Raw genomic sequence first — 56,118 nt, 5'->3', positions numbered from 1 at the left:
CCCGGGCGCTCCTCCTGGAGCCCGAGGTGCTCTTGCTCGACGAACCCTTCGGGGCCCTCGATGCGCTCACCCGGCTCAAGCTCCAGGAGGAGCTCCTCACGCTCTGGAACGCCCGCCGCCCGACGGTCCTCCTCGTCACCCACGACGTCGAAGAGGCTCTCTTCCTCGCGGACCGGATCGTGGTGCTCTCGCCACGCCCGGCCGAAGTCGTCACCGAAGTCCCTGTCCGAATCGCAAGGCCCAGAGCCCGCGATGATCGTGCGATTTCAAGGCTGAGACGGGAAATTCTCGGCCTGCTCGGCATCGAAACTCAGGAGGTACACCATGCGTAAGTTTCTAGTGTTGATCCCCCTGCTTGCGGGCCTCGGTTTTGCCCAGCTCAAGGCCCGCGTCGGCTACGTGAACGTCCTCCCCGCGGCGCTTCCCCTCGTAGCCGAGGAGTTCGGGCTCTACAAAGAAGCCGGCTTCAATATCGAGCTCACGCCCTTCGGCGACGGTCCCACCATGATGCAGGCCCTGATTTCGGGTCAGCTCGACGCGGTCTACGTGGGCTTTGCCCCCGCTTATCTTTGGGCGGTGCGCGGGGCGCCGATCAAGATCCTAAGCAAAGCAGCCAATTTTGACCTAGTCGTCATCGCCCGCGCGGATAGCGGCATCCAGAGCCCCAAGGACCTCAAGGGCCGCCGCGTCGGCGTCCTCCCCAAGGGGAGCATGCCCGACGTGCTCTTCCGCGGCCAGGTCTTGAAGGACGCAGGGCTCAAAGCGAGCGACCTCACCCTCATCTACACCAAGGCCCCCAACCTGGTACCGGGGCTCGCGACCGGCCGGATCGAGGCGGCGGTGATGCTCGAGCCCTGGACCACCATCGCCCGGCTTCAGCTCGGGCTCGTCCCGGTCTACGACATCAACCAGGTTTGGCCCGAGTCAACCGGCCCGGTCCTCGCCACGACCCAAAACGTCATCGAGGAAAAACCCGAGGTCCTTCGCGCCTTACTCCGCGCGCACAAGAAAGCCGCCGAGATGGCCGAGGCCCGGCCTGAGGCGGTCAACCGCCTCCTCGCCCGGGTGTACTTCCCAAACGGGGTCAAAACCCCCAAAGGAACCGTGGACGGCGTGACCGTGATCGCCCAGGCGCGCCGGCGCATCCGCTACGGCTTTGGGGTGAGCGAGGCCACACTCCGCCAAATGGAAGCCGTGGCCCGGATCCTCAAGAAGCTTGGCTACATCCCCCAGGCGCTCCCCGTGTCCGAGCTGGTGGATCGAAACCTCATGCCATAGCCAAAACTTACCGCAAGAACTGAAGTTTCCGCTCTTGGAGGAGACGAATACAGCGCTGCCCGACAAACCTTTCCAGGGAGACCCCACCCTTATTGGCCGGCTCACGACGTGCAGCCCAACGCTGTCTCCCTGTTGGGCTGGACCGTCTGATCGTAGACGCTCATGGTGACCGCCTAGATGCAGCTACCCGCCGCGTTATTCACGCTAAGCCCCGGCTGTGAACCGGCGCCTGATTACCCAGGCTGTTCTGCCGCCGGGACCGTCTGGAGGAGCGGAGCTGCTTCGCTGGCACTAACGAAGGGTGCTCCAATGGGCAATGTTTTGTGAGGTTGCAGCCAGCAATCCGATGGCTCACCAAAAAAGTCGGGGATGCATTCTGGCGGCGATCCTACCGCCTCCCCTTCAAACGGCTGGCGCAAGCCTTGACGTGCTCGGTGTGCCGCGGAGCACGGTGGAGATTGACGTGCTCTTCCAGGCCGACCATCGGCGCCTCGGCGCGGGCGTACGAGCGAATCGTTCGGCTGCGCCGCTGGTTTCCCTCAAACCAGCCCCCTTTCAAATGCACGCGTCTCCCCTGCTGCGTGAACTGCATCGCGAGCGTGGAGTAGGGGCGGGAGAGGAGCCCGGGCAGCCCGCTCGATGCACACCCCGGCGTGCAGAGCGAAACCAATCCCCGCCGGACGGCCGGCGGCAGCTCCCCCGGGGCTTTGAAGGGATATGTACAGCTCCGGAAGTCCGGGGTCAGGCCGGGCGACCGAGCAACGGGGGCCATGTAATGTAGCTGATGTATAATTGGCACGTGATAAGAAAGCAGCTCTACCTGCGCCAGGACCAGGACCGCCTCCTGAAGAAGATGGCCCGGGAGCTGGGTGTTCCCGAGGCGGAGGTTGTCCGCCGCGCCCTGGACCGCTTCCTCTCCGGTGCGGAGGCCGGCGCCCGGCCCGGGGCGGAGGCTGCGGCCCTCGAATTTCTGGAGGAGGCTCAGCGTCTCGCAGCGGAACACCGGTTTCCCGAAGACTGGCGGTTCGACAGGGAAGAGCTCTATGCCGAACGGGGACGGTGGGGCCGCTGATCAGTTACCTTCTGGACACCAACTTGCTGCTCTATCCCCTTGACGCCCGGAATCCCTGGAAGCAGGCCCGGGCGAAGGCCGTTTTGCATCATCTCGCCAGCAAGGGGAACGCCGCGCTTCCCGTCCAGGCCCTCTCCGAATTCGCCAGCGTCGCCTTGCGCAAGCTGGAGCCGCCGTTGAGTCCGGAAGAGGCGGCCCGCCAGGTGGAGCGGCTCATTCTTGCCTTTCCCGTCTTCCCCTTGACCCCGCCCGTAGTCCTGGAAGCGCTGCGGGGGGTCGAGGCCTACAGCCTGGCTTTCTACGACGCCCAGATCTGGGCGATCGCCCGGCTCCAGGGCATCCCGGTGGTCCTTTCGGAGGACTTCCCCACGGGGGCAGTGCTCGAGAGCGTGCGGTTCCTCAACCCCCTGGAACCCTCAGTGGCGGTGGAAAGCCTTTGAGCACGTCCGTGCGGGCCCCCAAACAGGGCGCAGGAATGTAACCTCCCAACACGTTGTTCACTGGAGCCCCATACTTCTGGTGCCTGTGAGGGAATGGCTTTGGGCACGAGAGGTGGGGCTCCAGTGAAGCTCCGCAAGAATCACCTACCAAGCAAGGCGCATCCTTGTGTTCCGCATTATCCACGAAGGCCTGGTGGTAAGGGAAGCGGCCAAGGCGCAAGGGGTTAGCCCGAGAACCGCCTACAAGTGGCTCCGGCGTTACCGCGAGGAGGGCGAGGCTGGTCTTAAGGACCGGAGCTCAAGACCGAGGCGGAGCCCAAGGCAAACTCCCGAGGAGGTCCGCACGCGCGTCATCGAACTCCGCAGACGCCGCTGGCCCGCCACGCCATCGCCTATAGGCTCGGCCTCTCCAAGAGCACGGCGGGGCGCATCCTGAAAGCCAGGGGGCTCAACCGGCTCTCCGTTTTGGACCCCAAGCCCCTGCCCAGGCGCTTTGAGGTTGAGGCTCCCGGGGTCCTCCTGCACCTGGACACCAAGAAGCTCGCGCGCTTTAAGAGGCCCGGCCACCGGGTGACCCAGAACCGAAAGGATCGCAACCGCTCGCCCGGCTGGTCTTTCGTCTTCGCCGCGGTGGACGACATGAGCCGGCTGGTCTACGCCGAGGTGAGGCAAGACGAGCGCAAGGAAAGCGCGACTGCCTTCCTGCTCAGAGCCCTGCGGCGCCACCGGCGGATGGGTATCCAAGTGAGGGCGGTGATGACCGATAACGCCAAAATCTTCCAGTCCAGGCGTTTCCAGCGGGTGCTTCGTTGGCAGCGAATGGGCCTACGCCCACGCCCACCGGAGCTCCGATGAACGGGAAGCCCACCTCCCCGGGTGGCTCCACCCTAGACCTGGGCCTTGTTCCTGGCGAGCGTGCCGAGCGGCCCCACCGGGGAGAGGAAGCCGCTGCCGGCGACGACCTTGCCCCCCGAGACCTTGGTCACGAGCATGGGGAGCGGCCGGGGTGGCGGCCCACCGACCACCTTGGCCCCTTGGCGCGGGTCGTAAAGGCCCTTATGGCAGGGGCAGAGGAAGATCTTCTGATCGGCGAGCCAGTCGCTGACGGTGCAGCCCAGGTGCGTGCAGATGGCGGAGTAGACGATGACCCCCTGGTCCGAGTTCTTTTTGGTCTCGGCGTCGTACTCGTCGGGGTTGAAGCGGATGATCATCGAGAGGTTGTTGCGCTCGCCGCTTTTGACCACCTTGGTTTTGGGGTCCATGGGCCAGGCGAGAACGAAGGGCCCGCCCAGGGGGAGCGTGTCCAGGGTGACGGGCTTGCCTTTGTCGGGGCCCTGGGCGATCACGAAGGTGTCGCCTTCCTTGATCGGCTCGGATTCGGGCGTGATCTCTTTCTTGGGGCGGAGGCCGCCGGCGATGAAGAGCGAGGAAAGGCCGGCCAGCCCCAACCCGGCCCCGAGGCTCGCCTGAATGACCGCCCGCCTGGAAGTTACGTTCTTCTTCGACATTACCAGGGCACCTCCGAACCTACGCTTTTAGTAAAATGATACCCCTGAGTCCGTATACACACCCCTGAGACCGAATCGATAGGAAGGCGGGCACCACTTCCGGAGAAGGGAGGTCCTCTATGGACAAACTAAGTGGGGGGTACCCGAGGTTGGCCAGTCCCTGGAAGCGGGGTGGTAGTTTCCAGGCAAGGCGTTCGGCCTCCGAAAAGTCGAGTCCGGCAATCCGGTCGGCGGGCTTCAGGAACTCGTGATTCAAGGGAATTCTATCGGGGGCGGCTTACGGGCGTGCAGAGATATCATCGAGCACGGTCTGGTGCTCAAAGGCGCGCGGCGAGCCGGCGGTCGAGCGGGTAGGTTGTCACCCCTAGGCGCTTCAGACGCACCGTGTCGTCGATACGCACCAGGTAGTTGAGCCCCTTGGGGACCAGCACCGAGGGCACCTCGAGGACAGGGTTCGCATCACCCATGTACCAGGCGTTCCCGAAAGCGCGTGTCACGCGCACGTCGCCGAGGGCTTCCAGCACCGAAGCCGGGGGCCGGGTCACGCCCGGGGTTTCGACGAGGAACTCGACGAGGGCGTAGCGGTGCAGGGCATGCTCGATGTGGACGTAGAGCTCGAGCAGGGCGAGCGCCGGGTGCTCGGCGGCGTAGACGATCCGCACGTCCGGCCGGGCGGTGTGCCAGCGCCCGCTGATGAACGAAGCCCCTTCGCCGGATAGCGGGTCGAAGTCCGGTCGCTGGGTGAAAGGGCGGTCTGGGTCGTAGGCGCGCCAGAGGAACAGTTCAGTAGACCCCATAGACCCCCTGCGCCGCGGTTTCGAGGACCGCCTCGTACCCCCTCAGGCTGCGCAGCAGGTCCAAGGGTCGCACGCGGCCTAGGGCGAGATTGGGGTATAGGAGCCAGTTGCGGACGTCCTCTTCGTTTCCGAAGAGCTCGAGCAGGTGTTCATAGGCTCGCGGCAGGAACTCCGCCAGGGCGGCCACGCCGGGGTCAACCTCCGGGGCCTTCAGGAATCGAAAGTAGCTGCTTCGTGACAGCCCCAGGAACGCCGCCTGTTCCTTGCGACTCATCCCCAGGGCCGTCGCGACCTCGGCGAAGCGCGGCAGGGGGTTGGTGGGACGCGCCGGGCTGGTTAGTGCCATGTAGAAACCTCCTTAGTATCAAGGTAGCACACCTCTACGCCGCGCGGATTTTTCTTCGAGTAGCCGCGGGCGTGGTCTGACCCGCGCTCGCGCTGCCGCCGGCAAAGCGGAGAGCAAGCAATAGATCTCATGGCCTTCTCCCACTAAGTCACCTCGGCAGCACAAGCGTGCGGCAGCGAATGAACAGCCCTGCCCCTTCCGGGTCCGTGCCGTGCGGATGCGGCCGGCGGCCGTGCGTTCGGTGCACGCGCTTGGTACGATCCGAGCGCATCATGTTGTTTGTTGCGCCCGGGCTCGCTTCAAAAACAGGTGTGTGGTTGTTTGAAGGTTCGAAGTACGCCTGCGCTCGTCTTCTGTGCCCTACGGTATCCTCGAATATTGAGGAGGGACAGAATGAAATTGGAGTGGAGCGCTCTGGGGTGGGCGTGGCTCACCATCCTGCTAGCAGGGCTTCTTCTCACGTTTCTTGTCGGCTTTGCCGTTGAGCAAGAAGATATGCAGACGACGATCGTGGGTGTGGGATCTTTCGCCGCCGGCGGCTATGTCGCCTACCGCCTCGCCGGAGAAAGGAAGGGTCTGCATGCGCTGTTGGCCATAGTTGGTTATTACCTGATCCTGCTCGCCTTCGTGGTGGTGGCGGCCCTGTTGGCGTGACCTGCTCCGGGATCGCTCCGCACTTTACTCACACCGTCTCCAGGCTCCGCATGAACACCGCCGCCGCCTCCACCCCCTGGGTCCCGTAGTTGTTGTTGAAGATGACGAAGGTCCGCTGCGCCTTCATTCCCCGGGCCACCTCCACCAGCTCCCGGATCTCTTCTTCTGAGTACCAGTAGTTGAAGCGCTCGTAGGCGGCTTTCGTGCGCTTCCACCAGGTCTTTTCGTTCCGCCCGTGGCAGCGAAGGACGGCCGCCTCCGGGTGGGTGACCTCGGGCACGAGCGGCGGCGCCCCCGGCGCCCTTGGCGCGTCCACCGCCACGTGGACGAGCTCCCACGCCCTGAGAAGGTTCCGTACTTCTGGCCAGACACCCTCCCCGTACCACGAGGCGTGGCGGAACTCGACCGCGGGCAGTATCCCGGCGCTCCTGGCCCGGGTGCTGACCTCTTTCAGCTTTTCGAAAGCCTTCTCCGAGGGGCGGAACCAGGGCGGGAACTGGAAGAGCACGTACCCCAGCTTCCCCGCTTCTTGCAAAGGCCAAAGCGCCGAGACGAACCGCTCCCAGAGGGCCTCGACCAGCTCGGGGGAAACCTTTGACTGGGGAAGCCTCCCCCGAAACTCCGGGTCCGGCAGCAGCGGCCGCAGGTCTTTGGGCAGGGCCCGGGCCTCCAGCCCGTGCCCGGTGAAGGCGCTGAAGGCCTTGACGTTGAAGACGAAGCCCTCGGGGGTGCGCTCCGCCCAGAGCCGGGCGTTTTTCTCCGAGGGCAGGGCGTAATAGGTCGAGTCCACCTCGACGGTGGGAAAGCGTTCGGCGTAGTAGCGAAGGCGCTTCTCGGCGTTCCTGGCCACGCCCGGCGGATACCACCCCGCCTCGATCAGGGTGGGGTCGGTCCAGGAGGCGGTGCCGACGAGGATCACAGATTCATGTTAGGGAACCGGCGATAGTACTTCACCGTGGCGCGCCCTGGCACCGGACGCTGGGAACCAAGAGCCGGGCCTCTCAGCATCAACCACGGCGAGGAGAGACATGGCGATTCCCCAGTTAGAGCTTCTTCACGTAAGGACCGAGCGCCTTGTGCAGGCGAATCATGGCGTCGATCATCTCTTCCTGGATTTGCGGCCAGGCGTCGTGGTCTTTCAGCCCTCGCTTGCCGCGAGCCACGTACTCGATGCTGGAGGCGCGTCTGGCATCCTTGCGATCCCAACGGAGGGGTTCGCCAAAGTTTCTTTCGATTTCTGCCCTCTGCTCATACAGATAGTCGAAATACCGTTTATTGATTTCCTGGTCCGGCGTGTCGATGTAAAGCTCCACCCGCCACCCGTCTTTGAGAATGACGTAGTTAAAGCCAAGCCCGCCTTTCCCAGCGCCCGCGCTAAGCCAGTGCTGGGTGGAGGGGGAGAGATTGGCGTGGAGACGGGTCCTTCCCTGCAGTTTCTCGATCAAGCTCTGCCAGAACTCCCGGTGCAGGAGGTTGCGTTCCGCGAGGTCCTTGCGGCGGCTTCCGATTTTTCTGCTTTCCTCGCTGGGGCCGGCAACGACCGTGAGCATGGGTGCGGGGGGTGAATCGGCGATCCGGTACGCTTCCAGTTTGATCAGGTACAGCGCTGTGTCGGCGGGAAGGGTTTCGTTCAGCCACTGCACCGCTCTTTCGTGCTCCGGGCGTGGCTGGCTGCTGATCCAGATCGCGGTTTTGGCGTTCAGGTTGCTCATGTAGGTGATGAGCTTGCCGAGATGGTCATGGTCGGTCTTCTCCAGCTGGTTTTCAATGATCACCGGGTTGCCGTGAGCGTCCTCAGCGAGTATGTCCACGGAGAAGTCGCCGGCGGCGGACTCCTGCTCAACCAAGGAAAGACTCATCCCGGTAACTTCCCCCAGATAATCGAGGTTCTCTGCAAGCCATGTTGAGAAATCCCGTGCCTCGTGCTTCCAGAGCTCGCGCAAGGGAATGGGTCTGAGACGGGATATGGTTTTGCCGGCGCCGTCAGGCATGCTTCCCTGTTTCATTATGCTCGAACCAGATGCCGCCGGGCCTCAGCGCGTCACCGGGCGCCCTCCCGTCGCGGAAGCAGCTCCGTTCTCCCGATCCGGTCCGGATCCGTTCAGGAGGTTACCTGACCCGGCTGCCGACCGGCTCATGTGGTGTCATGAGGGAAGGCCTATGAAGACCGTCTACGTACGCAATCCCTGGCAGCCCGAACCCCCGCCCTCGGGCCAGCGGGTGGTGACCCCGAACCGGCACGCCGCCCGACGGCTGGGGGTCCCCCATGTGAGCCTCGAGGCCCTGGCGAGGCGGCGCCTTCCACCGGATGCCGTTCCCGCCCCGCCCCTGGTTGTGGCCCGGGCTCTGCGCCGGGTCCTCGCCGAGCTGGGCAGCCCCGATCCTGACGGGGAGGCCCGGGCGGTCGGCGGGACGCTGGCCGGCCTCCTGCGCTCGGGGGCCGACCTCGAGCGGCTCGAAGCACTCGGAGGGCGGCTCGGGGCGCGGGCGGCCGAGGCCCGGGCCCTGCGCAAAGCCCTGGCGGAGGGCGGCTGGGTGCACCCCGGCGAGGTCCTCCACCGGGCCGCGGACGGGCGGCGCGAGCCCCTTTACGTCTGGGGCTACCCGCACCTCGGGTTCGACCAGCGGGCCCTCCTGGCTGCCGTCGCCGGGGAGGGGAGCGTCCTCGTCCTCCCCGGCCCCGAAGCCCCCTTTGCTGAGCTCTCCCGGCAAACGGCCGGGTGGTTCGGCGAACGGGAGTGGAAGGTCCTGAACGAGCGCGGCTCGCCCGCGAGCCCGGGCGAGCTGGCGGCGGCATGCTTTTCCGGAGACCAGGCCACCCCGAGCCAGAGTCTCGAGGTTCACCGGTATCGCGACCGCGAGGCCGAGGTGAGGGGCGTTCTCGCCCGGGTGAAGCGACTCCTCCTCGAGGGCGTTCCCGGGGAGCGCATCGCCCTGGTTGCCCGCGACGACGCAGAGGTGGGCCCTCTCGCCCTCGCCGTGGCGTGGGAGTACGGGATTCCCCTCCGCGCCCTCTACGCCGTCCCCCTTGCCGAGACCCGGATCGGCGGCTGGGTCGCGAGCCTTCTCGAAGCTGCCTCTGCTGGTTTCCCCTTCGAGGCCACCGCCCGGGTTCTCGCCCATCCCCTCGGGCCGGGCCTTGCCGGGGAGGCCTGGGGCCGGGCCCGGGCCGAGCACCCGGCCGGCCCCCGGGCCTGGCGGGATCTCGGCGCCCCGGAGGCCCTCTTCTCTCTCCCGGGGCGGGCCACCCGCGAGGGGTTTGCGCGGGCGCTCTTGAAGCTATTCCGTGCGCTGCGGATTCGGGCCCGGGCTCTGTACTGGGCCCGCGAGCTCCTCGCCCTCGCCGCCCTCGAGGAGGGGCTTCGCTTCCTCCCCGATCCCGGTGAGGAAATCGACCTCGATACCTTCCGCGCCGACGTCGCCGAACTCCTCGTCACCGCGACCGTCCCCGCCGCGCCGGGACGGGGCGGGGTCGAGCTCCACACCCCCCTTTCGCTCGCCGGGGCCGAGTTCGACCACCTCTTTGTCTTCGGGCTCACCGAGGGACGGTTCCCGCCGCCGGTTCGGGACGACCCGGCGCTCGACTTCTTCGAACTCCGCCGGGCGGAACAGGCGGGTTTTCCCGTCGAGTCCCCCGCCGAGAGAGCGCACCGCGAAGCCCTGCAGTTCTTCGCCCTCCTCTCCGGGGCCCGCGAGCGCGTGATCCTCAGCTGGAACCCCGGCGACGGGGAGCCGAGCCCCTTCCTCGTCCCCTTCGGCGAGGGGGCCGAGCCCGAGGCCCTGGCCGCGAGCCCGGAGGAGGTCCGCATGCACCGGCTTCAGGGCCGGGGGCCGGCGGACGTGGGGGATCCCGTGCTCACAAGCGCCCGCGCCGCCTGGCGGGTAGAGATGGCCCGGGAGGGGCCGGGAAACCCGGACCCGCACGACGGTGTCACCGGGGTGCCCGTGGATCCCACCGGCCGGACCTTTGCCGTCACCGAGCTCGAGGCCCTGGGTCGGTGCCCCTTCCGCTGGTTCGCGGGCCACCTGCTGGGACTCGCCGAGCCAGAAGAAGCCCCCGAGGAGGTTGATGACCTTACCCGGGGGAAGCTCTACCACGAGATCCTGGCCCGGGCGGTCCGCCCCGGCCAGGATCCCCGCCGGGCGGAGGAACGCCTCGAGGCAGCTTTCGCCGAGGTCGAGGCGGAGATGGGCCTTGACCGCCTCCCCGGCTGGCCGGGTCAGAGGCTCGAATACCTCACCCGCCTCCGGCGGCTCGTGGCCTCGGAAGGGTTCGCCGAGGAGGGGGCGGAGGTCCTCGCGGTGGAGCGGTCCTTCAACGAGGCCGACTGGCGGGGGTTTCGGGTGAAGGGCCGCGTTGACCGGGCCGACCGGGTGGGGGACCGGGTGGTGCTCTACGACTACAAGGCGGGGAAGTCCGCCCCCAAGGGAGTGAAGGGCAAGGAGGGAAAGCTCAACCTGGACTTCCAGCTCCCCCTCTACCGCGAGATGGCCCCCACCCTCTTCCCTGACCTGAAGCCGGGCCAGGCTTACTACCTCCTGGTGGGCGCGGCCGAGGCCAAACAGGCGAAGATCGTGGATGGCGCACTCGAGGCCCTCGCCGACCGGCTCCGCCGCCACCTCGAGGCGGGCGACTTCAGGGTGGAGCCGGACACCCGGGAGTACGCCTGCCGGTACTGCCCGTTCGATCTCGTCTGCCGGCGGGGGCCCAGGCTCTGGCGGAAAGGGGGTGCGCGGTGAAGCCCACTCCCGAGCAGGAACGGGCCATCCGCGCCCCCGGTGGCGTTGCGGTGATCGCCGGGGCGGGCACCGGCAAGACCCGCACCCTGGTCCACCGCTACCTGGCGCTCCTGGACCGGGGACTCTCTCCCCTCCAGGTCGTGGCCGTCACCTTCACCGAGGCCGCCGCCGCGGAACTTCGCGCCCGCCTGCGCCGCGAGCTGAGGCATGCCCGCCCCGGGCTTGTCCCCGAGCTCGAGGCCGCCCCCATCGGCACCATTCACGCCCTCGCCGCCCGGATCTGCCGTGAGCACTCCCAGGCCGCCGGGGTCCCTGCCGACTTCCGGGTCCAGGACGAGGTCGAAGCCGCCCTCTGGCTCAGGGATCACCTGCCCCGAGCGGTGGCCGGCCTTCCGGAAGAGGTCTTCCGGGCCGTGCCCTACAGCCTCCTGCTGGGCGCCCTGGAGGAGCTCCTCGCCGATCCGGTGGCGGCCGGCGAGGCTTTCAACAAGGACCCTGAGGCGATGGGGGCGCTCCTCGGTGCGGAGCAAAATCACCACTTTGAGGAAGCCAGGGTCCACATGGAGATCCTCAGTCAGCAGGAGGCTTCCGGCAGGCTGGATGAACTTCGCGCGGAGCTCCTCATCGCCTGGAAGGAGGACCCTGAGGGTTTCTGGGAGCGCGCATCCAGCCTCAAACTACCCGGCGGCAAGACCCGCCATCTGGAGGTCAAGGAGGCGATCAAGGCGGTCCGCGACCTCGCCAAGCAGGCCCTCCGGCTCCGCTTCACCGAAGACCAAGAGCGTGCCTGGAAGGCCCTTAAGGAAGCCTTCTTCAAGGTGCGCGAGCGCCTTGAAGCCGAACGGTTCCGCGACCGGGTCCTCGACTTCGCCGGCCTCGAGGCCCATGCCCTCCGGGCCCTCGAGGACCCCTCCGTACGCGACTACTACCGCCAGCGCTGGAAGCACGCCCTGGTAGACGAGCACCAGGACACCAATCCCGTCCAGGAGCGGATCCTCCACGCCCTCTTCGGACCCGGCGATCTCACCTTGGTCGGCGACCCGAAACAGTCCATCTACGGCTTCCGCCGGGCCGACCCCCGGGTCTTCTCCCGCGCCACGAAGGAGGCCCCGGAGCAGGTATTCCTCAGCCGGAGCTTCCGTACCCACAGCGCCCTGGTGGAAGCGGTCAACGGAGTTTTCGAAGGCCTCCTCCCGGACTTCGAGCCCCTCTCCGCCGACCGTAACCCACCCCACGAGGGCCCCCACCTCGAGGCCTTCGTTGTGGCCACTGGCAACACCAAGGCCGCCCGCCGGCAGGCCGAGGCCCGCGAGGTCGCCCGCCGTATCCGCCGCTGGGTCGAGGGGAAACTCCTCGTCTGGGACCGGGAGGCCGAGCGTGTCCGCCCGGCCCACTGGTCCGACTTCGCCGTACTCGCGCGAGCCTGGTCGGTGCTGGAGGACATCGCGCTCGCCCTCCTGGCCGAGGGGGTACCGGCGGTCCTCACCCGTGGCGGGAGCCTCCTCGAAGCCCGGGAGGTCAAGGATGGCCTCGCCCTTCTCCGCTTCCTCGCCGATCCAGCCGACGACCTGGCCCTGATCGCGGTCCTCCGGAGCCCCTTCTTCGCCGTGTCCGACCGCACCCTCCAGGCGCACGCCGGCGGCGAGGGAGACTGGTGGGAGCGGGTCCTCGCCTCAGGCGACCCCGCCCTCGAGCGGCCCCGGGAAGTGCTGGAGAGGCTGCTCGCGGCCCGCAGCCACGAACCACCCAGCCGCCTTTTGCAGATGGCTGACCGGCTCACCGGCTACACCGCGGTCCTTGCCAACCTCCCCCTGGCCGGGCGCCGCCTCGCCGATTGGCGGGCCTTCCTGGACCTGGTGCGGGAGCTCGAACGGGGGAATGAGGATACCTTCGCGGTGGCCCGACGCTTCCGCGAACTCCTGGCTGCGGGGGTTCGCCTCGACCGGCCGCCGCTTGCCGCCGGCGACGCCGTGTCCCTCCTCACCATCCACGCCGCCAAGGGACTCGAATGGCCGGTGGTTTTTCTCGCCGGGCTGGACCACGAGGCGAATCGGGGCCAAAAGCCGGCAGCCCTCTTCGACCCCGAAGTCGGGGTCGCTCTAAGTGAGGAAGAACCGAGCGGGATCCACGCGCTGATCGAGACGCGGCGCAAAGAGGCCGAGAACGAGGAGCTTTTACGCCTGCTCTATGTGGGCATGACCCGGGCCGCCGACCGGCTGGTGGTCTCAGCCGCCGGCGACAAAGGGGCCTGGAAGGTCGTCAGGGACCACCTCCCCGGGGTCGAGGAACTCGTCCCCGAAGAGGAGGATCTCCTGCCTCCCTTCTCCGGGGCGCCCGCCCCGGAGCTGGCCGAAGCCGAGATCGTGGGCGAGGTTCCCCTGGCCCTCTCCGGGCTGCCGGTAACCGCGCTCGACCTCTACCGGCTCTGCCCCCGCCGGTTCCACTTCGCCCACGTTCGGGGGCACCCGGGGGCCGGGGAGGAGGCGGCCGTTGCCCGCCGGGTCGGCAGACTGGCCCACGAGGCCCTGGCAAGGGGGACAGCAGACGAGGAACGCCTCGCCAGGCTTGACCCGGGCCTCCCGGCGGAGGCCGTCCGGGAGGCCGCCGAACTCGCGCGGGCATTTCTCCAGTCCCCTACCTACGAGCGGTTCCGCCGCGAGGCAGAGGGGCGCGAGGTCCCCCTGTCGATCGAGGTCGCGGGGGTCACGCTTTCCGGGATCGCGGACCTTGTGGGACCGGGCTGGATCCTCGACTTCAAGACGGATCGCGAGGTCCAGCCCGGTGAACACGCCCTCCAGGTCTGGGCCTACGCCCGGGCCCTGGGGCGGGATGAGGCGTACCTTGCCTACCTGCGCCACGACCGCCTGGTGAAGGTTCCTCTTCACGATCTCGAGGCGGAGGCGGAAAAGGTGGTGGAAGGGATCCGTTCCAGAGCTTTTGACCCCACCCCTTCCGCGCGATGCGCCGCCTGCCCCTACCTGGGCCTCTGCGACGAAGGTAAGGCCGAAGCGGGCCGGAATGAAGGTGGGGGTTCTTCGTAGGAAGATCTGGCCTCGTGGCCGGGCCCGCCCCTGTTCGAGACAAGGGGCCGGCGGGGTGTGGCGAACGTTCCAAAGCATTGGCGCCCCTGGAATGGGCCGGAACGTATGCCCGCGGTTGCCATCAACAGCGAAAGGCCCTCCGGGTGGGCAAAAGCGATCCCCCGGAGGGCCCCGGTATCGAGAAGGTAGCGCTTCCTAGGCGAACACGGGATCACCCTCCTCCGCCGGGATCGCCTCGAGGAAGGCCTCGAGCTCGAGATCGCTCACGCCAAGGAGTTCGGCCGCCCCGGCCAGGGAGATCTTCCCCGACTCCAGTCCGGTGAGCGCCCACTCGAGGAACTTCCGCGGCAGCCGCTCGGGAAGGGGCAGGGGGCGCTGGCCCAGGTCCCAGGGGGCGGGCTGGTAGCCGAGCCGCAGTGCAAGAACGAGCGGCTTTACATTTTCAAAGCGTGCTTTCGGCCCCTTGAGCCTTTTGAGGCCCTGAAGTCGAGTGAGGGCCATGGCGTAGCTGACCCGGTAAGTCCGAGCCAGCCGGACGATGTCCTCGGGGGCCTCGACGCGGTCGAGCCCGCGCTCTTCGAGCCAGCGGTCGATGCCCTCCGTGGGGAGGAGAAAGTGGGCGGCGAAGACATCGGCGAAGCGCTCGATCGGGGCCCGGTCCCCGGCACGACAGAGGATTGCCGGGCGGTCGTAGTGAAAGCGGCTATGCGCGAACTCGTGCGCCAGGGTGAAGCGAGCGCGGGTGCGCGCCTGGCGTTCGTTATAGGCCACCGCCGGGCCGAGGTCGGGGTGGTCGAAGAAGAGCCCGGAGAGCTTCTCCCCCAGATCGAGGGCGAAAACGTGGACTCCCTGGTCCTCGAGGAGGTCCTTGGCGTCCGGCACCGGGGCGGTGTCGAAGCCGAGCGCGTCCCGGACCCGGCCAGCAAGCCGCGCAGCTTCTCCGAGGGGGGTGTCGTCGGCAAGCGGGCGGAACTCCGAGCGGACAGGCCGGTATTCCGGCTCCACCCGCTCAACAAGCCAGGCCATCCCCCGCACTCGTTCGATGAGCGCGAAGACCCCCCGCCGGGCCTCGGGGTAGCGCGTGCGGACGAGTTCAAGGAGCGCCTCCTCCCAGTTCCCGGGGCGGGGCTCCTCGCCGAAGAAGAACCCCAGCGGAACCCCGTAGAGCCGGGCCATCCGCTCGAGGGTCTCCGCCCGGGGTGTGCGCTTCCCCCCCTCGTACTGGCTGATCGCCGCGGGGGTCATCCCTAGCGCCTCCGCTGCCTCGCGCTGGGTGAGCCCCGCGCGTTCGCGGGCGCGCTTGAGTCGGGAGCCAAGCTCGGCCATCCTCTGCCTCCACCGTGTGTTAACTCTACTATCTATAGATTAACGATCCGTGATATTCTGCGGTATGGGGGTTCAGGGTTTGCCGTCCTGTGTGCTGCTTCCACTCGCCCACCTGCGGGTTGCCATCGAAGGACTGCCGGGTCCTCCACGCGAGGTGGAACTCTGGCTACCTCTTGACCCAAGGGGACGGGTAAGTCTGGTCTGCCCGGATTGCCGCCGGGAAGCGCAGGTCTCCCCGGAGGTGGTCGAAAAGGGGGAAGCTTTCCGCTGCCCTTTCTGCCTCCGGGAGGTGTCTGTAGCTGAGGCCTTGGTCCTTGCCTATCCAAAGGTCCTGGAGCCGGGAGGGGATGCTGGTCTGCACCGTAGCCCAGGGTGGATCCCAGCACACGGATGTGGCGACCCCGGAGATCTGTCGCAAGTGCAGCATTCCGGAAGCCTTGACCCAGGTGAACTGCGTGTATCTGTCGGGTGGGGTCGAGCTCTACAAGCGAATAGGGGGGCAGTACAGAGCCTTCGCAGGTGTTTTTGGACTGCGAGGTAGTTGGTTTCTCAAACCCCGGAGATTACGAGCAGATCTGCCCCTCCTGCGACCGCCGATTCCCGGTCCACCTCGACCTGTCGGAGGAGGTGCCGGTTCGCCTTTCGAACTACCTGCCGGGCAACGGAGCGGTCACCGATAAGGATCTCCGGCAGGCGGTGCTCCGGGTCCTCTACGCCTTTCACGCCCGCCACCCCGAGCGCTACGGGCGCTTCGACTTGGCCCCGGAGTTCCTCGCCGAAAGCCTTGGGGTCGGGGAGGACGACGTGATTCGGGTCGTCCTCCCGATGGAAGAGGAAGGCGAAGTCAAGACTCTCGGGTTACCCGGGGAGCCCCACTTCCGCTACGTGGCGTTGACTGCCAAGGGGGTGCGGGCGATCTACGACGAGCCCCTCTTTGAGCGGGAGGTGGGCCTGTCGGTGGAAATTGGGGAGCTTCGAAACGAGGGCGGCAGCGTCGCGATCGCCGCCGGCAACGCCCGGGTACGCCAGACGATGCAGGTGGGCGCGGACGCGGAGGCCCTCCTTGCAAAACTCGAGGAACTGCTTGAACCGGTGTTCAAAAACACGGAGGTTGCCGACCTCCTTCGCGAGGTGCGAGACGCCCTTGAGAAGGGCGACAAGGAGCGTGCCCGGGGGCGGCTTGAGCGCTTGTGGAGATGGGTCAAGCCCACGCTGGAAGCGGCTAACCTTTTGAAAAGCTTGATCCAGCTACAGAGCTAAGTTCCCGGCAGGTCGATCACGAGCGGCATGCCGAAGCCGTATTGCGTCCGCTCAAAGTATGAACCGCAAGAGGGATACGGGGTTAGTGGCACCGGGCCCAGAAGGCAAGCCGGCGCCAGTCCTCGGGAAACCCCATGCGCTCGAGCATGGGCCGGTACCGCTCGATCAAGGTGCAGAGCTCCCGGATCCAGCTGCATCCGGGCGTCATGCGCTCGGCGAAATGCCCCAGGACCACCAGCGTGCGGTAGAGGTACTGTTCCCTGCCCTGGGGTGTGGCCCGGAGGGCCTCGAGTAAGGCCGTGGGACCACGGGGGATTGTCGTCGTCAGTGTGTAAGTCGTGAGCTTCCTGTCCCACAGGCGCATATGATGAGCGGCTAGATTCCGAACATAGGTTAGGTGCGGGAGCAGGCTAACGATTACGCCAGCAGGGATACCCAGGTCCTTCTTCAGGCCCGCGAACACCGGCCGCAGGCGTGGCTGACTACGATCCAGGTTCTTGATCCAGTGGCCTAGCTCGCCAAACGTCATGAGTTCGCACGCAAGCCAGGCGGGCGGGAGCGGCTCGGCGTAATCCCGGTCGAAGTGCTGAAGAATCGGATCGTGGTCCTTTTGCCTTGCCCAGTTGCGATTCAGCGCGCATAGGCTCTCGTAAAACCGTGTGGTCTTCCGGTAAAGGCCGGGGTCAAGGTAGCCAAAGGGGCCGAACTGCTCGCTCAGGTGGTACGCCCACCGCGTGCGCAGCCCGATCTCGATCCGCTCGATGGCGGCCAGTACGTGGAGCCGGAGCGCCCGGTCGAACTCGTAGAGCCGGACGACGTCTTCAAACGTGGTGCCAGGGTGAAAGCGGTGGTTCGCGTCTCCGGGGATTTCGAAAGGGTGCCAGTAGGGGCGGAGCCGGGCATAGTTCACCCGGGCAAGGAACGCCCGGGCGGCGTCCTCGTCAGCAATCTCCAGGCCGCGTGACCTAAGCTGGTCAATCTGTTCCTCGATGGAGAGAAAGGGCTTGGTGACGGCGTAGCGGCGGGCGGTCATGACAAATGAGAAGTCCCCTCCCCAGTCCGCCCCTCAAAGGGGGTTGGACAGGAGGGGCTTTGTTAACTACATGCAACCATGTTTTCCGTCTGGTGTCAAGGAGCTGTAATCGGTCAACACATCTGAGACTCTTTTGGGGACCGACTCCGCTTGCATTCTAGCCAGGAACTCAAGAGGCGCAAGGCCGTTGAGCGCACGATGGGGCCTCCTGCGGTTGTAGTAGTCCAGGTAGGCGTCGAGCTCCCTTTGGAGCTCGGGGATTTTCGTCGGCAGAGGCTGGGTGTAAAACTCCTCCCTGAAGGTCCGCTGCATCCGCTCCACGTGGCCATTGAGCTTGGGACTTCTCGGGGGCAGCACGAAGAGCTCGATACCCAAACGTTGGCAAGTTTCCTCAAACTCGGCCATGAACTCGCTTCCACCGTCCACCTGAATGGCCCTGACGGGAAAGGGGGCCTGGGTGATGAGGTGGGCCAGAAAGCCAGCTGCTAGGTTGGCGGTGGCCCGGGTGTGCACCTCGGCCAGGGAAAAGCGGGTGTAAAGGTCTACCGCCGAAAAATGCTTGACGGCCTCCCCGGGTCCTAGGGTCACGGTAAGGGTGTCCACCTGAACCAGGTCGCCGGGTGAGGAGGCGACGTAGCTTTTGGGTTTTCTCCTGGCGTAGGGGCGCCTGGGCCTTCGCTTCACCTTCCCCCGTCTCGCCCGGGCCAGGAAGGCGGCCACGCTTTCAACACGACGGTGCGCTCCCAGGTGGGCCAGGATACGGCCCACGGTGCGTTCGCTAACCCCAAAGCCTTGCTTCCCCAAGGCCAGCCAGATCGGCCAGCGGCCCCAGGTGGGGTTTTGCTTCCTCAAAGTTTCAATCGCAATGAGAAGTTCGGTCGTCCAGTGGAGCTTTCGTCGCAACCGCCTTGGGCGTTTGGATCTGGGCCCAAGGCCTTTGAGGCCTTCTTCCCTGAGTCGCTTTTTCCAGCGGTAGTAGGTGGCTCGGCTGATTCCCACCAGGGACTGGATCTCGGACCAGTCCACCTTGTGTTTCCGGAACGCCTCGACTTGTTTGAGCTTTCGCAGACGGTCTTGGACCGTGGGGTCGCCCGCTCCAGCCTCCTGGAGCACCTGGGCTTTCCTCGCCCCCCTCCATACCTCCCGGCCAACCGTTGTAAGCTGCATACGTGGGGACCTCCTCTCTCCTGGAGTGGTCCCCACATTCTTATCGATTCGGTCTCACATGTGTCTGTCCGGGTTCAGGAGCGGCCTGGAGGCTTAAGGCGTGTCAGGGAGGCTTCTCCTGTTTAGCGGTTAAACGTCCACCAACCGAGGTTTCGACCGGCGGGGGTTCCCCCCCGCCTCTCCCCTACCATGAGGCATGCTCCTGGGCGGTCCACCTCGCGGTCACCACCAATATCACGGGCTCAAGGTTACTGTAGGGCTTCACGAAAACGATACCACTTTGACCCGCTTTTGCTCCACAACTTCCAGCGGCGTCCGGTAGCCCAAAGCCTGGTGCAAACGCCGGGTGTTGTAGAAGTGCCGGTACTCGTCCAACGCCCGCTGCAGTTCCAAGGGGTCTCGGATCTCCTCCCGCATAAGCTTCTCTAGTCAAAGGTTCGCCTGGCGGCGAAGCAGCTTTCAAGCTCCGATGCAATCGCTCGATCTTGCCAATGCCCTGGGGCCTCCCCACCGGGGCAAAGACCTGCCCGATTCGATGCGCGTAAAGGTACCCGCGGAAAGCCTCGGATTGGAACGCCGAGCCCCGATCGGTCCGGAGCAAAAGCCCCTTGGTGGGAAGCCCGAGCCTCCTGGCTTCCTCCCGGGCCCGCTCGATTGCTTCCCTCGCCAATCCCGCGGTCTCGCCTTCCCCCACTTTGCCCGCCACGCTGGCCAAAAGGTAGCGGCTTTCCTCCTCGATCACGTTGAGAATGCGGTAGCCCCCAAGCGCGGGAAAACCTTTGTGCTCGACCAATCGCCATAAGGTGCTATCGGCACTGAGCACGAGGCCCACCCGCTCGGGCTTAGGCGGCTCGGGGCCTTGGCTCTTGGCCTTTGGCCTTCGCTTCATGGGGAGCAAGAGCCCCTCCGCCTTGAGCACCCGGTAGACGGTGCTTTGACTCGTCTGGATGCCCCGGCGCAAAAGCTCCGCCCAAACCTTGCGGTAGCCGTAGGTGGGAAAGGCCAGGGCGATCTCGCGAGCGTGCTCCTGGATGGCATCCCGCTCGGGGCAACGGCGGAAACATCGGGAACCCCTCGCCCTACGCGCTCCTCGCAGCGCCCCGCCCTGGACTTCCCGCCACCTCCGCTTTCGTCGGTAGTAGGTGCCCTTGCTCATCCCCAAAAGGCGCAGGAAGGCGTTCACCCCAAGACCGAGCTCCCGGCGCACCGCTTCCAGCTCCTCAAAGCTCGCTAGCTGTGCAGTCTCACCACGTTGTTCACACTAAGCCCCAACCGTGAAACGGGGGCCTGGTTGCCCAGGCTGGTGTGCGGCCGGTGCCAGTTGTAGTAATGAAGCCACTGGGGCAAGTACGCGTCCCGGGCCTCGGAGCTGGGATAAGCGTGGGCATACGCCCACTCGTTCAGCAAAGTGCGGATGAACCGCTCCACCTTCCCGTTCACCCTTGGCGTATAGGGGGGCGTGGTCTTGTGCCGGATGCCCAGCTGCCTGAGCACCCTTTGGAAGCGCTTGGACTGGAAGACTTTGGCATTATCAGTCATCACCGCCTGAACACGAACGCCTATTCTGCGGTAGTAGCGCAACGCGGAAAGCAAAAAGGCCACCGCACTCTCCTTCCGCTCGTTCGCCTTCACCTCCACGTAGGCCAGGCGGCTATGGCCGTCCACCGCAGCGTAGACCGCCTCGTAGCCTACTCCGGAAGAAGCCCTGCGCCGGTCCCCGGTGACCCGGTGTCCCGGTCTTTCGAACCGGGCGAGCTTCTTGGTGTCCAGGTGCAAAAGCACACCAGGGGCCTCGACCTCATAGCGCCGGGGCAGGGGCTTGGGTTCCAGAAGCGATAGGCGGTGAAGGCCCGCGGCCTTGAGGATCCGGGCCACCGTGCTCCTGGAAACCCCAACTTTCTGGGCGATGGCGTGGTAGGGCCAGCGTTGTTGGCGAAGCTTTTTCACCTGCTCCCTAAGCCTCTCCGGCGTGCGCCTGGGGCTTCGTTTGGGTCTTGAACTGCGATCCCTAAGGCCCGCTTCACCCTCCTCGCGGTAACGCCGGAGCCACTTGTAGGCGGTCCTTGGGCTGACCCCCTGGGCTTTGGCCGCTTCCCTCACCGGCAGGCCTTCATGGATAATGCGAGACACAAGGATGCGCCTTCCTTGGTAGGTGAGTCGCGCGTTCTTGTGGCTGTTCACTGGAGCCCCTCCTCTCGTGCCATAAGCCACTCTTTCACGGGTAGCAGTGTGAGGGGCTTCAGTGAACAACGTGTTGGGAGGTTACAGCTAGCCGAGGCGGCGGAGTTTTTTTAAAACCTCCACCCGCAGGGCCATCTCGGCCAGGGCTTCCTTCAGCTGCTTGTTCTCGTTCTCCAGGGCTTTGACTTGAGCATCCGGTCCTTTGCCTTTGAGGGCAGCCTCCCCGCCCTTGAGGAACCGGTCACGCCAGGCAAGCAGGGTCTTGTAGCTGACCCCGTGCCTTCTTGAAGCCTCACTCATCGAGAGCTCCCCGCGCAGGATGCTCAGCACGATGGCAACCTTCTCCTCGGTGCTCCAGCTCCTTGTAGCCATTTTGCTCATACACTACCCCCTCTTACCTCGCAGGTGGTACCGCTTGGAGCGAAGCACTACAGATCGAAGCGATGCGCGACCCGAAGACCGGCCTCTATCACGCCAAGCGGATGGCCGGGGTCTTTGGCGTACGGCCCAGCCAGCTCGCCCGGCCCCTCGGGGTCAACAAGAGCACGGTGATCCGCCACCCCACGGCCCCCAAACTGCAAGGGCCCGCGGCCCGGCTGGAGCAGCTCTTTTACGACCTCGAGCGGATGCTGGGGAGCCCGGAGAGGGCCCGGGCCTGGCTCAAGACCCCTTCTGAGATCTGGGGCGGGAAGACCGCCTGGGACCTGATCGAGGACGGCGACCTCGACATTGTGCTGGCGGTGGTGCGCTCGCTCAAGGAGGGTGCCCCGCTTTAATCTCTCCCGGCGAACAGCTGGCGCGCATGCGCGGCGCCGTGATACGCTCCTGAGCCGGGCATTTCCCAAGGGAGGCTGGCACGGCCGTCCTGGTACCTCTCGTGCAGTTTAGCCCGGTTCGTACGGTCGGGCCCCGACGGCGCCTTTCGTGGCACGATGAGGAAGGGATGACAATCACCCTGACGTCCGGGGGGGCGAATCACCCTGCCCAAGTCGGTGCGGGAGGCGCTGGGCCTGAAGCCCGGGGACGAATTCCTGGTCTCGCTGGAAGAGGTCCGCATCGTCCTGCTCCCCCGGCCCCGCTGCCGGGCCAGGAACCTCCCGTAGCTCATTCCCAAAGCAGGGAAGCCCTACCCGGGCCCGGAGAAAGAAAAGGAGGCGCTCATCCAGGCTCTGGCGGAAAACGTGTCGCGGTGAGGGCAGGGCACCTCGACGTTACCGTACCGTTGCGTCTGGATCCCCAGTCCCGGGGAGGGTTTTATGAGCCTGTACGGGAGCACCGGCTTTGATGGCGGAGCCATGTTACGGAAAACCGGAGCACAGCTTTCGATGTGTGGGAAAATGTACGGCAAATGGAAAACGGGCGCGCGAACAGACGGACCATGCGTGCGGCGATCGCCCTGGTTCTGGAGCGGGCGAATGAACCGTTGTCCGTACCGGAGGTCTGGCGCCGCATAGTTCGGCAGAGGCTCTACCGACGCCGTGACGGCGGCCTCCCCACGGAACAGCACGTTTACGCCTTTATCCTGCAAAACCCTAAGCTCTACGAGCTCGACCGGTCGCAGAGACCGATGCGGGTCCGGCTCCGTAAGGGCCCGCGTCCCAAGAACAGGGAGAAGGGAATGCCCGCCCGGAAGGATTCAAAGAACCTCAGTTGGGCCACCGAGCGCGCGGTTCAGGAGCGGCTCGTTCGCTGGCTCGAGGGCCAGGGGTGGGAGATAATCGAGGCAGCGGAAGGCAGCACCCACGGTCCGGACCTGGTGGCCCGGAGAGGTGACGAAACGCTGGTCGTAGAAGTCAAGGGGTTTCCCGGCAAACGGTACGCACGGGGTCCGAAGAAGGACGATCTCAAGCGCACACAACCCTATACCCAGATGCGCCACTACTTCGCTGGGGCACTCACCGATCTCCTGCGGCGGAGAAACCGCTACCCCGGCGCCGGCCTGGCCCTTGCGCTGCCCCCAGCGACGACCTACCGGAACCTAGCCCGGGACCTTTCCTGGGCCCTCGAGCGGCTCGGGGTTCTGGTCCTTTTCGTCAGCCAGGACGGAGAAACGGAAGCCTATGTGCCGGATTCTTGATCCGCAGCTGGGAGGTTGAGAGGGTGAAACCGCCTTTCCGGCAGGCCGCCGGCTTTTGCGTTCCCGTGCACAGGGCGTAGAGGCCGAATGGCCGAGTTTCCGGTGATGCCCGGCTTTCTCGGCGGTCAGGGCCGAAAGCTCGTATTCCCTGGACTCCCCGCCCCCCTCTAAAGCGGCTCCGACATGGGGCGCATGCCAACGAGGAATACCCTGGCGTGAGGCGGCTGGCTGAGGGCAAAGACCACGGCCTCGGCCACATCCTCAGGGTGTAAGAAGGTTTCGAGGCGGGGATCCCCGGGTGTACGACCGGTGCCGAAGGCGAACTCGGTTTTTACCCCGCCCGGGGCCACCACGCTCACCCGGATCCCCTTCTCCCTGAGCTCGTGGTCCAGGGCCTGCGCAAACCCCACCTGGGCGAATTTCGAGGCGCAGTAGACGGCTTCGTTGGGCAGCCCTTTGAGCCCCGCCACCGAGGCGACGAAGACCAGGTCTCCAGAGCTCTTGGCGAGCAGAACGGGCAGGAAGGCCTGGGTCACCAGAAAGCTTGCCCGCATGTTGGTGTCCATGATCCAGTCGTAGTCCTCGGCGGTGAACCCGGTGATGGGACCGTATTTCCCCACGCCCGCGTTGTTGACCACGATATCCACGGCGCCAAAGGCCGTGAGCGCCTCGTCCTTCAAGCGCAGGACATCCCCTTCCTTGCGCAAATCGCCGACCACCGGTACCGCCCTCCGGCCCAGGGCTTCGACCTCGGCGACCGCGGTCCCGAGGCGGCCCCGGTCGCGGGCCGCCAGGACCACGTCGGCGCCCCTTTTTGCCAGAGCCAGGGCGATGGCCCGGCCAATGCCCCGGCTGGCCCCCGTGATCACCGCAACCTTTCCATCAAACACTTTGAACCTCCTCCCAGACGCCATTTTTGCGCCTTCTCAAACCGATTCAATTGCCGTCCAAGTGTGGACGCAAACACCAAAGCAGGCCTGAGGGCCAGCGGCTTCCAAAGCAGGGGCGCACGGGTGACGTCTGGAGTCGTGGAGACAACCGTGTCCGCTTCCAAAAGGCCGGTTCCATATTCCCCGCAAACTCGCGTTCCCCAGGCCGCTTCCCAGTGCAAACGCCAACGAATTTGTCTTCCCGCGTGGGCAGAGACCTGGGCGCGGACCTCCCCTGCCCACGATTTCGCCCCGACGATGCCAGTACGGGTTTTCCGCATCACCTCTCCAGAAGAGCGGGCCGCGCCCGTCCATGCACCATCACCTTGGGCCAGTGGGGATCCTCGGTCAGGTTTTCGAGCCCCCCATCGAGGAGGAGAAAGGTATCCTCCACCTTGGCCCCCGCCAGGCTCGGATTCCAAGCCAGAATCATGCCCTCCTCGAGTCGCAGATCGTGGCCAGGGGTGGCAATCACCTCTCGGGACCGGTAACCTCCCACACCCCCCTGGTGATGCTCGCGCCACGCTTCGGGGAAACCCGCCCCCGCGTAGGCTTCCTGGATGACGGCGAAGACTTCTCCAAGGGACACTCCGGGGCGGCTTGCAGCCAGGGCCGCCGCTTCCACCTCCAGCACCTTCTCGTACCGGCCCCTGATCTCAGGTCTCCCCCCGAAGTGAGCCATCCGGGTGAGATTCGCTACCAAGCCGTGCCTTGTTCCACACACCACGGCCATGAAGGCCCGACCCAGGGAACGGTCTTTTGGTAAGGGGTGGCGGTAGCGGAAAAGCCGCTCTTCACCGGCCACTAGAAGGAGGAGGGGTCGAATTCCCCGACCCCAAAGTGCCTCGGCCAGGGCGCCAGCCAGTTCCCGTTCCCGCCACTCGGGCTTCGCCTCCCGGACAACCTCCCCCGTGGCCAGGGCCGCCTCACGGCCCAGGAGTCGAAAATTGTCTTGCGTGTCCGGGGTGAGTACCAGGCGCAGGGGGGTGAGGTCGAGCTCGAGATCGTTCGGTCGGGCCAGGAGGGGTGGGGTTTCCCAGGGGTGGGTGACCACCGGGAGGCCCCGGGCCTCCTCCTCAGGGATCCGAAGTTGCTCGATCCGGCTGGTGTGGACCCGAACCTCCTCCGCCACCTCCAGCCAGGCTACCGGGTCCCCCATTCCCAGAGTGTTCTCCCCCCCAGTAAGCCAGGCAAAGTTCTCGGGTAGGTAGACCCAAATCCGCTCTAGGCCCTGGGTCCGCATCCAAGCCCTGAGCCGTTCCAAAGGGGTATCCGCCCGCATCAAAGAACCTCCTCCAGCGTCTTGGCCCGGTATCTGTACACCTGAAGATACGGGACCCTCGGTTCACGCCGATTTAGCCTGACCACGCGATTCGCACACCGCTCCCGGGGTCGTGCTCGCAGGGCATCCCCGGATAACTGCTTTGCACCTGCCTCCGGCCTCCATCGCGAAAAGACGAACAACGTTGATGGGTGAGGTAACAGACTTCACGAACCTCCTCCGTTCGTGTATAGACGCTGTACGGCTTTCACCGCAAGGAGATAGTCCTCGTAGAGGGCCTTCATACCCGCCGTAGGGGGCGGGGCCGGGCTTTCAGGAAGTTGGGTTGCCTGGAGGGCCTCCTCCAAGCTGGGGTATACCCCGGCCCCGACCATGGCGAGGATGGCAGCCCCCCGGGCCGCTCCCTCCTCCCTTGCTACCCGGAAAAGGGGCACCTCGAGCGCCCCGCCAAGGAGACTGAGCCAAAGGTCAGATCGAGCCCCGCCCCCGGTGGCCAAAAGCCGATCGGGGAAAGCGAGGGGACGCATGACCTCTAGGACCGCCCTGAGGCTGAACGCTACGCCTTCCAGAACCGCGCGCACGAGATGCTCCCGGCCGTGGGCTAGGCTGAGCCCCACCCAGGCCCCTCGAAGGTACGGGTTGAGATACGGGCTTCGTTCACCCGAGAGGAAGGGCAGGAAGAAAAGCCCTTCACTCCCCAAAGGCGCCGCCTCGGCTTCCCGCAACAACACCTCCAGGTCTACACCGGGGAAAGCCCGGTCCAAGAGCCACTGGAGGCTTCCGGCTGCGTTCAGAGTAACCCCGAGGAGATGGTACCCCCCGTCGGCGTGACAGAAGAGGTGGACCCGCCCCTCGGGGTCGGGGCTGGGGGCATCGAGGGGAAGGAAGATGACCCCGCTCGTCCCCAAGGAGATGCTCCCCACCCCCGGCCGGTGGCGGGAAACCCCAAGGCCCAGGGCAGCTGCGGCATTGTCTCCAGCGCCTGCCACCACCGGAGTCCCCTCGGGCAAACCTGTGGCCTGCGCCCACTCGGACCGAAGTCCCCCGATGACCCGCTCACTTGGCCCCACCTCCGGGAAAAGCTCCGGAGACAGGCCCAAGGCCTTGAGGAGATCCACGTCCCAAGTCCGGCTCTTAAGGTCTAGGGCTCCCACCCCCGAGGCATCCGAAGGCTCGGTGGCGTAGACCCCGGTAAGGAGGTGGCCCACGTAGTCCTTGGGTAAAAGAACCTTGTGTACCCGTGGGAAGACTTCCGGGTGGTTCCGCTTGAGCCAAAGGACTTTAGGGAGCTGGAACCCGGTGATGGCGGGATTTCCGGTGCGCCGGATGAGTTCGGCTCTGGGAATGGCCTCCTCAATCAGCGCCACCTCCTCCGCTGTGCGCTGGTCGTTCCAAAGGGGGGCGGGGAGAAGGGGCCGGCCTTCCCGGTCCAGGAAAACCGCCCCGTGCATTTGTCCGGAAAGCCCAATCCCCACCACCCGGTGTCCCTCCAGGGCCTGGGCAAGCCTTATTAGGGCCTCCTGCAAGGCCCTAGTCCAGTCCTCCGGACGCTGTTCCGTCCAGCCGGGCCTGGGGGTAAGGAGGGGGTAGGGCGAGCGCACCTCGGCCACTTTCCGGCCGCCAAGGTTCAGGGCCACGGCCTTCAAGCCGCTTGTCCCCAGATCCACACCGATCGCAAGCTCCACTAGCGCACCCCCAGAAGGTGCTCTACCGCGATCTGATCCAAAGCCTCCAAGCCGTACCCCTGGCGTCTAAGCGACTCTAGGGGGAGTTCCGCCCGCTTGAGAGCTTCAGCCCGTTCCGGTGTATAGGGGCCAAGCAAGGTCGTGGCTGCCTCGTCTTCTTGGTAGTACGCATGGAGAAGAGCCTGGACCTCTGGATCCTCCCGGAAGGCCCGGGCCTTCTCTTTCAAGATCAAGTAGGTCCGCATGCACCCCCGTGCAAAGGCCCAAACCCCCTCCTCGTCCTCGGTCCTCAGGGCGTGGGCGTCGAAGTGCCGTGGCCCCTCGTACCCCGAGGACTCCAGGAGGTCCACCAGGAAGAAAGCTGTCTTGAGATTCTCGGAGCCAAAACGGAGATCCTGGTCAAACCGGCTCATCCGCTGGTCGTTGAGGTCGATATGGAAGAGCTTGCCCGCATCTAGGGCCTGCGCGACCGCGTGTACGAAGTTGAGCCCAGCCATGGTTTCGTGAGCGAACTCAGGGTTCAAGCCAAAAAGCTCCGGCTGGTCGAGGGTCCCTATGAACCCCAGCATCGCCCCCACGGTGGCGAAGTAAATGTCCCCTCGGGGCTCGTTTGGCTTAGGCTCCAGAGCGAACCGGTAACCGTACCCTTGGTCCTCGGAGTAGGCGGCGAGGAAATTTAAAGCCTCCCGGGCCCACTCAAAAGCCCGCCGGGCTTTGAGGCTGGCCTCCACTTCGGACCCTTCTCGCCCTGGCCAGACCACGTAGGTCTTGGCTCCGAGCTCCGCTCCCAAATCCATGGTCTCCATGCTTTTCCGGATCGCGTAAGCCCGGACCCGGGGGTCCGGGCTCGTAAAGGCCCCGTCCTTGAAAGCGGGGTCGGAGAAGAGATTCGCGGTCACCATGGGCACCTTAAGCCCCGTCTCCTCCAGGGCCTTTTTGAAACGTCGGACGATCCTGTCCCGCTCTGCCGGGGGCGTGTCACGCGGGATCAGATCCTCGTCGTGGAGGTTCACTCCGTAGACCCCAAGCTCCGCCAGTTTGTGCACCACATAAACCGGATCTAGACGCTCCCGCACCGCGTCCCCGAAAGGATCCCGACCCACGTTCCCCACTGTCCAAAGACCAAAGGTGAACTTGTGCTCCGGCTTCGGTTCGTACATCACACCGCCTCCACAAACGCCATCTGCACCACGAAACGATCCGCGGCCAATGCTGCTGCCCCCAATAGCGCTGCGTCCCGCCCCAAGGGGGAGAGGGCCACCTGGTCCGGGGTATGGACCGGGAGAGCATACCGGGGGAGCCGGTCCCTAACTGCCTGCAAAAGCCGTGCTCCCAAAGCCTGCATCAATGGTCCACCGAGAACCACCAGTCCCGGGTCCAGCACAGCCAGGATGAGGGCGGAAAGCTGTGCGAGCCGCTCCGCCATCTCATCGAAAAGCGTCTCTGAGGGATCTTCTTGCCAGCGTCGATAGCTGAGAAACACCTCCGCGCACCCTTGCTTTCCACATCGACATCGAGGCCCTTGGGGGTCGAGCGTGATGTGCCCCACCTCTCCTGCGTGGAACCGCTCGCCCCGGTAAACCCTGTGGCCGAGGACAAGCCCCCCGCCCACACCCACGCCGAGGTTGAGATAGGCGCAGTTCTCCACTGGCCAGTTCCCCAAGGCGTACAGCCCGTAAGCAGCGGCGTTGGCTTCGTTTTCCACAACCAGAGGGGCTTCCGAGGGTACACCCAGTTCTAGAAGCCTTTCCCGTACCTGATCTCTCAGGGGAATATTTTGCCAACCAAGGTTGGGAGCCAACGTGAGGTGCCCTTCCTCGGGTTCCACCAGTCCCGGGATGGAAACCCCGGCAGCCCGAATCCTCGCTTCCTTGAGCAGGGGTGCCGTGGCTTCGGCGAGAACCGCGAGAGCGGCCTCTGGTGTCCCGGGGGCAGGAGGCAGGATGGTTTTCCTGATCACTTCTCCATGGAAGTTCATCAGGGATACCCCCATGCGATCGATGTCGATCTCCCATCCAAGGACCAGGTTCCGCTTCCCCTCAACCTCGAGAGCTACGGAGGGCCTCCCCTGCCCTTTGGGCGGCAACGGGCGCTCGACGAGGAGCCCCTCGTCCAGAAACTCTTCTACGACTTCGGTGACTGTGGAGGGGGACAGGGCGAGTTCCCTGGCCAGCTCAGCGCGAGAGAAGCCAGGGTTTTTCCGCAACGTTTCGAAGATCCGGGCCCGGTGAAGGCTGCGCAGCCCCCGGGTACCCATACCGCGCAAGGATTGTTCAAATAGCCTCTGCATAGGCCTATTGTGCTGGGGGAACCCCAGCGATGATCATCTCCAAGACGTCGTCGTGCGTAACATCCTCGGTGCGCACCGTTCCTACTACGCGCCCCGCCTTCATTACCGTGATCCGATCGCTCAGGTCGAAAACATCGTGAAGATCGTGGCTGATCATGACGATGCCCAACCCCTCGGACCTCAGGCTACGGATGAGCTCCTTGACACGGGCCGTCTCCTCTGGCCCGAGGGCCGCGGTAGGCTCGTCCATGATGAGTACGGTGGCCCTGAACTGCAGGGCCCTGGCGATGGCCACCGCCTGACGCTGCCCGCCCGACATGCTAAGAACCGGAACCCTTAAATGTGGCACCCGTGCCCCAACGCGTTCCAGAACTCGCCTGGCTTCGGCCTCCATGGATTCTTCGTCCAGGGAAAAACCGCGGATTCGCTCTCGGCCCAAGAAGATATTGGCCACCGCGTCTAAGTTGTCGGCTAGGGCGAGGTTTTGGTGAATCGTTTCGATGCCATGTCGCTGAGCGTCCCGGGGAGAATGGAACGCAACTTCTTCCAACCGCCCCTTCTCGCTGAGGACCAAAATCCTGCCCGAGTCCGGGCGGTATACGCCGGAGAGAACCCGGATCAGCGTGGACTTTCCTGCTCCATTGTGGCCAAGAAGCCCGAGAACTTCCCCCGGATAAACGTCAAGATCCACCTGGTCCAGCGCTTGCAAACCTCCAAATCGGAGGCTGATCCCCTCCATGCGAACCAGGGGCTCTTTCATCCTCTCCTCCTGTCGAAGCGGGCGTTCCAAACCGCGGCTATCACCAGTACAACTCCGAGAACCACGTTCTGCCACTCAGTAGGCACCCCGATGAGGACGAGGCCGTTTTGGAGGCTGGACATAAGCAGAGCGCCTAGGGCGGCTCCCAGAATGGTTCCCCTCCCTCCCGCCAGAGAGGTACCCCCCACAACAGCCGCGGAGATCACATAGAGCTCTAAAAGGTTTCCCATCCCTGTGGGAACGAAAGCGAGTCGCGCTGCCTGGACGGCCCCGGCCAGCCCAGAAAGCAAACCCATGAGCCCGAAAACCAATACCAGGATTCGCTTGACGGGAATGCCGGCCAGCAGGGCGGCCTCCACGTTCCCGCCAATGGCGTAGACGTACCTGCCAAATCGGGTTCTTCCTGAGAGCCAGTGCAGGAATGTGAGTACGGCAAGGGCAATGAGGACCGGTACAGGAATCCCCCGGCCCTGTCCGGTTGCAGGGTTGGTGAACCCGTTCATAACCCAGACGAAGCCCGCGAAAATCGCGAGAATGAAAAGGCTTTGCAAGCCGTCCAGCCAAAGTGGTCTGATCATGAGACCGTGTCTTGCCCGCGTAGCCCGCCCGTTCCAGAGGACGTAGAGGGCGTATGCAGCCATCCCCAACGTCACAATCCAGGTCCACAAGGGACCGATCGCTCCGTTAAGCCCACCTCCAAGAACGAGAAATCCGTCCTGCAAGGGACCCATGGTTCGTCCCTGGGCGGCAATATAGGTCGCATTTCGGAAGACCAAGAGCCCCGCCAAGGTCACGATGAATGAGGGGGCTCGCAGGTAAGCCACCAGGTACCCCTGAAAGAGTCCGATCCCTCCCCCTATGAGAATCCCGACAAGCATCGCCAGGGGCCAGGGCCAGCCCTGGCCCAAGGGCGGCACAGCCTGAAGTATGGCCATGATCATCCCGGTGAACCCCAAGAGCGAACCAACGCTGAGGTCGATCTCCCTGGCCACGATCACCAGGACCATACCGCCCACCATGATGCCCATGACCGCGGTCTGAACCGAGAGATTCCAAAGGTTCTGAGGGCTCAGGAACCGGCCAGGTTGATCCAGGGTTAGCAGCTGGAAGAATATCCATGACAAGGCCAAGGAAACGAGAAGAATCAAGTTTTGCGTTCCTAAGGCCAGGCCTTGTGCTTCTTCCCGCTTCTCTGTCGTTTTTACTGCGCCCGGTGCGTCCATGTCAGTTTGGGTGTGGGGGGCAGCCGTCGCTGCCCCCACCCTGTCTTAGCGGCAAGCCGCCGGTGCTTGAGGCCCGCTCACTCCCTGGCAAAGCGCATCCCTGGTGATCCAGCCCGCATCAATGACGACGTTGAGGTTGTCCCGTGTGATGGGGATGGGCTTCAGCAAAACTGCATTCACTACCGTACCTCGAGGATCCTTGGGTACCTTAAACTTCTGAACACCCGGGATATCTTCGGGTTTGGTGCCCTTGGCCAAAAGGACCGCGATCTCTGCAGCCCGACTCCCAAGCGCTCGCGCGTCCTTCCAGACGCTGACGGTCTGAAGTCCCTTGGCAATTCGGTTCAGGGCTGCCCAATCGCCGTCCTGACCGGAAACAGGCACCTTGCCAGCAAGCCCAACCCCCGCCAGGGCAGCAATCACTCCCCCTGCAGTCCCGTCGTTGGAAGCAACCACCGCGTCCACTTTGTTGTTGTTGGCAGCCAGGATCTGTTCCATGTTCCGCTGGGCAATTTCAGGTTTCCACCCGGGCGTGTACTGCTTACCCACCACCTTGATGTCTCCGCGGTCGATCGCAGGCTTGAGGACCTCCAACTGCCCTTGATAGACGAAGTCGGCATTCGGGTCTGTGGGAGAACCGAGAATGAAGACGTAATTGCCCTTGGGGCGCACTTTGTAAACTTCTTGAGCCTGCAGCCGCCCGACTTCTACGTTGTCAAAGGAGATATAGAAGGCGTAGGGGTCAGCGATGAGGCGATCGTAAGCCACAACGGGAATACCCGCTGCCTTGGCCTTCTGAACTGCTGGCAAGATGGCATCCTTGTCCCAGGCAAGGATGATCAAAGCACGTACACCGCGGGCGATGAGGCTGTCTATGTCGTTGAGCTGCTTCTCAGCCGAGCTCTGCGCGTCCGTGCTGATATACTCAGCACCCATTTTGGCCAGCTGAGCCTTGATTGCTGCTTCATCCCGGCGCCAGCGTTCTTCCTGGAAATTGGCCCAGCTAACACCGACCAGTAGGGGACGCTGGGCCAGGCTCATACCAAGAAGGGCCAGCAACACCCCTGCCAAAAGGCCAAACATCCTCGATGAGACACGATACATGGAGAGCTCACCTCCCTCATGAGCCGGATTCACGGCAGCCCAATACGCAGCAGACAGTTTTTCTTTTCTTCCCGACTCAAACTAAGTCTAGCGAGGTTCTGCCGCCAGTGCAAGGGGGTGTAATCGGCCAACACATCTGAGAGTCTCTGGGGATCAGCTGTACTGTGCCCCTATTTTTGGACCACTTTTCGCCCGATTTCGGCCAGTCCCCCGCCCCCCTTTAAGAACCATTCCGCGAACGCCTCCGGCGTCAGATACCCCAGGGCCGAATGAGGCTGCCTGCGGTTGCAAACATCCAGAACGAACGCCTCGATGGAAGCCCTGACCTTGCCCTGGTAGGCCTGCGGCGGGCCCAGAAGTCCAGGCAGGAAGACCACCGGAAGCCGCCAGGGCCCCTCCGGCCGGAGGAGCAGCCGGAGCCGAGCCCCTTCGCGGGTGTAGGTGCGTGCCTCCTTGCTTCAGGGCAGGGGCTTGGGGTTTTCGCCGGCAAGATTTAGGGGACAGGGCTCGGGTCCTACTCGACAGGTGGTCGTGGTTGGGGAAGCAAAGAACCTGGCCAGGGCCCCTTAGGGTTTCAGGTAGACTCCTTCCCTCGGACCTCCTCAGCGCCCCATACTTGAGTGAGGCGGCTCTGGTGCTCCCGCGGACTGGGGACGTATTCGAACTTCCAAAGGTCGGAGAGCAAAATCCCAGGGTTTGCGCCGTGAGTGTAGAGCACCTCGAGGTATTTCGTGTCTTGCCGTTCGTTAGATTTGGGTATGTGTAGCACCTGGTCGCCCCCTGGGGGCAGGGCGATTGGGAGCGACGGGCAGTCTGAACAGGCGGAAAGATCCTGACCTCCAGAGCCCGGGGACTCGGGTAGCTTTTGATGGTATAGCAAGCGTTTGAGCTGTACGCCGTACTTGCCCAGGTTCGTCAGTCGGATCCCGAAATCCGGCCTTGCAACCGCGCTCACGTTGATGAGCGGCTGGAGATCCCCCTTGGCCAGCTGCTTCTGGATGTCCGCGAGTTTCTTCTGAAGGTCTAACTGGTCAGCCTGCAGCTCGTTCATCTTTTTCTGCAAATCGCCAAGCCGGTGCGTGGACCACCAGAGCCCCCCGGTGAATAGGGCAACCGCAAAAGCGAATAACGCTTGGAAATCCGCAAGCACAGCTTCCATGGCTTTTCAACGGGTGATTCTACCAAGAGGCATATGCCCGGACTTGTTCACGTGGCGGCTCGTGGGACTGGCCGCCGCCGGTCCGCTTGCTGATGTACTGCATGCAGTAATGCAGTAATGCGGTAATCCTGGTCCTCGTCCTCGAGGGCTTTGATGGATAAACCTTGCTTACGAGGGTGCCTTCTCCGTGAGCGGCTTTCCGGTCGCCCGCGTGTAGAGCGCGAGGGGGTCGAGTTCAATCTCCCCCGGCCACGCGAGCGCCCCGAACTCGGGCTCAACGTAGGCCTGCGCGAAGAACGCGGGCTCTTTCAAGGGCGCCATGACCCCGGTGAACTCCGCTTCGTCAAACGTCACCACGCCCTCGCTCCCGTCGTCGAAGCGGAGCCAGAGCTTGTAGCCCTCGAGGGGCCTGACCTCCACGATCCTCACAAGACGCATCTTCCCCACCAGCCTACTCCAGGGGAGGGATTCGAGCCAGGAGCTTGAGGAAGTTCCTTGTTGCCGACTCCGTACACGGCCGGTCTGCCGGTTGTACGGGGCAAGCTGGATCGGGCTTGCTCCGAAGCTGATGGAATCGTGGCCCCGGGCGTGTAGGGATGGTTGACCGCCTCGGGGACCTTGCGTCTCCGGCCGGGGAAGGCACCGAGGACCACGAAGCCGGCGTCGTCGTCATCGGAGACGATCCGTGCGATGGGAAAATAGTCGCGCCCGCTTCGGCGCAGCCCGGCCAGGGTTTGCGCTTTCGCCGCTTTTTTACCGACCACCTTCCTTTTGCAAAACCAACCCCCGCGCCCAGACCTGGGCGCGGGGCGCGGCGGCGGACCCGCTCGGTCGAGCCGGGTCGCGATCTATTTGAGGGTCAGCGTTTGGGGCTGACCGTCCTCAGCCTCGCTTTCCGCCTTCTCTGCCTGTTCCGCCAGCGTGCGGACCGCCTCCAGCGCATGCCGGAGACCGCGGAGGGCCCGGATCAGGGCCTCGTCGTTGGCCTCGGACGCGGGGAGGTTGGCGGGGATCTTTTCCGCCGTGGCCTGAACCTCGGCCACCATCGCCAGGATCAACCCTCGGGCGACCTCTTGCGGCATCGCCACCCTAGGGGTTCGGACGGTATCGAGTTTTCGGATCATGGTACCTCCTGCAAGGGGCCGGGGCATCTGCCCCGGCGAGGGAAAAGGATACGGCTCAAGACCACTCTAGCGACCAGGGCGGCGTGCTGGCAAGCGCCCGCCGCTCAGAAGAGCGGTTGCGCCCGGGGCGGCGCACACCCGGGATAGGCCACGGTAAGGACGGTTTCGCCCTGCTGGTTGAGGTAGTGCACCGTCCCGGCGTCGAATCCGGGGAGGGCGTCGTCGAAAGCGGCGCAGGCCCGCGACCAGTGGAGCGGGTTCGCGGGGTCGGCCCCGACCGTGTAGGCCGGGGTCCCGGCGGCGCCAGCCAGGGCGATCGTGCCCGAAAGGCTGAGCCGCCCCGCGTCGCCCGGGGCGCCCGGATCGTCGGGGAGATAGGCGGTGTGGCGGAGAACGATGTAGGTCGTTTCCTGGACCACCTTGGTGTCCCACAGCAGGGAGAGGCGAACCCGGAGATCCTTGGCTACGGTGGCCGTCCCGACGGACGGGTCGGGCGCCGCCGTAACGCTGCCGCTCCAGGTGGCGACCTCGAGCGCGGCGACACCGGTGATGGCCCCCATGCGGTGGTGGGGGTTTTCAGTGTCCTGCTTCTGGTAAGAGCTGATTAATTACGAACATAACTTGTTGCGTCAACAAACCAAGACACCTAACAATACACCACAACAAACCCCCAGACCCACAATGGCAACGCAACGACAGGGAAGAAAGCGGCACAAAAACCTTAATGCGCTGTGAAGGAGTGCTGTCGACCCGTGAGTTATTTATGGTACTATTACGCAAACGTAAGGGGTGGGTGTCCGATGCCAAACAACGACGGCGGGGCCCTCTTCGCACCGGACCCGTGGCGTGACCCACAAGAGCGGCGGCGCATGGCCGGAGAGGCGATTGCCAAGCGTGACTGGCAGGCGATCGGTGAACTCTTCGAGCGATATCTCTCGAGCCATCGCAACTACGGCCGCGTGAGCGTCCAGCTTTACCGGCGCGCAGTCGAGGACTTCTGGGCTTACGCCTGGAACGACCTGGGCCGGGAGGGGGTGAACCTCTCCCCTACCGACGTCTGGTCGTGGCTACACGACCTGGAAAGCCACGGCGTCCACATCCTCCGCCAGGGCGCACGGCGCACCGGACCCCGCCCGCTGGGGAGGTCGGGCCTGCGGACGATGCTCTACGGGGTACTCGAGTCCCGGGCGTTTTTCACCTGGCTCGGTTACCCGCTTCCCGAACACCTCGACTGGCCCCGCCCCCTGCCGGCCAGGGCCCCCAGGGCCCTGAACGACGCCCAGTACCGGACTTTCCTGTCCGAAGCCGCCCGCCTTGATCCCATCGGCGGGATGCCCCTCGTCATCCGCCTGATCGGCGAACTGGGAATGCGCTGGCGGGAGATCACCCACGTGACGCCTGCCGACTTCACCGACGATGCCCTCCGGGTCAAACGTGCGCCGTTCGTCGTCGACCGCACCGTTCCCCTGCCCGGCGATCTGCGCCGGCCCCTTTTCAAGTTCGTCGAAACCGTACTTGCCCACGGGTTCGACGAGAGGGTCAGGGTGCTCCTGGTCCAGCAGTCGCGCAATGGCTTGAGGGTTGTGGCCCCGCGCACGCTGCAGGCTCGGGTCACGGTTGCCGCCCGGTCTGCGGACCTGCCCCCCTACTACCTCCGGGCATTGCGCAACCGCGGTGCGATCGAACTGTACAAGCGTTTCGGCGATGCCGAGAAGGTCGCCGAGCTCATGGGGCTGACGGCTCCGCCCGCGATCCTTGACCACTGGCTGCACGAGAGGCGCTAAGCGAAGATCGCACGCTTCCCGCCGGCCATCGCGGACCGGCCCCCAACGCCGGGCAGCTTTTCATCGAAGATACGACGGAGCAAAATCGCGCTCACTGACCGGCTTTCCCGTGTAGAACCCCTGGATCAGATCACAACCCTCAGCCTCAAGCCAGGAGGCCTGATCCGGCGTCTCTACCCCTTCGGCAACCACCTCCGCCCCCAGCTCGTGCGCCAGGGTAATCACGGCCCGGACGATCGCTTCGCTCTTCCGGCGGACACCGATCTCCCGTACGAATGCTTTGTCGATCTTAATAATCTCGATCGGGAACTCACGCAGGTACGCCAGCGACGAGTACCCGGCTCCAAAGTCGTCAACCGCGATACGCAGGCCGAGGGCCCTCAGATCCTGCAACACCGGCATAACCCGCTCGGCCCTGGCGAGAATCCTTTCGGTGAGTTCAACGACGACCAGCCGGGGAGGAATGGGTTTTTCCCGCAACAATCGCTCAAGCGTCTCTACCAGGTCGAATTCCCAGAACGATCTCGGTGAGATGTTGATCGAGACCCGGAGTTCGTGCCCGCCCCGGTACCATCGGTAGGCGTGCCCGACAGCCCTATCGAAAACGTAGCGGTCGATCTCGGCAATCAGCCCAACCTCCTCGGCGAGCGGAATGAATGTCGCGGGTGGCAGCAGCCCGTGCTCCTGGTACCGCCAGCGAACCAGTGCCTCCGCCTGAACGACCTTCGCCTCTCGCAAGCTTGCGATCGGTTGGTAGTAAATTTCCAGCTGCTCCCCCGCCACGGCCTCCCTGAGCGCGGTAGCGAGATCCAGGCGCTCCACGCTCGGCAGCAGCACCGTGGGGTCAAAGATGAAATACGCAGACCCCTGCTCTTTCGCCCGGTACATCGCGGCGTCGGCCCGGCGCATCAGCTCGTCGAGGTCCCGCCCGTGTTCCGGGAAGATGGCGATTCCGATGCTGGCCCGGAGCGTGATCCGGTGGTCGCCCACGCGGCAGGGCTCGCGCAACAGCTCGCCAACACGCCTCGCGACCAACACGGCCTCTCCCCCACCGGCTCCGGGGAGCAGCAGGGCAAACTCATCACCCCCGACCCGGCCCAAAACGTCGATCGCGCGTGTAACGCGACGAACCCTTCGCGCAAAGTCCCTCAGGACCAGGTCGCCAACCTCGTGACCCAGCGCGTCATTGACGTCTCCGAAATCGTTCAGGTCAATAAACAAAAGCGCGCTCGGCCCGTTTCCGGAAGCGCTCCGCGACAGCACCTCGCGGGCCCGGTCGATAAAAAAACGGCGGTTGGCAAGCCCGGTCAGTTCGTCGGTGGCCGCAAGCTGTCCGTACTGCCGGATCTCCTCCTGGGCCCGGACCAGCTGGAGCCGGGTCCACACCACCCGGCTAAGGATCGCGATCATGGCCGCGCCGGCGAGGTATGCCTGCAGCAAAACGCTCGCCTCTCTCAGGCCTGCCCCGTGCGCGACCGCGTAGAGGATGCCCGCCAGCAGTGTGATGATCCAGACCCCCCAGGCCACTGGCTGGGCGGTGCGCGGCTCGAACAGGAAGTAAATCAATACGTAGAACACCATCAACCAGCTCACGACGACGGTATGCCTTTCGACGCTCATCTCCGGAGCACCGAAGAGCGCGGCGTACTCCTGAAGAACAAGGAATACACCGAGCAGCACAAACCCGGCCCGCTCGAGGAGGAAAAGGCGTCCGGGTCCCGCTCGCAGCAGAAGGGCCCAGGCCACCAGGATGCCTCCGGCCAGAACCAGCGAGTCGGTTGAAATGTCGCGCACGGGATCAACAAAATCCGCCAGCAACACGGCGGCCGCGGACAGGGGCAGAACGATTCGGTAGGCGGCGAAACGCCGCCTTTCCCAACCGGCCTTAACTCTTCTTGTAAAGCCAGCGCCTATAAAGTCGGGGCCTGCCTGCGGCCGGGCGCCATCGTGGTCCATAGACTCTAAAAAGTATAGTTCCCGCTATGCATGATAAGCGTGAAGTATGCAGGCACTCCGGAACACATCGGTCCCTGTCTGCTTCCAGGGCGATGGCGTCGTCGCCAGCGGCCGTCCGGAACCCGCCGCCCGTGGCCGGCCCGGGCAACCTGCGCCGGCTAGCCCGAGCGGATCAGCTGCTCGAGCTCATCGAGAATTTCCAGCACCCTCTCCTCCTTGTCCGGCGGCAGCCCGCCCCGGCGGAGCTTCCTGAGCAGCACGCCGGCCTTCACGGCCACCGGTCGATGCCTTTCTTCCCTGGCCTGCAAGCGCTCCCGCACTTCGGCTCGAACGAACGGCAGGCTCCATCCTTCTTCAATCGCTCTCTGAAGCAGCTCCCGCCGTGCTTCGTCATCCCTTACCCGCGCAATGGCCCGGGCCTTCGTATAGCTGATTCTGCCCCGCCTAAGTTCGTCGAGCACGTCTTGCGGCAGGTTGAGAAGCGGCAGGCGGTTCAACCGGAAGGACTCGGGGGTCATCCTGCCGAGCTCTCGAAACGTCCGGTCGATAACCTCCCATTCGCTGCTTCGAACAACGTTGTTGGCGGCCTTTCTCCGCCTCATTGAAAGCCGGTGCATCAGGCGCACAACCTCGCTGCGGTCCATCCCCAATCGCATCGACAGCAAGTCGAGGATCGCCTCGGTTTCCTCGAGCGGATTAAGGTCCTCGCGCTGCAAATTCTCGAGGACCGCCGCCGCCTGCGCCTCCTCGTCCGTGAGCTCCACGATAATCGCGGGGATCGACTCCCGCTTCAGCCTCTGAAAAGCACGAAAGCGCCGCTCCCCAGCCACGATCTGATAGAGGCCTTTACCCACAGGGCGCACGAGAATCGGCTGGAGCAGTCCGCGGTGTCGTATCGACCTGGCCAGGTGAGCGATCTCGTCTTCGTCGAAGTACCTGCGTGGCTGATTCTCGCGGGGAACAACCTGGTCGAGAGGAAGGTGGACGAGACTGTTCTCCCCCGCCCGCCGCAAGACCTCACCTACTTGAGAGAGGTTGATGTTTCTGAGCGGGCGCTTCTCGAGAATTGGATTTTTCCGCTCGTTCCTAGGCTTCATCCCCATCGCCTCCCAGGGCCTCCAGGAGCGCGTCGGTGATCTGCTCCAAAACAGCCACCGCCCGGTGGCGGGGATCATAGGCCGCCAGCGGCTTGAACTCCACCGAGGCCTTCTTAAAGGCGGTCGCCATTGGGATCGGTGGAAGGACGGGAGCAACGGTCTGGAGCTGTTTTTCCAGGGCTTCCAGCACATCCCGGTCATGCGTGGACTGGCGCGCGAACTGCATCGGCACAAAACCCAGGATGCGCAGATTCTGGTTGACCTCCTCCTGAATTCCCCGGACCGTACTGAGCAGCTGGTCCGTTCCCAAATACGCCTTGAAATGCGTTTGGATTGGGACAATCACGCCGTCAGAGGCTGCCAGACTCAGAATAGAAAGCATTCCCAGGCTGGGGGGCGCATCAATCAGCGCCAGGTCGTATGCTGCCCGGACCTCGTCCAGGGCCCGCCGAAGCCGGGCTTCCCTGTTCAGCGCGGCCAGCAGTTCCTGTTCAGCCCCGGCCAGCAAAATGTTCGCTGGAACGAGATCCATTCCGTGAATCCCCCGGTGCACCGCCAGCGGCCTGCGCGGTGACCGATCGCCCTTGCGCGACGTCAGGCTGTCGTAAATGGTGGCCCTCAACCTCCCTGGCTCCAGGCCCATGAAATTCGTCAGCGTTGCCTGGGGATCCATGTCAACCAGCAGCACCTTGAAACCCCTGCGCGCGAAGTGATAGCCGAGGTTCATTGTTAGCGTCGTCTTACCCGTCCCCCCCGCCTGGTTGAAGATGGTGAGCGTGCGCATCGGGGCCTCGTCCTTTTGCGGCTCGATGATGGGTATGAACCACTGCGCACCCCGTTTCTCAGCGCCCGGCAGATCCCCTTTTGCCGCTAATCGCCGTATATATCCGGGCGTCACCCCTCTGAGCTCGGCATACTCATCAACCGTCAGGTAGCGTTTACGCATACGCACAGATTACCCCACGCTGTCATCATTTCGCCACAGCTAAGCTGGCTCCGATCCAGGGGGGCGGGTTCGGATAACGTTATCCGAACCCTTTTTCCTACCCTGAAACACGAGTTGCACCCCCCACTTTCACACAGGAGGCCGCTCGTTCGCTAGAATCACCACGTGGTGGAGTCCGGGCAGACCCCTTTAGCCGGGGCGACCACCCCAGACAAAGGCGGGAGCCTGTCTAGGGGGTGAGAAGCTGACTACTAGGGATATGTGGCGCTAACCAAATCAAAAGCCCGGCTGGCCGGCCGGGCGTGGCTGGTACACCTACTTTCCCCCTTTAGGCACCTGTGTTACACGCATTCCAGCCCAGGTGTAGTGTACCAGCCCTCCGGGAAAAAACGCAACTGCCTTAGGGCTAACGACGGTGGAGTGTTGCGCCTTTCAGGCACCCATCTATGCGGTGACAAAGGCATGGATACCCGTCTCTGGAGGGTTTGAATGAACTCGCTCAAGACAAAACCTAGATGGATCAACTGCAACGCGTTGCGCCTGGTCATGGAGCACAGCAAGGCTCGGGGGTCGACGTACTCGGTCCTCATCGCGCTGGCTGCGCACACCAACCAAAACGGCACCGCCTGGCCGTCGGTCGAACGGCTGGCGGCGCTGGCCCGCGTCAGCCTCAGGACCGTGAAGCGGGCGCTCAGGGAACTCGAGGCCCTGGGCGAGATCACGGTCATCCGGCAGGTGGCCAAGCGGGGGACCAACCTCTACCGGCTGGAACTGGGCCGGGCGCAGGGGGGTGTCAATTTGACACCCGAAGAGCGCGCCGACGCCCAACCCTCGGAGGGGTGTCAGATTGACACCCGAAGCAGCGGGGCCATCCCGGCCCAGGGGGGTGACAGGCTGTCCAGGGGGGGTGACAGGTTGACACCCGAACATAACAATGAAAAAAACACGAATATAAAACCCTCCCCCCTACCCCCCTCCCTTGAGGCGGCAGCCGGAGCCGGAACAAAACCAGCCCGCCCACCCACCCATGAGGAGGAGGAGGGGGTTTTAAAAATCTCTCAAAAAGCAAGGGAGGTGATCGAGGCGCTGGGCCCCGATCTCGCTTCGCAGCTCCAAAGGCTCTACAGCGAGAAGGCACCGCAATCCCGCTACGGCCTCTGGCTGGAAACAGCGCTCTACCCACAGCTCGAGCGGTTGGGTCGGAGCCTGTTCCGGGCCGTCGTCGAGCAAAATCTTCCCGCGGCCGCCGGCAGCGGGATCCGCTACCCGAGCCGGTTTTTGGTGGCGAAGCTCGAGGCCGAAATTCCGCCGGCGGTCCCGGTCAGCGCCGCCAGGAAAGACGGCGGCGAGCGGCCGGTCGACCCGCCTCCGGAGGCGGCGAAAGCGAAGAGCGCGGCCCGAAAGGGCCCCATGACGATGCAGGAGCTCGCGGCCGAGCTCGAGGCGGCGCTGAACAATGCCGATACCGGCCCCGACCGGGAGACTGGCGGCGGTAAAAGCCAGGCGCCGAGGCCGAAGGAGCGGTACCTGGCCCGCGCAAAGGCGCCCCGTTGCACCTACGGGGACCACCGGCGGAGCGACGGTTGCTGCCTGCCGCGGGCGCTGGATGTCTTGCAGGTGCTTGCGCCGGCCGCGACCAGGCAGCGCGATCCCATCGACCGGGCCCTGATGATGCCGTCGCTCATCGAGGCGTATCGGAGGGTGGTCGCCGAACGGGATGAGATCCCGGAGGCCCTGGAGCGCCTGTCCGAGAAACGCCGCAACAAAGCGATCGAGATCCTCGATCAGCTGGGTCTGGCACCGCGACGCGGTTCTGGTGTGCGTGGCGCCGAGATCGCGGGAATGGTGCTGCCGGCGATGCCCAGAGGGGGGTGGCTCGTGGGAGTGGCTGCGTTGTCGTGAACGGGCGGTAAGCCGTCGGCTGAAAGGGAAGTTTCACCGGGATGGCAGGGGGCCTAGCCTGCGCGCAGCTCTTCGGGCGGCAGGGGTTTACCGATCAGGTACCCCTGTACAAGGTCGCAGCGTTCCGATTTGAGCCAGGTGAGTTGCTGGCCGGTCTCGACCCCCTCGGCGAGGACGAGGAGCCCAAGTTCGTGGGCCAGGGTGATAACTGTGCGGACGATGGCCTCGCTTGCTTCGTGGATGCCGATTTCCTTGACGAAGGCGCGATCTATTTTCAGGGCATCCAGGGGAAATTCACGGAGGTAGCGGAGCGATGAATAGCCAACCCCGAAGTCATCCACCGCTACGCGTACGCCTAGGGCCCTCAGTTCTTCCAGGATGGGCGTAGCCTGTTCGGGGCTTGCGAGGACGCGCTCGGTGATCTCTAAGGTCAGCAGACCCGGAGCAATGCCGGCCTGGAGCAGGAGTTGCTGGAGGATCCGTGCCGGGTCCATCTGCCAGAAGCAGCGCGGTGAGAGGTTGACTGAAACCGCCAAAGTGGTGCCGCTCCGCAGCCAGTCCGCGGCCTGTTGAACGGCCTTTTCGAGAGCGTAACGGTCGACATCGGCGATGAGGCCGACCTCTTCCGCAAGGGGGATGAAGACGGCCGGTGATACGGGACCGTGCTGGGGGTGATTCCAGCGCAGCAGGGCTTCAACCTTCGTGACCGTACCCTCTCTGAGGTCGAGAATGGGCTGGTAGTGCAGGGTGAGGTCGCCGCGTTCGAGGGCCACCTTTAAATCGGTGGCCAGGTCGAGGCGTTCAGGGCTGGGCGGCGTGTCTTTTGGAGTGTAAAAGCGAAAGGTTTCGCCGTGCTCTTTCGCCCGGTACATCGCGGCGTCGGCTTCTCGCATAAGCTCTTCCAGGGTGGTGGCGTGTTCCGGAAAGAGGGCGATGCCGATGCTGGCGTGAATGGTAATCCGGTGTTCGCCTGCCGAATAGGGTGCCCCCAGGAGTTCCTTGATGCCGCGTGCAACCGACACCGCCTCTTCGTGGCCGGTGTTAGCGAGAAGAAGGACGAATTCGTCCCCGCCAATTCGGGCCAGGGCATCGCTGTCTCGCTTGGCGGTGCGCAGCCGGGACGCGACCTCCTGCAGGACGGTGTCGCCGACATCGTGGCCGAGTACGTTGTTGACCTTGCTGAAGTGATCGATATCGAGAAAGAGCAGGGCGACCGAGCGCTTCTTTTCCCTTGCGGCCGAGAGAATTCGTCGGGCTTCGACATCGAGTTTGAGACGGTTTCCCAGGCCGGTGAGGGGGTCGTAGTATGCGAGCTCCTTGATGCGACGTTCGTACAGCACACGGCGTACGGCGCTGCCAAGCACATAAGCCGCCGTCTCTACAAAGCCGACCTCCTCATGGCGGAAGTCGCGCGCCTCCGGATAGGCCACGGCGAGGACGCCGTAGGTTCCGCGGGCGCCGGGTATGGGGGCGGCGATCGCTGCTTTGACCCCCGCCTGACGCCAGATGTTGCCGGGTTGAAAGCGTTGCTCGCGGGACAGGTCAGGAGAAGCGATCGTTTTGCCAGTGTGGGCTGCGTAGCCTGCGTGTGAATCGGAGGCGTTGGCCGTGGGCTCGCCTGGTACGTTTTTGGAAAAACCGTAGCCCGCAAGCAGCGGCAACGCGCCCTGCGGGAGATCGCATTTCAGGATTGCCACATGGCTGGCGTCGAGGCCGCTTTTAACGATGGCGACCGCCTGGTGAAAGAGGTGTTCGAGTTTGTTTGAGGTGACAGCGGAGTGGGCCAGCGTGAATAGGGCGCGGTTTTTGCTGATCAGGTCCATGAGCGCCCGCTCGGATTCCACCTGGGCGGTAAAGTCGAGCATGTAGCCGAGGACGACCGGGTCCGATCTGGGCGCGTTGGGGGCGAGGTGGGCCACAAGGTAGAACCAGCGATATCCCTCGCTGCGATGCCGAAGTCGAAATACCAGCTCGTCGTGTCCGGAGTCCAGAACCGCCGCCAGCAACTCGGTTAGTTTTTGCCGGTCGTCGGGATGGACTCGCTCGAGGGCATCGGTAAAGCGGCTTCCGAGGAGCTCTTCAGGGCTGTATCCAAGTATCCGTTCGAGGTTGGGGCTGATGTAGGTCAGCACCAACCCGGCACCCTCGCGGCGAAAGGTGATGATCGGGGCGGAAGCAACGATGCGTTCGAGAAACGCCTTTGCTTCCCGGAGCGAGGCCTGGGTTTTACGAAGCCGCTCGAGGTGACGCCGTAACAGGCCGCTGGCCGGGCCGGCGAGCAAGGGGCCTGCGAGGGCCGGGAGCTCGCCCGATAAAGGGAAAGGGGAAGGCAGGGTGTTGGTCTTGAAGAGCACGACCTCGAGGACGATGTTGGTGAGTCCGGCGATGGCGCCGGCTGAGGGGCCGAAGTGCCAACCGGCGAGGGCGGTCCAAAGCAGAGCGAGGACGGCTTCACCGCCCTCGGTAAATCGATGCGCAAGAGGGAAGGTGAGGATATAGGCCGCGAAGACGGCCATGACCCACGGCCAGGGATTGGGGTGGGGGTCGGGCGCGGAGTCCTTCCTGGGCTGGGACACCAGGAGCGCAGTGTACCGGTATGGCCCCCACCCCACAAGGGGTGGACCTACATTCGCGGTGCTGCGAGCTTCGGGGCGGTCGCTCCGGAGGGCGGTGAGGCGGCGTTCGCCGTCTGCGGGGGATCGCCAGGGTCAGACCTGTTTGAGAATCTCTTCGATGGCTTTCAGGTGCCGGTCGATCTCGGAGCGCGCTTTTTGGGGAAGGGAGGGGACCTGTTTCAGGCGCAGGGCCAGGCTGCGGAGTCGCGGGGCGTAGTCGCGGGCTACTTCGGACAGCGACTGGTCGCGCTGCGCGCGCAGGATCTCGGCTACCCTGGCCTTGACCTCGCGCACCGAGAGCGATTCTTCGATGGCAAGCGCTAAGAGGCTTGCGCGCTGGTCGGGGTCTGTTAGCTTCTTGAGCTCGAGGGCCGCTGTGTAGGGTAGCGCGCCTTCGATGAGCGCGGCCTTGAGGTCCTCTGGCAGCTTGAGTAGGGGGAGACGCGCCTGGACGAACGATTCCCAGCCCAGCCGTCCGAGTTCCTTGAAGGTGTCTTCGATGGTGCGGGCCTCGGGATTACCCAAAACGTTTTGGGTAACTTTGCCCCGGTGCTCATTCCACATTCGCTGAAGCAGGGAGACCACGTCGTCAACGGGTCTTTTCAGCCGCGCCGATAGCAGCTCAAGGATGCCGATGGTCTCTTCGAAGGGGTTCAGGTCTTCGCGCTGCAGATTTTCGACGAGGGCAAGGAGCCTGGCGTCCTCGTCCGACATCTCGCGGACGAGGGCCGGGACGGAGGCCAGGCCCGCCATTTTGGCCGCCCGCCAGCGGCGTTCTCCGGCGACGATCTGGAAGCGCCCGTTTTCAAGGGGGCGCACCAGCAGGGGCTGGAGAACGCCGCGCTCGCGAATGGAGGCGGCCAGATCGTCAAGCCGTTCGTGGCGTCGCCGCGGCTGGTAGGGGCCCGGGACCAGGGCCTCGAGGGGAATCTCCTGACGCCGGGCTTCGCTTCGCTCCAGAACGCGTTTAAGGCGGTCTTCGAAGAAGCTCATGGTGAGACCTCCAGCGCGAGGACCCGGGTCGAGAAGTCCTGGACCAGGGCTTCGATTTCGCGGGCCGCCTGGCTTCGGGGATCGGCCGCGGCCACCGGAACCCGTTTCTCCATGGCTTTGCGGTGCGGGGCCGGCCGGTTGGCAAGGGTCGGGCCCACGGGGGCGATTTGCTCTAGGCGGCCCAGCATCTCGGTGGCACGGCGCTCTGCCTTCACGCGCGCGTCATAGCGGTTCGGCACGAAATACCTGATGAAGTTGTTCGAGGCGCCAACCACCTGTGCGTAGAGCTCGGCGGTGTTGATCAGGGCCTCGAGCCCGGCAACGCCCTTGGCACTGGGTTCGAGGGGCACGATGAAGCCCTCACCCGCCAGGCCGGCAAGGAAGGAAAGGGGGCCGAGCGATGGGGGAGAGTCGACAAGCACCACGTCGTAGTCGGGTGCCAGGGATTTGAGGGCGTTTCTCAGCAGGATTTCCCCGGCCGGTATCCTGCGCAGTTCAACGTCGAGGGTGGCCACATCCAGGCTGGATGGGACGAGCGAGAGGCCGAACACTTCGTAAGGCTGCGGTAAGCCCCTGTTCGAAACCAGGCTCCAGAGAGTCCTGGGCTTAGGAGGGTCCTCGATGCCGAGCCACTGGCTGAGGTTCGCCTGTGGATCGACGTCGATGAGAAGGACCCGGAGGCCCCGCCGGGCCAGACCGTAGCCCAGATCCCGGGTGAGGGTGGTTTTGCCAACACCACCAGCGTGGTTGAAAACCGTGAATACCCGGCCTGCTCGCTCCATATGAATCACCTCGTTCGTGAGGACCTTGCGCGGCAGTTCGTGGTTCCCGGGGGGAAGGATTCTGGCATCCTCCGGGATGAGCCAGCCGCGGCGGCCCTTGACGGCTCCGGAAATGCGCCCCTTGGCCAGCAACTGTCGGACGCGACCCTCGCTCAAGCTCACGCGGAGGGCGAACTCTGGAACGGTGAGATATCGCACGGACACAGTATAACGCGACTAACGGGAAGCGTTAGGGCAGGCGGCGGTGGGGCTGGCCGCGGGTAGGGGAGAGGCATGCCGTTGCCGCGGGCGCCCGGTGAGAGGGGGGGCGGGCACGCCAGGCCGGGGCGAGGGGTGCGACCCGGAACGGGAGATCGCGCCCAGCGTTCCCGGCCCACCTCGATCAGGATCCCGCTGGCCTCGCGTCGACGGTGCCTGCCAGCACCGCTGGCCTGTCCTCCGGGCGCGAAGCAGGGGGCGCTTGCAGGCGAAGGCCGCGTTGCGGCTGCGCTGGAACTTCCAGCACACAGGCCGGCGATGTCCCGGGGGGCAAACTGGCGGCGGCCTGCTTGCCCACGCCTTAAGGGCCGGGCATCCCCAGGGGGACGCCCGGACAGTGCTCGCCATGGTCGCGGAGCCGGAAAGGGTCTCCGGAGAGCGGTTCGGTGGAGGAGGGCGTTGTCGGCCGGAGGCAGGCGATGGAGGATCTTTGGATTCCGCTAGCAGGGTGGAGCTGGGCGCGGTCTCCGGGGCGGCCGGTCTGGCGCGCTCTAGGGCCTCTATTTCGGCCGCGATCGGGTGGGGGTAGTTTGGGGGGTTGGGCAGCGCGGTGGCGCGAAGAGAGGGGCGCTGGGGAGGCGGCTGTGCGATGGTTCACGAGTGGGGTGGCGGAAGTCGAGAAGGACGCCGGTTGCTGGCCCCGCCCCTTCGGGCTTGACAGGCTGGGCTGGTGGACCTATACTCCGGGCACGGTGACTTTATTCACTGAATGAAGTAAGTCCCTGGAGGCCTGAATTGATCCGCAAGGGCGATCAGTCCACTGTTCGAGCCATCAACCGCGCTCTGGTGCTGAACCTGCTCCGCCAGCACGGGGCTCTGGGTCGTAACGAGCTGGCGGAGCTGACGCGGTTGAGCTCAGCCGCCGTTACCGGCGTGGTGGCCGAGCTGATCGCGCAGGGGTTGGTGGTTGAGGGCCGCAGCGGCCGTCCCCGCGGCGGGCGGCCTCCGGTTTTGCTCGAGCTCGCCTACGACGCCTGGCATGCGGTGGGGGTCAAGGTGATGGAGGATGCCCTCGAGGTCGTTCTCACCAATCTGCGCACTGACGTCCTGGCCCGCCGCCACGTCAGGCTGGATTCAACCGAACCCGAGGCGCTGCTTGAGCGGATCGCGGTCGAGGCCCAGGGGCTGCTCGAGGCCTCGGGGCGTTCACCGGACCGTCTGGTCGGCCTGGGCGTGGCGATGGCTGGGGTCATCGACCCCTCGGAGGGGGTTTGCGTGTACTCGCCGTTCCTGCAGTGGCGGCAGGTCCCGGTGCGGCGTTTGCTTGAGGAGAGGCTCTCCCGGCCGGTGCATCTGGACAACGACGTGAACGCCCTGGCGGCCGCCGAGACGCTTTTTGGCCTGGGGAAAAACGCCAGGAACTTCGTCGTGATCACCGTGGGTCGCGGAATCGGGGCCGGACTTGTGATCGGGGGCGAGATCTACCGCGGCGCCGATGGTGGGGCCGGTGAGCTGGGCCACACGGTGAGCGAACGGGAGGGGCGGCTGTGCGAGTGTGGCAAGCGGGGGTGCCTGGAGGCCTACGTCGCCGAGCCGGCGCTGGTGGCCCAGGCCAGGGAACGGTTCCCCGAGCTTCGCCGCCGCCGTTTCGATGTAACCGGACTCATCCGGATGGCCGGGGAGGGGCACGAGGGCGTTCAGGCGTTGCTCAAGGAGGCCGGTGAGCGTCTGGGCGTTGCCCTGGCCAATCTGGTCAATCTTTTCAATCCCGAGATGCTGGTGATTGCTGGAGAGGGGGTGAGGCTCGGAGAGGGTTTCCTGGGAGCCGTTGAGGCGGCGCTGCGGCGCAATACCTTCAACGGTTTGGCTCAGCGTCTGCAAGTACACGTGCACCCCTGGGGCGACGACATGTGGGCGCGCGGGGCGGCTGGGCTTGCGATACAGCGGGAAGTGTTCGCCAAGCCCCTGGTGCGTTAGAGCCGGGGCGGAAGGGGCAATGGATGCAGCAAGTGCGTGGCGGGAAGAATGCGGGGCGCAGGACGGTGGACGGGGGCGCGTGTGAGGTCCGTGGCCGGGGGACCAGGGCGAAAAAGCCGGTGGCGGTCCACTCGGGGGGCGGGTTATGAGGGGCCGGCTGAGGTTCCTGGCCCTGGCCGCCCTGTTCTCGCTGGGGGTGGCCTCAGCGCAGACGATTACCTTCTGGCACACGTATAACCAGGACTCCGACGAGAACAGGACCCTGGTCGAGAAGGTCATTCCGGCGTTTGAAAAGGCCAACCCAGGCATCAAGGTCAAGGCGCAGGCGATTCCCTATCCGGACTTCCGGCAAAAGCTGCTCACCTCGATCGCGGGTGGAACCGTACCGGACGTGGCCCGGATCGACATCATCTGGTCGCCAGAGTTCGCCAACCTGGGGGCGCTCGAGAAGCTCGACGGCTACCCCGGCTTTGCGACCTTGCGGGGGGCGGTTTTCCCGGGCCCGCTGTCGACGAACGCCTGGCGGGGAAGCTACTACGGCCTGCCGCTTGACACCAACACCCAGGTCGTTCTGTATAACGCCGACGCGCTGAAGGCGGCGGGCGTCGACGTTCCGAAAACCTTTGCCGAGTTCAAGGTCTTCCTCGAGAAGACCCAGCAGAAGAAGGGTGACAAGGTCGTGCGCTGGGGCTTCGCCGTTCCCGGACCCTGGAACTGGTACCTGTTCCCGTGGATCTGGTCCAACGGGGGAGCGGTGACCGATGCCGCGGTCACCCGGGCGACCGGCTTCCTCAACGGCCCGCGCACCGTTGCCGCCGTTCAGATGCTCTACGACTGGTACAAGGCCGGCCTCATCGCTCCCACCGTGGCCCGGGCGGGCTTGGGCTCCTGGGAGGGGCTGGGGGCGGGGCAGTACGTGGCCACCCAGGATGGCCCCTGGGCCTACCCGGCGCTCAAGAAGCAGTATCCGGACCTCAAGCTCGTCCACGCCCTTTTCCCGGCGGGGCCCGGCGGATCGATTAGCATTGTCGGGGGCGAGAATATCGTGATCTTCAAGCAATCGAAGAAGAAGGAGGCGGCCTGGAAGTTCGTCCAGTTCATGCTCTCGCCCCAGGCCCAGCTGATGATGGCCCCCACCGGGCAGCTCCCCGTGATCAAGGCCGCGCTCGAAGACCCCTACATCAAGGGCCACCCCTACTACGGGCTGTACCTCGAGCAGCTCAAAACGGCCCGGGCCCGTCCCGTCACCCCGGCCTACCCCAAGGTGGAGGAGGCCATTCAGGGGGCCTTCCAGGAGATCTTCCTCGGCAAAAAGACCGTGCAGGCCGCGCTGGATGAAGCTGCGGCCAGGGTCGACAAACTCCTCAAGTAACGATGCTAGGGGGGCGGGTGGCCGCCCCCCTTCGAGGTTGATATGGCCATCCCCCGTCCTTTCGCATCGCTGATCCGCAGCAGGCGCCTGCGCGGAGAGGTGGCCTTTGCGCTCGTCCTGGTCCTGCCCGGGCTGATCTGGTTCCTCGTTTTCAACGCTTACCCGGCGGTGTTTTCGTTCTGGATCTCCTTCCGGCGCTGGAACGTCATGGGCGATAGCACCTTCGTGGGGCTGGAGAACTACATCCGGGTGTTCCGCGATCCCGTGACGCTGATCGCCCTGAGAAACACGCTGGTTTACGCGCTCATCACCGTGGTCGGCCAGATGGCGGCAGGGCTGGGGCTGGCGCTGCTCGTGAACCAGAAGGTACGCTTCGCGGGCTTTTTCCGGCTGGTCTATTACTTTCCGGTGATCGCCAGCTGGGTGGTGGTGGCCCTCATCTTCTCGTTCCTGTTCCACTCGGAAGGGCTTATCAACTACGTGTTCTCCGACCTTTTGCGTCTCTACCCCCCGCACCGGGCCTGGCTCAACGACCCCGCCACCGCGCTCGTCGCCATCTCCATCCTGGGCATCTGGAAGGGCGCGGGCTGGACCATGCTCATCTATCTCGCCGCCCTGCAAAGCATCCCGGTCGAGCTCGAGGAAGCGGCCCGGGTTGACGGGGCCGGGAGCTGGCAGGTTCGCCGCTTCGTGACCATCCCGCTGCTGCGCCCGGCAACCGCCTTCATCGCGGTGATGCTCACCATCGGGGCCTTCCAGAGCTTCATTCAGTTTTACATCATGACCGGCGGCGGCCCCAACCACCAGACGGAGGTGTTCCTGACCTACATGTACAACCAGGCCTTTTCGTTCCTGGACTTCGGGTACGCCTCGGCGATCGCCTTCGTGCTGACGCTGGTGATCGTGCTCGTGAGCGCCTTCCAGCTTCGCTACCTTGGCCAGGAGGCGCTGTGAGCGGGCGCCGGCTGCGGACGCTGCTGCTGTACCTGGTCATGGGCGTGATCGCGCTCATCATGGCCCTGCCGATCATTTACACCATCTCCACCGCCTTCAAGCCGGTCTCGTACGTACTCGAGATCCCGCCGCGCTTCATTCCGAGCCAGCCCACGCTGAAGAACTTCATCGACGCCTGGAACTCCAACAAGTTCAGTCTTTATTTTTTGAACAGCCTCAAGGTGGCGATTCCGGCGACCATCGGTACCGTTCTGGTCGCCTCGACCGGTGCCTACGCCTTTGCCCGTTTGAGCTTCCCGTTCAAAGGCTTGATCTTCAAGCTCTATCTGCTGTTCCTGATGATTCCCGGCATCCTCTACATCATCCCCCAGTTCATCCTGGCCCGGAACCTGGGGCTGCTGGACCGGCTGGTGGGGCTGGTCGTCTTTTACATCGCAGGGAACGTCGCCTTCCATACCTTCTTCCTGCGCGGGTTCTTCGAGGGTATTCCCCGCGAGATCGAAGAGGCAGCGCAGATCGACGGGGCCAGCCGGCTGCAGTCGTTCTTTCGCATTGCCCTGCCCCTAGCGGCCCCGGCGATCGGAACCAGCGCAATCTTTGCCTTTCTCGGTTCCTGGGATGAGTTCACCCTGGCCCTGACCTTCCTCAACGACGGCAACCTCCGTACGCTCCCCATCGCCATCAGGCTTTTCCAGGGCCAGCACGCCAGCCAGTGGGGGCTCGTCTTCGCCGCCTCGCTCATCGCCATGGTCCCGGTGGTGCTGGTGTACGTCTTTTTCCAGCGGGCGTTCGTGCGCCCGGTTCATGGCGGGGGGCTCAAGGAGTGAGGCCCGTTGGCCTCCCGCGACGCTTTTGCTCTCCGGAGAGGACTGATAACCCGTGGCTTTGACACTTGAGCTGTACCCCGACCGCGCGCTGTACCGGCCCGGCGAGCGCGTGGGGCTGCGCCTGGAAACCCGCGGCGCGACGGCGGGCGCCGTTGCCCATTTGCTGATTTATCACCTGGCGGAGCGGGTCTACGAGGCCAGCCTTCCGGTAGAGACGGACGGGATGCTTGTGTTCCGGTGGAACCCGCCTGCCGTGCCTGCGGGCTACGGCGCCGAGGTTTCCATTGTCGATCCGTCCGGACTGGTCCTGGGCTCGTCGTCGACCGCCTTTGACGTGCACGCGCACTGGTGGGAGATGCCCCGTTACGGGTTCCTGACGGACTTTGCGCCGGGTGAAGACGGCCCCGTGCGGGTGGACGTGCTGCTGAAGCACCACGTCAACGCCTTGCAGTTTTACGACTGGATGTACCGCCACGACCGGCACCTGCCGCCGCAAGAGGACTTCACGGACCCCCTGGGACGCAGCCTATCGCTCGCCGTCGTGAAAAAGCGGATCGAACAGGCGCACGGGCGGGGGATGGCGGCGATGCCCTACACGACCATCTATGCGGGTTCCGGCCGTTACTATGCCGAGCACCCCGAACAGGCGCTTTACAAGAGCAAGGGCGTTCCCTGGACGCTGGGCGATGACTTCCTCTACATCTTCGACCCCTCGGAAGGCTCGGACTGGCGGCACCACATCCTGGACGAGTACCGCCGCATCCTCGATGCTCTTTCGTTTGACGGCCTTCACATCGATCAGTATGGCGATCCCAAGATCGCGCAGGATCACGACGGCAGGATCGTGGACCTGGCTCCGGTCATCCCCGGTTTTCTGGAGGAATCCAGGCGAATTGCCGGTCCGGGGAGGGCCGTGATCTTCAACCTGGTCAACGACTGGCCGGTGGATAACGTGGCGCCCACCGATGTGGACGCCGTGTACATCGAGGTCTGGCCTCCCCACAACGACTACGCCGCGCTGCGCGACCTCGTCTACCGGGCCAAGGCGCTTTCGGGCAACCGCCCGGTGATCCTGGCGGCTTATCTGTCGCCCGGGGCGGAGGCGGCCTACCGCCTCCTGGCCTCGGTGATCGCGGCCAGCGGCGCGACGCGTATTGAGCTGGGGGAGGGTGGTGCGCTCCTGGCGGATCCCTACTTTCCCAGGTACGAGCATCCGGGGCCACAACTCGCGGCCTGGATCCGCCGTTACTATGACTTCATTACCCGCTACCAGGAATACCTCTTCGCCCTCGAGCCCGCCCGTCCGGCCCGGGGAGCGAGGCTCGAGGGCGCCCCGCTCGCTACGGGCAGCTTTCCCGAAAACGCGGTCTGGCTCCTGTCATCGAGCAAGCCAGGGCTTGAGGTGGTGCACCTGATCAACCTGAGCGCTTCGCCGTCGTCCGAGTGGCGTTCTGATAAACACCCGCCCCCGGTTCTTGGCAACCTCAGGCTCTGCTATCCGGTCCCGGGTCCGGTCCGGGCAGTGTACCTTGCCAGCCCCGACTTCCCGCAGGCCGGGCTCCAGAAAGCCGAGTTCAGCCAGAGCGGGCGCTGCCTGAATGTGCACATTCCCTGTCTGGAGTACTGGACGGCGATGATCATCGAAATCGAAGGGAGTTCCGATGTACCGTGACCTCCAGCTGATCCGCCATCATCAGCATCCTTCCGGGGCTTTCCCGGCCAGCCCCAGTTTCTCCCAGTACCCCTATTGCTGGTTGCGCGATGGGTCGTTCATCGCCTACGCCATGGACCGGGCAGGGGTTCACGCGAGTTCCCGGGCCTTTCACCTGTGGACGGCCCGCACCCTGGGTGCCCAGACCGACCACATCCTGGGCCTGGTTGAGCGCGCCTGGCGGGATGAGGTCTTCACCCAGGCCGAGTTCCTTCCCGCGCGGTTCACGCTCGAGGGGGAGTGGAGGGAGGATGGCTGGCCGAACTTTCAGCTCGACGGCTACGGCCAGTGGCTGTGGGCGCTTGGGGAGCACTTGCGGCTCGGTGGCGAGGAAGAACTCCCCGGGGTGTTCGCCGGACCGGTTCGCGCGGTTCTGGCCTACCTGGAGCGCTTCTGGGCCGAACCCTGTTACGATCCCTGGGAAGAGAACCCCACCCGGCTGCACACCGCCACCCTGGCCTCGATCTACGCCGGGTTCAGCGCGATGGCGCCTTTCTTCCCCTTGGCGGCGAAGGCGGCCCGGGAGGTTCGCAGGGTGGTGCTCGAGGAGTGTGTGCGGGAGGGCCGCTTCGTCAAGTTCGTCGGTGAGTCGGCGGTCGACGCGTCGCTCCTTTGGGTTTCCGTCCCCTTCGACCTGGTCGACGACGACGACCCGCGGATGCTGGCCACGGTAGCCGAGATCGAGCGCCGGCTCCTGCGGGGGGGCGGCGTCGTTCGCTACGCGGCCGACACCTACTACGGCGGGGGTGCCTGGATTTTGCTCACCGCGTGGCTGGGATGGTATTACGCCAGGACGGGGAGCTTGCGACGCGCCCGAGAGCTTTGCGCCTGGGTAGAAGCCCACCGTGACGAGCGGGGGCACCTGCCTGAGCAGGTGGCGGTTCCCGGCATCAGTTTCCGCTTCCTGAACTACTGGACGCGACGGTGGGGGGTCCCGGCCAGGCCGCTACTGTGGTCCCACGCGATGCAGGTGATCCTGAAGCTTGAACTGAGGGCTCGTCGCGGCGGATAGCCGGCTGCCGCCGGAGAAGGCGCCTCTGGGCTGCTCCAGGGGTCCGATTTCGGCCTGAGTCCGGGGGGGGATGGAGAAGGCCGGGGCATGCTGCCCCGGGCAAAGGAGGCCCGCTGAGCGGGCAGCTGTGCCGGTATTCACAAGACGGGCAGGCTTGAATTTCGCATCGGTCGGCATCAGGATCGGGGGATGGCCCGCTCCGCCGCATCGGTTGTGGCTTCCTTCCGGACAGCGCCCGCATCCAGGGTCCACACAGCTTGTGCGGCGAGCGTTCCCCCGCTTTGGTACTCGCCCTCGACCACCAGAACCCGGCCGTCCCGGAGCACCCGGTAACGGCTTTCCCAGAGCGCTGGCGGAATCACCGCCTGGACCCGGAAGGGCCCGTCCTCGAGGACGAAAAAGGCATACCCCTTTGCGGTGGGCGGCTTCTGCCTGGCCACCACCAGCCCCGCGGTGCGCACCGGTCCGGGTCTGAGGCTTGCGATCGGCGTGGCCCCGAGCTCCTCGAGCACGCCGCGGACGAAGTCGAGGGGATGCAGGGGGATCGCCGAAAGCCCCTGGGTCTCGAGCTCCTGGAAAAAGCGTTCCCGGAGACCGGGTGCCGGTAGCGGCGGCGCCTCTGGGGCAGGGGAGAGGAGCGGTGCATCCCCCACCCGGACCGCGACCCCCGCCCGGTAAACCGCTTCCCGCCGGGGCAGGAGGCTGTCGAAGGCCCCCGCCCGGGCGAGGGCGAAAAGGGCGTCGGCGGGAACGCCCGCCCTCGCCCTGAGGTCCTCGACGCCGGTGAAGGGACCCTCGAGCCGCGCGAGAAGGATTTGCCGCGCCATTTCTTCGGAGACGCCCTTCACGGCGGTGAACGGGATCCGGATGGCCTTTTTCGTTCCCTTTCGCTCCACCCGGTAAAAGAGCCACGACCGGTTGACGTCGACGGGAAGAAAGGGCACCCCGAGCCGCCTGGCCTCCTGGCGCAGGGTGGAAAGGCTCCACATGCCCGGATGCTCCGAGAGGAGGGCGGCGAAGAACTCCGCCGGGTAGTGCGCCTTGAGCCACAGCGAGGCGTAGGCATGGTTGGCGAAGGCCCAGGCGTGGCTCTCGGTGAAGCCGTACCCCCGGAAGGCGGCCACCATCGCCCAGAGCTGGCGGGCCGGCTCCCCCGTGAGGCCGAGCCGGGCCTCGAGGCCGGCCAGGAAACGCACCTTGAGGGGGGCGAGTTCGTCCTCGTCGCGGGCCTTCGCGATTCGCTTCCTGAAGGCCTCGGCCTCTTCCCAGGAGAGACCGGCGCCGTGGTGAAGGATGCGAAGGAGCTGCTCCTGGAAAAGCAGCACCCCGTGGGTCGGGGCCAGGATCCGGTCGATGACCGGGTGCAGCGGCCGGGTGCGTTCCCGCCCGGTTCGCCTTGAGAGATAGGGGCGCACCGTCCCGGACTGGATCGGCCCCGGGCGCACCAGGGCGATCTGGTGGGCGAGATCCCTGAGGCTTTTCGGCCGGAGCCTCCTGCTCATGTTCTGCTGAGCGG

The 56,118-nt window shown here is 64.9% G+C and carries 51 protein-coding genes and 1 pseudogene (2 of these 52 running past the window's edge); 21 read left to right on the top strand and 31 right to left on the bottom strand.

The window, feature by feature from the left end; translation table 11 throughout:
• The 6 genes from ACZ5BT_RS00795 to ACZ5BT_RS00770 form a co-directional block, all read left to right on the top strand.
• Positions 1-332, top strand: the 3' portion of a protein-coding gene (locus tag ACZ5BT_RS00795) for an ABC transporter ATP-binding protein (RefSeq protein WP_464883660.1). It extends 418 nt beyond the left edge of the window; the window shows 332 of its 750 coding nt (coding positions 419-750); the start codon falls outside the window, past its left edge; the stop codon is at positions 330-332.
• A complete protein-coding gene (locus ACZ5BT_RS00790) occupies positions 325-1,278 on the top strand; it encodes an ABC transporter substrate-binding protein (RefSeq protein WP_464883659.1) in 954 nt (317 codons plus the stop codon). Before ACZ5BT_RS00795 ends, ACZ5BT_RS00790 begins: the two co-directional genes overlap by 8 nt.
• A 799-nt stretch (positions 1,279-2,077) precedes the next feature.
• The gene (locus ACZ5BT_RS00785; RefSeq protein ID WP_464883658.1) at positions 2,078-2,350 is read left to right on the top strand and encodes a ribbon-helix-helix domain-containing protein; all 273 of its coding nucleotides are present in this window, start codon (positions 2,078-2,080) and stop codon (positions 2,348-2,350) included.
• On the top strand, positions 2,338-2,790 hold the full coding sequence (locus ACZ5BT_RS00780) for a PIN domain-containing protein (protein ID WP_464883657.1): 453 nt from the start codon (positions 2,338-2,340) through the stop codon (positions 2,788-2,790). Before ACZ5BT_RS00785 ends, ACZ5BT_RS00780 begins: the two co-directional genes overlap by 13 nt.
• A gap of 139 nt (positions 2,791-2,929) precedes the next feature.
• Complete coding sequence (locus ACZ5BT_RS00775) at positions 2,930-3,226, top strand: leucine zipper domain-containing protein (protein ID WP_464883762.1); 297 nt, start codon at positions 2,930-2,932, stop codon at positions 3,224-3,226.
• A gap of 29 nt (positions 3,227-3,255) precedes the next feature.
• Complete coding sequence (locus tag ACZ5BT_RS00770; RefSeq protein WP_464883656.1) at positions 3,256-3,645, top strand: DDE-type integrase/transposase/recombinase; 390 nt, start codon at positions 3,256-3,258, stop codon at positions 3,643-3,645.
• 32 nt (positions 3,646-3,677) lie between these two features.
• Here ACZ5BT_RS00770 and ACZ5BT_RS00765 read toward each other — a convergent pair whose 3' ends face one another.
• The 3 genes from ACZ5BT_RS00765 to ACZ5BT_RS00755 form a co-directional block, all read right to left on the bottom strand.
• Complete coding sequence (locus tag ACZ5BT_RS00765; protein WP_464883655.1) at positions 3,678-4,298, bottom strand: QcrA and Rieske domain-containing protein; 621 nt, start codon at positions 4,296-4,298, stop codon at positions 3,678-3,680.
• A gap of 317 nt (positions 4,299-4,615) precedes the next feature.
• The gene (locus tag ACZ5BT_RS00760) at positions 4,616-5,095 is read right to left on the bottom strand and encodes an RES family NAD+ phosphorylase (RefSeq protein WP_464883654.1); all 480 of its coding nucleotides are present in this window, start codon (positions 5,093-5,095) and stop codon (positions 4,616-4,618) included.
• Positions 5,082-5,441 (bottom strand): antitoxin Xre/MbcA/ParS toxin-binding domain-containing protein, encoded by a 360-nt coding sequence (locus ACZ5BT_RS00755; RefSeq protein ID WP_464883653.1) that lies wholly within the window; start codon positions 5,439-5,441, stop codon positions 5,082-5,084. The genes ACZ5BT_RS00760 and ACZ5BT_RS00755 overlap by 14 nt, the downstream gene beginning before the upstream one ends.
• Positions 5,442-5,834: 393 nt before the next feature.
• Between ACZ5BT_RS00755 and ACZ5BT_RS00750 the strand changes: the two genes are divergently transcribed.
• Positions 5,835-6,095 carry a hypothetical protein gene (locus ACZ5BT_RS00750; RefSeq protein ID WP_464883652.1) on the top strand — a complete coding sequence of 87 codons (261 nt, stop codon included), beginning with the start codon at positions 5,835-5,837 and terminating at the stop codon, positions 6,093-6,095.
• Positions 6,096-6,123: 28 nt separating this feature from the next.
• Here ACZ5BT_RS00750 and ACZ5BT_RS00745 read toward each other — a convergent pair whose 3' ends face one another.
• Together ACZ5BT_RS00745 and ACZ5BT_RS00740 are read right to left on the bottom strand one after the other, a co-directional pair.
• Entirely contained in the window at positions 6,124-7,014 is an 891-nt protein-coding gene (locus tag ACZ5BT_RS00745; RefSeq protein WP_464883651.1) for a DUF72 domain-containing protein, read from the bottom strand.
• A 124-nt stretch (positions 7,015-7,138) separates the two neighbouring features.
• Complete coding sequence (locus ACZ5BT_RS00740; RefSeq protein ID WP_464883650.1) at positions 7,139-8,086, bottom strand: DUF4268 domain-containing protein; 948 nt, start codon at positions 8,084-8,086, stop codon at positions 7,139-7,141.
• 169 nt (positions 8,087-8,255) lie between these two features.
• On the opposite strand from ACZ5BT_RS00740, the gene ACZ5BT_RS00735 reads away from it, so the two are divergent.
• Positions 8,256-10,835, top strand: coding sequence for a PD-(D/E)XK nuclease family protein (locus ACZ5BT_RS00735; protein ID WP_464883649.1), 2,580 nt, complete (start codon positions 8,256-8,258; stop codon positions 10,833-10,835).
• Positions 10,832-13,876 carry a UvrD-helicase domain-containing protein gene (locus ACZ5BT_RS00730; RefSeq protein ID WP_464883648.1) on the top strand — a complete coding sequence of 1,015 codons (3,045 nt, stop codon included), beginning with the start codon at positions 10,832-10,834 and terminating at the stop codon, positions 13,874-13,876. The genes ACZ5BT_RS00735 and ACZ5BT_RS00730 overlap by 4 nt, the downstream gene beginning before the upstream one ends.
• A 195-nt stretch (positions 13,877-14,071) precedes the next feature.
• Here the strand turns inward: ACZ5BT_RS00730 and ACZ5BT_RS00725 are convergent, their stop codons facing one another.
• Complete coding sequence (locus ACZ5BT_RS00725; protein WP_464883647.1) at positions 14,072-15,202, bottom strand: helix-turn-helix domain-containing protein; 1,131 nt, start codon at positions 15,200-15,202, stop codon at positions 14,072-14,074.
• Positions 15,203-15,727: 525 nt separating this feature from the next.
• Between ACZ5BT_RS00725 and ACZ5BT_RS00720 the strand changes: the two genes are divergently transcribed.
• Positions 15,728-16,462 carry a hypothetical protein gene (locus ACZ5BT_RS00720; RefSeq protein WP_464883646.1) on the top strand — a complete coding sequence of 245 codons (735 nt, stop codon included), beginning with the start codon at positions 15,728-15,730 and terminating at the stop codon, positions 16,460-16,462.
• 82 nt (positions 16,463-16,544) lie between these two features.
• On the opposite strand, the gene ACZ5BT_RS00715 is transcribed toward ACZ5BT_RS00720, so the two are convergent.
• The 5 genes from ACZ5BT_RS00715 to ACZ5BT_RS00695 form a co-directional block, all read right to left on the bottom strand.
• On the bottom strand, positions 16,545-17,495 hold the full coding sequence (locus ACZ5BT_RS00715; RefSeq protein WP_464883645.1) for an Abi family protein: 951 nt from the start codon (positions 17,493-17,495) through the stop codon (positions 16,545-16,547).
• Positions 17,496-17,561: 66 nt separating this feature from the next.
• Positions 17,562-18,662: an integrase core domain-containing protein gene (locus ACZ5BT_RS00710; RefSeq protein WP_464883644.1), complete on the bottom strand. Its 1,101-nt coding sequence runs from the start codon at positions 18,660-18,662 to the stop codon at positions 17,562-17,564.
• A 184-nt stretch (positions 18,663-18,846) separates the two neighbouring features.
• Positions 18,847-19,869, bottom strand: coding sequence for a transposase (locus ACZ5BT_RS00705; protein WP_464883643.1), 1,023 nt, complete (start codon positions 19,867-19,869; stop codon positions 18,847-18,849).
• A 23-nt stretch (positions 19,870-19,892) separates the two neighbouring features.
• Positions 19,893-20,843, bottom strand: a complete 951-nt coding sequence (locus ACZ5BT_RS00700) for an IS481 family transposase (RefSeq protein WP_464883642.1) — start codon at positions 20,841-20,843, stop codon at positions 19,893-19,895.
• A gap of 87 nt (positions 20,844-20,930) precedes the next feature.
• Complete coding sequence (locus tag ACZ5BT_RS00695) at positions 20,931-21,215, bottom strand: transposase (protein WP_464883641.1); 285 nt, start codon at positions 21,213-21,215, stop codon at positions 20,931-20,933.
• A gap of 71 nt (positions 21,216-21,286) precedes the next feature.
• Here ACZ5BT_RS00695 and ACZ5BT_RS00690 point away from each other — a divergent pair, with 71 nt between their 5' ends.
• The 3 genes from ACZ5BT_RS00690 (at position 21,287) to ACZ5BT_RS00680 (ending at position 22,920) form a co-directional block, all read left to right on the top strand.
• Positions 21,287-21,619, top strand: a complete 333-nt coding sequence (locus tag ACZ5BT_RS00690; RefSeq protein ID WP_464883640.1) for an MbcA/ParS/Xre antitoxin family protein — start codon at positions 21,287-21,289, stop codon at positions 21,617-21,619.
• Between the two features lie 198 nt (positions 21,620-21,817).
• Positions 21,818-21,946, top strand: coding sequence for an AbrB/MazE/SpoVT family DNA-binding domain-containing protein (locus tag ACZ5BT_RS00685; protein ID WP_464883761.1), 129 nt, complete (start codon positions 21,818-21,820; stop codon positions 21,944-21,946).
• A 245-nt stretch (positions 21,947-22,191) separates the two neighbouring features.
• Positions 22,192-22,920, top strand: coding sequence for a hypothetical protein (locus ACZ5BT_RS00680; RefSeq protein ID WP_464883639.1), 729 nt, complete (start codon positions 22,192-22,194; stop codon positions 22,918-22,920).
• A 167-nt stretch (positions 22,921-23,087) separates the two neighbouring features.
• Here ACZ5BT_RS00680 and ACZ5BT_RS00675 read toward each other — a convergent pair whose 3' ends face one another.
• The 13 genes and pseudogenes from ACZ5BT_RS00675 to ACZ5BT_RS00615 form a co-directional block, all read right to left on the bottom strand.
• Positions 23,088-23,810: an SDR family oxidoreductase gene (locus ACZ5BT_RS00675; RefSeq protein WP_464883638.1), complete on the bottom strand. Its 723-nt coding sequence runs from the start codon at positions 23,808-23,810 to the stop codon at positions 23,088-23,090.
• Between the two features lie 319 nt (positions 23,811-24,129).
• A complete protein-coding gene (locus ACZ5BT_RS00670) occupies positions 24,130-25,131 on the bottom strand; it encodes a M24 family metallopeptidase (RefSeq protein ID WP_464883637.1) in 1,002 nt (333 codons plus the stop codon).
• A gap of 206 nt (positions 25,132-25,337) precedes the next feature.
• Complete coding sequence (gene xylB, locus ACZ5BT_RS00665) at positions 25,338-26,816, bottom strand: xylulokinase (protein ID WP_464883636.1); 1,479 nt, start codon at positions 26,814-26,816, stop codon at positions 25,338-25,340.
• Positions 26,816-27,976: a xylose isomerase gene (xylA, locus tag ACZ5BT_RS00660; RefSeq protein WP_464883635.1), complete on the bottom strand. Its 1,161-nt coding sequence runs from the start codon at positions 27,974-27,976 to the stop codon at positions 26,816-26,818. The genes xylB and xylA overlap by 1 nt, the downstream gene beginning before the upstream one ends.
• Positions 27,976-29,106: an ROK family transcriptional regulator gene (locus ACZ5BT_RS00655; protein ID WP_464883634.1), complete on the bottom strand. Its 1,131-nt coding sequence runs from the start codon at positions 29,104-29,106 to the stop codon at positions 27,976-27,978. The genes xylA and ACZ5BT_RS00655 overlap by 1 nt, the downstream gene beginning before the upstream one ends.
• 4 nt (positions 29,107-29,110) lie before the next feature.
• Positions 29,111-29,866 carry an ATP-binding cassette domain-containing protein gene (locus ACZ5BT_RS00650; protein ID WP_464883633.1) on the bottom strand — a complete coding sequence of 252 codons (756 nt, stop codon included), beginning with the start codon at positions 29,864-29,866 and terminating at the stop codon, positions 29,111-29,113.
• Entirely contained in the window at positions 29,863-31,014 is a 1,152-nt protein-coding gene (locus tag ACZ5BT_RS00645; RefSeq protein WP_464883632.1) for a sugar ABC transporter permease, read from the bottom strand. The genes ACZ5BT_RS00650 and ACZ5BT_RS00645 overlap by 4 nt, the downstream gene beginning before the upstream one ends.
• Before the next feature lie 120 nt (positions 31,015-31,134).
• Positions 31,135-32,172, bottom strand: a complete 1,038-nt coding sequence (gene xylF, locus ACZ5BT_RS00640; protein WP_464883631.1) for a D-xylose ABC transporter substrate-binding protein — start codon at positions 32,170-32,172, stop codon at positions 31,135-31,137.
• Positions 32,173-32,363: 191 nt separating this feature from the next.
• Positions 32,364-32,522: pseudogene (locus ACZ5BT_RS00635) on the bottom strand (integrase core domain-containing protein); the annotation flags it as partial.
• Between the two features lie 245 nt (positions 32,523-32,767).
• Positions 32,768-33,244, bottom strand: coding sequence for a hypothetical protein (locus ACZ5BT_RS00630; RefSeq protein WP_464883630.1), 477 nt, complete (start codon positions 33,242-33,244; stop codon positions 32,768-32,770).
• A gap of 276 nt (positions 33,245-33,520) precedes the next feature.
• A complete protein-coding gene (locus tag ACZ5BT_RS00625) occupies positions 33,521-33,790 on the bottom strand; it encodes a DUF2442 domain-containing protein (protein ID WP_464883629.1) in 270 nt (89 codons plus the stop codon).
• A 410-nt stretch (positions 33,791-34,200) separates the two neighbouring features.
• Positions 34,201-34,476, bottom strand: coding sequence for a hypothetical protein (locus ACZ5BT_RS00620; RefSeq protein WP_464883628.1), 276 nt, complete (start codon positions 34,474-34,476; stop codon positions 34,201-34,203).
• Positions 34,477-34,580: 104 nt separating this feature from the next.
• Positions 34,581-35,036 carry a hypothetical protein gene (locus ACZ5BT_RS00615; protein WP_464883627.1) on the bottom strand — a complete coding sequence of 152 codons (456 nt, stop codon included), beginning with the start codon at positions 35,034-35,036 and terminating at the stop codon, positions 34,581-34,583.
• 240 nt (positions 35,037-35,276) lie between these two features.
• On the opposite strand from ACZ5BT_RS00615, the gene ACZ5BT_RS00610 reads away from it, so the two are divergent.
• Entirely contained in the window at positions 35,277-36,260 is a 984-nt protein-coding gene (locus ACZ5BT_RS00610) for a hypothetical protein (RefSeq protein ID WP_464883626.1), read from the top strand.
• A gap of 60 nt (positions 36,261-36,320) precedes the next feature.
• Here ACZ5BT_RS00610 and ACZ5BT_RS00605 read toward each other — a convergent pair whose 3' ends face one another.
• From ACZ5BT_RS00605 to ACZ5BT_RS00595, 3 genes are all read right to left on the bottom strand, one after another.
• On the bottom strand, positions 36,321-38,216 hold the full coding sequence (locus ACZ5BT_RS00605) for a putative bifunctional diguanylate cyclase/phosphodiesterase (RefSeq protein WP_464883625.1): 1,896 nt from the start codon (positions 38,214-38,216) through the stop codon (positions 36,321-36,323).
• A 158-nt stretch (positions 38,217-38,374) separates the two neighbouring features.
• Complete coding sequence (locus ACZ5BT_RS00600) at positions 38,375-39,313, bottom strand: ParB/RepB/Spo0J family partition protein (RefSeq protein ID WP_464883624.1); 939 nt, start codon at positions 39,311-39,313, stop codon at positions 38,375-38,377.
• Positions 39,303-40,259, bottom strand: a complete 957-nt coding sequence (locus ACZ5BT_RS00595) for an AAA family ATPase (protein ID WP_464883623.1) — start codon at positions 40,257-40,259, stop codon at positions 39,303-39,305. The genes ACZ5BT_RS00600 and ACZ5BT_RS00595 overlap by 11 nt, the downstream gene beginning before the upstream one ends.
• A gap of 489 nt (positions 40,260-40,748) precedes the next feature.
• Between ACZ5BT_RS00595 and ACZ5BT_RS00590 the strand changes: the two genes are divergently transcribed.
• Positions 40,749-42,161, top strand: coding sequence for a helix-turn-helix domain-containing protein (locus ACZ5BT_RS00590; RefSeq protein ID WP_464883622.1), 1,413 nt, complete (start codon positions 40,749-40,751; stop codon positions 42,159-42,161).
• A gap of 53 nt (positions 42,162-42,214) precedes the next feature.
• Here ACZ5BT_RS00590 and ACZ5BT_RS00585 read toward each other — a convergent pair whose 3' ends face one another.
• The 3 genes from ACZ5BT_RS00585 to ACZ5BT_RS00575 form a co-directional block, all read right to left on the bottom strand.
• Positions 42,215-44,737 (bottom strand): sensor domain-containing protein, encoded by a 2,523-nt coding sequence (locus ACZ5BT_RS00585; protein WP_464883621.1) that lies wholly within the window; start codon positions 44,735-44,737, stop codon positions 42,215-42,217.
• 132 nt (positions 44,738-44,869) lie between these two features.
• Positions 44,870-45,769: a ParB/RepB/Spo0J family partition protein gene (locus ACZ5BT_RS00580; RefSeq protein ID WP_464883620.1), complete on the bottom strand. Its 900-nt coding sequence runs from the start codon at positions 45,767-45,769 to the stop codon at positions 44,870-44,872.
• A complete protein-coding gene (locus ACZ5BT_RS00575) occupies positions 45,766-46,749 on the bottom strand; it encodes an AAA family ATPase (protein WP_464883619.1) in 984 nt (327 codons plus the stop codon). The genes ACZ5BT_RS00580 and ACZ5BT_RS00575 overlap by 4 nt, the downstream gene beginning before the upstream one ends.
• A 795-nt stretch (positions 46,750-47,544) precedes the next feature.
• Here ACZ5BT_RS00575 and ACZ5BT_RS00570 point away from each other — a divergent pair.
• From ACZ5BT_RS00570 to ACZ5BT_RS00545, 6 genes are all read left to right on the top strand, one after another.
• Positions 47,545-48,726: an ROK family protein gene (locus ACZ5BT_RS00570; protein WP_464883618.1), complete on the top strand. Its 1,182-nt coding sequence runs from the start codon at positions 47,545-47,547 to the stop codon at positions 48,724-48,726.
• 145 nt (positions 48,727-48,871) lie between these two features.
• The gene (locus tag ACZ5BT_RS00565) at positions 48,872-50,098 is read left to right on the top strand and encodes an extracellular solute-binding protein (protein WP_464883617.1); all 1,227 of its coding nucleotides are present in this window, start codon (positions 48,872-48,874) and stop codon (positions 50,096-50,098) included.
• Positions 50,099-50,140: 42 nt separating this feature from the next.
• Complete coding sequence (locus tag ACZ5BT_RS00560) at positions 50,141-51,052, top strand: carbohydrate ABC transporter permease (RefSeq protein ID WP_464883616.1); 912 nt, start codon at positions 50,141-50,143, stop codon at positions 51,050-51,052.
• On the top strand, positions 51,049-51,879 hold the full coding sequence (locus tag ACZ5BT_RS00555; RefSeq protein WP_464883615.1) for a carbohydrate ABC transporter permease: 831 nt from the start codon (positions 51,049-51,051) through the stop codon (positions 51,877-51,879). The genes ACZ5BT_RS00560 and ACZ5BT_RS00555 overlap by 4 nt, the downstream gene beginning before the upstream one ends.
• A gap of 58 nt (positions 51,880-51,937) precedes the next feature.
• Positions 51,938-53,551, top strand: a complete 1,614-nt coding sequence (locus ACZ5BT_RS00550; RefSeq protein ID WP_464883614.1) for a glycoside hydrolase family 66 protein — start codon at positions 51,938-51,940, stop codon at positions 53,549-53,551.
• Complete coding sequence (locus tag ACZ5BT_RS00545) at positions 53,541-54,602, top strand: glycoside hydrolase family 15 protein (protein WP_464883613.1); 1,062 nt, start codon at positions 53,541-53,543, stop codon at positions 54,600-54,602. The genes ACZ5BT_RS00550 and ACZ5BT_RS00545 overlap by 11 nt, the downstream gene beginning before the upstream one ends.
• Positions 54,603-54,778: 176 nt before the next feature.
• Here the strand turns inward: ACZ5BT_RS00545 and dnaE are convergent, their stop codons facing one another.
• A protein-coding gene (gene dnaE, locus ACZ5BT_RS00540; protein WP_464883612.1) for a DNA polymerase III subunit alpha crosses the window boundary here: on the bottom strand, positions 54,779-56,118 show its 3' end. It continues 1,783 nt past the right edge of the window; only the last 1,340 of its 3,123 coding nucleotides appear in the window; its start codon lies off the right edge, out of view — the gene reads right to left on this strand; the stop codon is at positions 54,779-54,781.

This window comes from Vulcanithermus mediatlanticus, from assembly GCF_055385885.1.
The sequence above is the reverse complement of the archived record's forward strand: the minus strand, read 5'-3'. Positions and strand labels throughout refer to the sequence as shown.

Excerpts from the sequence above, each read along its gene's own strand:
- ACZ5BT_RS00560 (WP_464883616.1), top strand. The coding sequence starts at position 50,141 with ATGGCCATCCCCCGTCCTTTCGCATCGCTGATCCGCAGCAGGCGCCTG.
- ACZ5BT_RS00610 (WP_464883626.1), top strand. The coding sequence starts at position 35,277 with ATGCCAAACAACGACGGCGGGGCCCTCTTCGCACCGGACCCGTGGCGT.
- ACZ5BT_RS00740 (WP_464883650.1), bottom strand. The coding sequence starts at position 8,086 with ATGCCTGACGGCGCCGGCAAAACCATATCCCGTCTCAGACCCATTCCC.
- ACZ5BT_RS00625 (WP_464883629.1), bottom strand. The coding sequence starts at position 33,790 with ATGCGTCTTGTGAGGATCGTGGAGGTCAGGCCCCTCGAGGGCTACAAG.
- ACZ5BT_RS00710 (WP_464883644.1), bottom strand. The coding sequence starts at position 18,662 with ATGCAGCTTACAACGGTTGGCCGGGAGGTATGGAGGGGGGCGAGGAAA.
- ACZ5BT_RS00680 (WP_464883639.1), top strand. The coding sequence starts at position 22,192 with ATGGAAAACGGGCGCGCGAACAGACGGACCATGCGTGCGGCGATCGCC.
- ACZ5BT_RS00600 (WP_464883624.1), bottom strand. The coding sequence starts at position 39,313 with ATGAAGCCTAGGAACGAGCGGAAAAATCCAATTCTCGAGAAGCGCCCG.
- ACZ5BT_RS00735 (WP_464883649.1), top strand. The coding sequence starts at position 8,256 with ATGAAGACCGTCTACGTACGCAATCCCTGGCAGCCCGAACCCCCGCCC.
- ACZ5BT_RS00615 (WP_464883627.1), bottom strand. The coding sequence starts at position 35,036 with ATGGGGGCCATCACCGGTGTCGCCGCGCTCGAGGTCGCCACCTGGAGC.
- ACZ5BT_RS00650 (WP_464883633.1), bottom strand. The coding sequence starts at position 29,866 with ATGAAAGAGCCCCTGGTTCGCATGGAGGGGATCAGCCTCCGATTTGGA.
- ACZ5BT_RS00750 (WP_464883652.1), top strand. The coding sequence starts at position 5,835 with ATGAAATTGGAGTGGAGCGCTCTGGGGTGGGCGTGGCTCACCATCCTG.
- ACZ5BT_RS00725 (WP_464883647.1), bottom strand. The coding sequence starts at position 15,202 with ATGGCCGAGCTTGGCTCCCGACTCAAGCGCGCCCGCGAACGCGCGGGG.
- xylA (WP_464883635.1), bottom strand. The coding sequence starts at position 27,976 with ATGTACGAACCGAAGCCGGAGCACAAGTTCACCTTTGGTCTTTGGACA.
- ACZ5BT_RS00590 (WP_464883622.1), top strand. The coding sequence starts at position 40,749 with ATGAACTCGCTCAAGACAAAACCTAGATGGATCAACTGCAACGCGTTG.
- ACZ5BT_RS00595 (WP_464883623.1), bottom strand. The coding sequence starts at position 40,259 with ATGCGTAAACGCTACCTGACGGTTGATGAGTATGCCGAGCTCAGAGGG.
- ACZ5BT_RS00655 (WP_464883634.1), bottom strand. The coding sequence starts at position 29,106 with ATGCAGAGGCTATTTGAACAATCCTTGCGCGGTATGGGTACCCGGGGG.
- ACZ5BT_RS00755 (WP_464883653.1), bottom strand. The coding sequence starts at position 5,441 with ATGGCACTAACCAGCCCGGCGCGTCCCACCAACCCCCTGCCGCGCTTC.
- ACZ5BT_RS00545 (WP_464883613.1), top strand. The coding sequence starts at position 53,541 with ATGTACCGTGACCTCCAGCTGATCCGCCATCATCAGCATCCTTCCGGG.
- ACZ5BT_RS00580 (WP_464883620.1), bottom strand. The coding sequence starts at position 45,769 with ATGAGCTTCTTCGAAGACCGCCTTAAACGCGTTCTGGAGCGAAGCGAA.
- ACZ5BT_RS00620 (WP_464883628.1), bottom strand. The coding sequence starts at position 34,476 with ATGATCCGAAAACTCGATACCGTCCGAACCCCTAGGGTGGCGATGCCG.
- xylF (WP_464883631.1), bottom strand. The coding sequence starts at position 32,172 with ATGTTTGGCCTTTTGGCAGGGGTGTTGCTGGCCCTTCTTGGTATGAGC.
- ACZ5BT_RS00765 (WP_464883655.1), bottom strand. The coding sequence starts at position 4,298 with ATGTCGAAGAAGAACGTAACTTCCAGGCGGGCGGTCATTCAGGCGAGC.
- ACZ5BT_RS00670 (WP_464883637.1), bottom strand. The coding sequence starts at position 25,131 with ATGCGGGCGGATACCCCTTTGGAACGGCTCAGGGCTTGGATGCGGACC.
- ACZ5BT_RS00790 (WP_464883659.1), top strand. The coding sequence starts at position 325 with ATGCGTAAGTTTCTAGTGTTGATCCCCCTGCTTGCGGGCCTCGGTTTT.
- ACZ5BT_RS00715 (WP_464883645.1), bottom strand. The coding sequence starts at position 17,495 with ATGACCGCCCGCCGCTACGCCGTCACCAAGCCCTTTCTCTCCATCGAG.
- ACZ5BT_RS00565 (WP_464883617.1), top strand. The coding sequence starts at position 48,872 with ATGAGGGGCCGGCTGAGGTTCCTGGCCCTGGCCGCCCTGTTCTCGCTG.
- ACZ5BT_RS00605 (WP_464883625.1), bottom strand. The coding sequence starts at position 38,216 with ATGGACCACGATGGCGCCCGGCCGCAGGCAGGCCCCGACTTTATAGGC.
- ACZ5BT_RS00760 (WP_464883654.1), bottom strand. The coding sequence starts at position 5,095 with ATGGGGTCTACTGAACTGTTCCTCTGGCGCGCCTACGACCCAGACCGC.
- ACZ5BT_RS00630 (WP_464883630.1), bottom strand. The coding sequence starts at position 33,244 with ATGAACGAGCTGCAGGCTGACCAGTTAGACCTTCAGAAGAAACTCGCG.
- ACZ5BT_RS00690 (WP_464883640.1), top strand. The coding sequence starts at position 21,287 with ATGCGCGACCCGAAGACCGGCCTCTATCACGCCAAGCGGATGGCCGGG.
- ACZ5BT_RS00695 (WP_464883641.1), bottom strand. The coding sequence starts at position 21,215 with ATGGCTACAAGGAGCTGGAGCACCGAGGAGAAGGTTGCCATCGTGCTG.